General features: G+C 60.2%; 39 protein-coding genes and 1 tRNA gene. 16 read left to right on the top strand and 24 right to left on the bottom strand.

Features of this window, described 5'->3' with window-relative positions; genetic code table 11:
* Positions 1-453 precede the first annotated feature (453 nt).
* The 9 genes from rlmB to HMPREF2749_RS00725 form a co-directional block, all read right to left on the bottom strand.
* On the bottom strand, positions 454-1,440 hold the full coding sequence (gene rlmB, locus HMPREF2749_RS00765; RefSeq protein ID WP_070593018.1) for a 23S rRNA (guanosine(2251)-2'-O)-methyltransferase RlmB: 987 nt from the start codon (positions 1,438-1,440) through the stop codon (positions 454-456).
* Positions 1,441-1,535: 95 nt separating this feature from the next.
* On the bottom strand, positions 1,536-2,954 hold the full coding sequence (gene cysS, locus HMPREF2749_RS00760; protein WP_049358237.1) for a cysteine--tRNA ligase: 1,419 nt from the start codon (positions 2,952-2,954) through the stop codon (positions 1,536-1,538).
* Positions 2,955-3,036: 82 nt separating this feature from the next.
* Positions 3,037-3,519: a 2-C-methyl-D-erythritol 2,4-cyclodiphosphate synthase gene (ispF, locus tag HMPREF2749_RS00755; protein WP_005509302.1), complete on the bottom strand. Its 483-nt coding sequence runs from the start codon at positions 3,517-3,519 to the stop codon at positions 3,037-3,039.
* Between the two features lie 73 nt (positions 3,520-3,592).
* Entirely contained in the window at positions 3,593-4,336 is a 744-nt protein-coding gene (gene ispD, locus HMPREF2749_RS00750) for a 2-C-methyl-D-erythritol 4-phosphate cytidylyltransferase (RefSeq protein WP_049358236.1), read from the bottom strand.
* Between the two features lie 15 nt (positions 4,337-4,351).
* Positions 4,352-5,035 carry a response regulator transcription factor gene (locus tag HMPREF2749_RS00745; protein ID WP_005507150.1) on the bottom strand — a complete coding sequence of 228 codons (684 nt, stop codon included), beginning with the start codon at positions 5,033-5,035 and terminating at the stop codon, positions 4,352-4,354.
* A 41-nt stretch (positions 5,036-5,076) separates the two neighbouring features.
* The gene (locus tag HMPREF2749_RS00740) at positions 5,077-6,219 is read right to left on the bottom strand and encodes a sensor histidine kinase (protein ID WP_246823468.1); all 1,143 of its coding nucleotides are present in this window, start codon (positions 6,217-6,219) and stop codon (positions 5,077-5,079) included.
* A 167-nt stretch (positions 6,220-6,386) separates the two neighbouring features.
* Positions 6,387-7,124 (bottom strand): phosphoglyceromutase, encoded by a 738-nt coding sequence (locus HMPREF2749_RS00735; protein ID WP_012904159.1) that lies wholly within the window; start codon positions 7,122-7,124, stop codon positions 6,387-6,389.
* 220 nt (positions 7,125-7,344) lie between these two features.
* Positions 7,345-7,662 (bottom strand): DUF2516 family protein, encoded by a 318-nt coding sequence (locus HMPREF2749_RS00730; protein ID WP_049340347.1) that lies wholly within the window; start codon positions 7,660-7,662, stop codon positions 7,345-7,347.
* 48 nt (positions 7,663-7,710) lie between these two features.
* On the bottom strand, positions 7,711-8,913 hold the full coding sequence (locus tag HMPREF2749_RS00725; protein WP_049358234.1) for a trans-sulfuration enzyme family protein: 1,203 nt from the start codon (positions 8,911-8,913) through the stop codon (positions 7,711-7,713).
* A 159-nt stretch (positions 8,914-9,072) separates the two neighbouring features.
* Here HMPREF2749_RS00725 and tmk point away from each other — a divergent pair, with 159 nt between their 5' ends.
* The gene (gene tmk / locus HMPREF2749_RS00720) at positions 9,073-9,789 is read left to right on the top strand and encodes a dTMP kinase (protein WP_080976688.1); all 717 of its coding nucleotides are present in this window, start codon (positions 9,073-9,075) and stop codon (positions 9,787-9,789) included.
* Entirely contained in the window at positions 9,786-10,928 is a 1,143-nt protein-coding gene (locus tag HMPREF2749_RS00715; protein ID WP_049358233.1) for a DNA polymerase III subunit delta', read from the top strand. The genes tmk and HMPREF2749_RS00715 overlap by 4 nt, the downstream gene beginning before the upstream one ends.
* 126 nt (positions 10,929-11,054) lie before the next feature.
* Here HMPREF2749_RS00715 and HMPREF2749_RS00710 read toward each other — a convergent pair whose 3' ends face one another.
* The 3 genes from HMPREF2749_RS00710 to manA all read right to left on the bottom strand — a co-directional run bounded on the left by HMPREF2749_RS00710 (position 11,055) and on the right by manA (position 14,211).
* Complete coding sequence (locus HMPREF2749_RS00710; protein ID WP_049340341.1) at positions 11,055-12,410, bottom strand: PFL family protein; 1,356 nt, start codon at positions 12,408-12,410, stop codon at positions 11,055-11,057.
* Between the two features lie 10 nt (positions 12,411-12,420).
* Positions 12,421-12,690 carry an ACT domain-containing protein gene (locus HMPREF2749_RS00705; RefSeq protein ID WP_049340339.1) on the bottom strand — a complete coding sequence of 90 codons (270 nt, stop codon included), beginning with the start codon at positions 12,688-12,690 and terminating at the stop codon, positions 12,421-12,423.
* Positions 12,691-13,023: 333 nt separating this feature from the next.
* A complete protein-coding gene (manA, locus tag HMPREF2749_RS00700; protein ID WP_070593014.1) occupies positions 13,024-14,211 on the bottom strand; it encodes a mannose-6-phosphate isomerase, class I in 1,188 nt (395 codons plus the stop codon).
* Positions 14,212-14,348: 137 nt separating this feature from the next.
* Between manA and HMPREF2749_RS00695 the strand changes: the two genes are divergently transcribed.
* A complete protein-coding gene (locus HMPREF2749_RS00695) occupies positions 14,349-15,755 on the top strand; it encodes a phosphomannomutase/phosphoglucomutase (RefSeq protein WP_049358231.1) in 1,407 nt (468 codons plus the stop codon).
* 134 nt (positions 15,756-15,889) lie between these two features.
* On the opposite strand, the gene HMPREF2749_RS00690 is transcribed toward HMPREF2749_RS00695, so the two are convergent.
* From HMPREF2749_RS00690 to HMPREF2749_RS00680, 3 genes are all read right to left on the bottom strand, one after another.
* Complete coding sequence (locus HMPREF2749_RS00690; RefSeq protein WP_049346694.1) at positions 15,890-17,071, bottom strand: FAD-binding oxidoreductase; 1,182 nt, start codon at positions 17,069-17,071, stop codon at positions 15,890-15,892.
* Positions 17,072-17,695: 624 nt separating this feature from the next.
* Positions 17,696-18,166 (bottom strand): RrF2 family transcriptional regulator, encoded by a 471-nt coding sequence (locus HMPREF2749_RS00685; RefSeq protein ID WP_044150790.1) that lies wholly within the window; start codon positions 18,164-18,166, stop codon positions 17,696-17,698.
* Positions 18,167-18,525: 359 nt separating this feature from the next.
* A complete protein-coding gene (locus HMPREF2749_RS00680; protein WP_044150793.1) occupies positions 18,526-20,376 on the bottom strand; it encodes a phosphoenolpyruvate carboxykinase (GTP) in 1,851 nt (616 codons plus the stop codon).
* Between the two features lie 499 nt (positions 20,377-20,875).
* On the opposite strand from HMPREF2749_RS00680, the gene HMPREF2749_RS00675 reads away from it, so the two are divergent.
* The 5 genes from HMPREF2749_RS00675 to HMPREF2749_RS00655 all read left to right on the top strand — a co-directional run bounded on the left by HMPREF2749_RS00675 (position 20,876) and on the right by HMPREF2749_RS00655 (position 25,728).
* Positions 20,876-20,951: transfer RNA gene (locus tag HMPREF2749_RS00675), tRNA-Arg, on the top strand.
* A 376-nt stretch (positions 20,952-21,327) separates the two neighbouring features.
* The gene (locus HMPREF2749_RS00670) at positions 21,328-22,914 is read left to right on the top strand and encodes a DNA repair protein (protein WP_070593012.1); all 1,587 of its coding nucleotides are present in this window, start codon (positions 21,328-21,330) and stop codon (positions 22,912-22,914) included.
* Positions 22,914-24,179 carry a cell wall biosynthesis glycosyltransferase gene (locus HMPREF2749_RS00665; RefSeq protein ID WP_070593010.1) on the top strand — a complete coding sequence of 422 codons (1,266 nt, stop codon included), beginning with the start codon at positions 22,914-22,916 and terminating at the stop codon, positions 24,177-24,179. The genes HMPREF2749_RS00670 and HMPREF2749_RS00665 overlap by 1 nt, the downstream gene beginning before the upstream one ends.
* 293 nt (positions 24,180-24,472) lie before the next feature.
* Positions 24,473-24,793 carry a 2Fe-2S iron-sulfur cluster-binding protein gene (locus tag HMPREF2749_RS00660; RefSeq protein WP_005509285.1) on the top strand — a complete coding sequence of 107 codons (321 nt, stop codon included), beginning with the start codon at positions 24,473-24,475 and terminating at the stop codon, positions 24,791-24,793.
* A 2-nt stretch (positions 24,794-24,795) separates the two neighbouring features.
* Positions 24,796-25,728, top strand: coding sequence for a DUF4232 domain-containing protein (locus HMPREF2749_RS00655; protein ID WP_049350511.1), 933 nt, complete (start codon positions 24,796-24,798; stop codon positions 25,726-25,728).
* A gap of 152 nt (positions 25,729-25,880) precedes the next feature.
* On the opposite strand, the gene HMPREF2749_RS00650 is transcribed toward HMPREF2749_RS00655, so the two are convergent.
* Positions 25,881-26,468, bottom strand: a complete 588-nt coding sequence (locus tag HMPREF2749_RS00650) for a malonic semialdehyde reductase (RefSeq protein WP_049340324.1) — start codon at positions 26,466-26,468, stop codon at positions 25,881-25,883.
* 147 nt (positions 26,469-26,615) lie between these two features.
* On the opposite strand from HMPREF2749_RS00650, the gene HMPREF2749_RS00645 reads away from it, so the two are divergent.
* Positions 26,616-32,195: a DEAD/DEAH box helicase gene (locus HMPREF2749_RS00645; RefSeq protein WP_070593008.1), complete on the top strand. Its 5,580-nt coding sequence runs from the start codon at positions 26,616-26,618 to the stop codon at positions 32,193-32,195.
* Positions 32,196-32,478: 283 nt separating this feature from the next.
* Here the strand turns inward: HMPREF2749_RS00645 and HMPREF2749_RS00640 are convergent, their stop codons facing one another.
* Complete coding sequence (locus HMPREF2749_RS00640; RefSeq protein ID WP_005507171.1) at positions 32,479-33,063, bottom strand: TetR/AcrR family transcriptional regulator; 585 nt, start codon at positions 33,061-33,063, stop codon at positions 32,479-32,481.
* Between the two features lie 572 nt (positions 33,064-33,635).
* Here HMPREF2749_RS00640 and HMPREF2749_RS00635 point away from each other — a divergent pair.
* From HMPREF2749_RS00635 to HMPREF2749_RS00615, 5 genes are all read left to right on the top strand, one after another.
* Positions 33,636-34,814, top strand: a complete 1,179-nt coding sequence (locus tag HMPREF2749_RS00635) for a pseudouridine synthase (RefSeq protein ID WP_070593006.1) — start codon at positions 33,636-33,638, stop codon at positions 34,812-34,814.
* A gap of 163 nt (positions 34,815-34,977) precedes the next feature.
* Positions 34,978-36,240: a glycoside hydrolase family 76 protein gene (locus tag HMPREF2749_RS00630; protein WP_070593004.1), complete on the top strand. Its 1,263-nt coding sequence runs from the start codon at positions 34,978-34,980 to the stop codon at positions 36,238-36,240.
* Positions 36,241-36,342: 102 nt separating this feature from the next.
* Positions 36,343-37,281: a Dyp-type peroxidase gene (locus HMPREF2749_RS00625; RefSeq protein ID WP_070593002.1), complete on the top strand. Its 939-nt coding sequence runs from the start codon at positions 36,343-36,345 to the stop codon at positions 37,279-37,281.
* A 114-nt stretch (positions 37,282-37,395) separates the two neighbouring features.
* Positions 37,396-38,706 carry a tRNA guanosine(34) transglycosylase Tgt gene (gene tgt, locus HMPREF2749_RS00620; RefSeq protein WP_070593001.1) on the top strand — a complete coding sequence of 437 codons (1,311 nt, stop codon included), beginning with the start codon at positions 37,396-37,398 and terminating at the stop codon, positions 38,704-38,706.
* A gap of 32 nt (positions 38,707-38,738) precedes the next feature.
* Positions 38,739-39,248 carry an SRPBCC family protein gene (locus tag HMPREF2749_RS00615; RefSeq protein WP_005507177.1) on the top strand — a complete coding sequence of 170 codons (510 nt, stop codon included), beginning with the start codon at positions 38,739-38,741 and terminating at the stop codon, positions 39,246-39,248.
* 146 nt (positions 39,249-39,394) lie between these two features.
* On the opposite strand, the gene HMPREF2749_RS00610 is transcribed toward HMPREF2749_RS00615, so the two are convergent.
* The 6 genes from HMPREF2749_RS00610 to HMPREF2749_RS00580 all read right to left on the bottom strand — a co-directional run bounded on the left by HMPREF2749_RS00610 (position 39,395) and on the right by HMPREF2749_RS00580 (position 46,468).
* On the bottom strand, positions 39,395-40,108 hold the full coding sequence (locus HMPREF2749_RS00610; protein WP_070592999.1) for a hypothetical protein: 714 nt from the start codon (positions 40,106-40,108) through the stop codon (positions 39,395-39,397).
* A 236-nt stretch (positions 40,109-40,344) separates the two neighbouring features.
* Positions 40,345-41,469 (bottom strand): phosphoglycerol transferase, encoded by a 1,125-nt coding sequence (locus HMPREF2749_RS00605; RefSeq protein ID WP_070592997.1) that lies wholly within the window; start codon positions 41,467-41,469, stop codon positions 40,345-40,347.
* 111 nt (positions 41,470-41,580) lie between these two features.
* On the bottom strand, positions 41,581-42,093 hold the full coding sequence (locus tag HMPREF2749_RS00600; protein WP_049340311.1) for an acyl-CoA thioesterase: 513 nt from the start codon (positions 42,091-42,093) through the stop codon (positions 41,581-41,583).
* A gap of 346 nt (positions 42,094-42,439) precedes the next feature.
* Positions 42,440-43,945 carry an amino acid permease gene (locus HMPREF2749_RS00590; RefSeq protein ID WP_049350501.1) on the bottom strand — a complete coding sequence of 502 codons (1,506 nt, stop codon included), beginning with the start codon at positions 43,943-43,945 and terminating at the stop codon, positions 42,440-42,442.
* 232 nt (positions 43,946-44,177) lie between these two features.
* The gene (locus HMPREF2749_RS00585) at positions 44,178-45,632 is read right to left on the bottom strand and encodes an amino acid permease (protein WP_070592995.1); all 1,455 of its coding nucleotides are present in this window, start codon (positions 45,630-45,632) and stop codon (positions 44,178-44,180) included.
* A gap of 107 nt (positions 45,633-45,739) precedes the next feature.
* Positions 45,740-46,468 (bottom strand): queuosine precursor transporter, encoded by a 729-nt coding sequence (locus HMPREF2749_RS00580; protein ID WP_049353412.1) that lies wholly within the window; start codon positions 46,466-46,468, stop codon positions 45,740-45,742.
* A gap of 233 nt (positions 46,469-46,701) precedes the next feature.
* Here HMPREF2749_RS00580 and HMPREF2749_RS00575 point away from each other — a divergent pair, with 233 nt between their 5' ends.
* Together HMPREF2749_RS00575 and HMPREF2749_RS00570 are read left to right on the top strand one after the other, a co-directional pair.
* On the top strand, positions 46,702-47,754 hold the full coding sequence (locus HMPREF2749_RS00575) for a hypothetical protein (RefSeq protein WP_049350498.1): 1,053 nt from the start codon (positions 46,702-46,704) through the stop codon (positions 47,752-47,754).
* A gap of 109 nt (positions 47,755-47,863) precedes the next feature.
* Positions 47,864-48,559, top strand: coding sequence for a TetR/AcrR family transcriptional regulator (locus tag HMPREF2749_RS00570; protein ID WP_005509262.1), 696 nt, complete (start codon positions 47,864-47,866; stop codon positions 48,557-48,559).
* A 143-nt stretch (positions 48,560-48,702) separates the two neighbouring features.
* Here the strand turns inward: HMPREF2749_RS00570 and HMPREF2749_RS00565 are convergent.
* Positions 48,703-48,954 (bottom strand): type II toxin-antitoxin system VapB family antitoxin (locus HMPREF2749_RS00565; protein WP_070592993.1); only part of this gene is annotated, 252 nt, incomplete at its 5' end.

Below are 48,954 nucleotides of genomic sequence, written 5' to 3'. Positions count from 1 at the left end.
GCAACCCGAAAATGGGTGAAGTAGAGCACAAATACGGGGGTTTAGGTTCATCCTGACCTAAACAGAACAGCAAAACCCCTAGTCAACGCAGGATAAGCCTCCCGAAAGTTCTTCAAAAAAAGTTTAAAAACCTTCAAAAGACCTCGAAAACCTGCAGAAGCTCCCTATAGAGCCCATATAGAAGGGCAGAAGAGCCCCTCAGCATCAAGAAGATAGGAAGAGAAGACGGGAAGAAAAGATGGGAAGAGGGGCTCCGCCCCTCCCCCATCTCTGTATTTCATACCGCCGTATTTCTGTACCGCTGCACTCCCCCGTTCTGCACCTCCCTATATATGAGCACCTACATATGGGGAGAGCGCAGAAGAGCACAGAAAAGGAGGGCACCCCCTCACGGGGGCGCCCTCCTTATTCATGCTACAGAGCTACATGCCGTAGCCCGCTAGCTTCAAAACTCTAGTTTGCGGTAGCGCGACGACGAGAAACATCGTACAGAGTAATGCCCACAGCCATCGCCGCGTTCAAAGATTCCATCGCCGAGTCAATCGGAATCGACACAATCTGATCGCAGTTCTCAGTCACCAGGCGGGACAGACCCTTACCCTCAGAACCAACCACCACGCACAGCGGCTCATTCGCAAGCTCCAGAGCCGGCAACTCAATATCGCCACCGCCATCCAGGCCAATCACGAAAATACCCTGTTCCTTAGCCTGCTGAATCACACGAGTCAGGTTAGTCGCCATCGCAACGGGAATACGAGCAGCCGCACCGGCACTAGTCTTCCACGCACCAGCAGTCACAGCAGCCGAACGACGCTCAGGAATAATCACGCCATCACCGCTGAACGCGGACACACTACGAATAATCGCACCCAGGTTACGCGGATCAGTAATACCGTCCAGCGCAACAAACAGCGGCGGAGTCGACAGCTTACCCGAGTGCCAACGCTCCATAGTATCCAGCACCAGGTCAGTAGCATCCGGGTACTTGTACGGAGGAATCTGCATCGCCACACCCTGGTGCACCGCACCATCAGTCAGGCGATCCAGCTCGCTACGCGGAATCTCCAGCATCGGGATATTGCGCTTATTCGCAATAGTCATAATCTCGCGGACGCGGTCATCCACCTCAATGCGGCTCATAATGTACAGGTGCTTCGAGGGAATCTCAGTACGCAGAGCCTCCAGCACCGCGTTACGACCAGTGACCAGCTCATCGCTAGCACGCTTACCGCCCAGACGAGTCTGGAACTTACGGTTCGTACCGGTTGCAGCACGGCGCTCAGCCGCGCGCTTCATCTTATACGCCTTGTGATAAACGCGGTCCTCAGCCTTCGGAGTAGGACCCTTACCCTCAAGCGCCTTACGACCGTGACCACCAGTGCCCTTAGTAGCACCCTTCTTCTTGCTGGTAGCGCCCGGGCGCGAACCTGCCTTAGCCATTCTTCTCTTCCTTCGTCAAAGTAATGAATACGAGTCTACGCGAGAGAAACCCGCTCGACCTAAGCCTTACGCACAAACGCGGGGCACATCACCCTCTAGCCAACGCTCCAGCTCGAACCATTCGCGCCATCCTTCACCTGCACACCAGCAGACGCCAACAGATCACGCATCGCATCAGCCTTCGCCCAATCCTTCTGAGCACGAGCATCAGCACGCTCCGCCAACACAGCCTGAATCAGCGCATCCAAAGCCTCATGCTCAGCACCCGAAGTGCCCTCAGCATTAAAGCTCATCAGCTGCGCCAGACCCAGCACCTCAGCCATAGCCATCACAGCATTAGCCGCCTCCGAAGCGTCCTCACCGGCAGCAAGCGCAGCATTACCCGCACGAGTCTGCTCATGCAGAACCGCCAAAGCACGCGGAATATTCACGTCATCATCCATAGCCTCAGCAAAAGCCTCCGGAACCTCACGACCCGGTTTCAGCACATCCTGAGTTGCAGCAAGGAACGCCTCAACACGCTCAATAGCGGTTGCCGCCTCCTGCAGAGACGACGGACGGTAATCAAGAATCGAACGGTAATGCGCACTACCCAGGTAATAGCGAACCACCAGCGGACGAGCCATCTGCAGCATCTGCGCCGGCGAAATCGTATTACCGATAGACTTCGACATCTTCTCACCCTCATAGGTGACCATGCCGTTATGCATCCAGAAGTTCGCGAAATCATCACCAGCAGCAGTCGACTGCGCCAGCTCATTCTCATGGTGCGGGAAACGCAAATCCAAACCGCCACCGTGAATATCGAAACGCGAACCCAAATACTTACCAGCCATCGCCGAGCACTCCAGATGCCAGCCCGGACGGCCGCGACCCCACGGAGACTCCCACGAAGCAGTCAGCGGCTCACCCTCCTTATAACCCTTCCACAGGGCAAAATCGCGAGGGTCACGCTTACCGCGCGGATCAGCATCCGCAGAATCCTGCATATCCTCAACGCTCTGATTCGTCAGCGCACCATACTTATCCCACGAACGCACATCAAAATACACATCACCAGAATCATCCAGCGCAGGATACGCGTGGCCACGATCAATCAGACGCTGAATCAGAGCAAACATCTCCGGAATATGACCGGTCGCACGCGGCTCATAGGTCGGCGGATCAATACCCAGCGCCGCATACGCCTGAGCAAAAACCTTCTCAAAACGGTACGCGAGCGCCCACCACTGCTCATTCGGGAATTCACCCTCAAAACCGGGCTCCATAGATTCAGCAGACTTCGCCAAAATCTTGTCGTCAATATCAGTAACATTGCGGACCGTCGTCACCTTCAAACCGCGGTAACGCATCCAACGGCTCAACTGGTCAAAAACCAACGCCGAACGGATGTGGCCCAGATGCGGTTCACCCTGCACCGTAGCACCACAATAATAGATACGCGCCTCACCGGGCACGACGGGCTCAAACTCGCGGATAGTCGCGGAAGCTGAATCATAAAAACGCATAGTCACACTCTCATTCTACGGGGTCGGTTCAAACGCCGGGGCGGTAAATCAGCGATAGGTTACAGAATGGCTCGAAGCAACCAAACACCTACGAACGCGGATACACCAGCGCCGTCGCAATAGCAGCCACACCCTCACCGCGGCCCGTCAAACCCAAACCATCAGTAGTCGTCGCAATCACCGTCACCGGGGCACCCGCCGCCTCGCTCAGCACACGGTTCGCCTCATCACGGCGCGGAGAGAACTTCGGGCGGTTACCCACCAGCTGAACGCTCACATTACCAATCTCAAAACCAGCAGCACGCACAATCGCCGCAGCCTCAGAAAGAATACGAACACCAGAAGCGCCCTTCATATCCGGGCGGTCCACACCGAAATTAGAGCCCAAATCCCCCGTGCCGGAGGCGGCAAAAAGAGCGTCCGCAGCAGCATGAGCCACCACATCACCATCAGAATGGCCACTCAAACCACGCTCACCCGGCCAATGCAGACCAGCAATATACAGAGGAGTGCCCTCTTCGCCAAAAGCGTGGACATCAACACCGGTACCAACACGAGGAATAACAGTCATCACAGGACCCTTCAATCGATCAAACATCTTCTCAGCAGCAGTGCCTCCGCAAAAGAGGCGTTAGGCGGCAAGCTTAGGCAGCAGAATCACCAAACAGCGCGCGAGCAACCCGCAAATCCATCGGAGTCGTCACCTTAAACGCATCCGCATCACCGGCAACCGTCAACACCGGCTCACCCGCCGCCTCCATCGCCATCGCATCATCAGTCAACAGCTCAGCCTCCTCAGCAGGCAGGGAACGGCTACGCTCATGTGCCGCCAACAGGGCAGCCACCTCAAAACCCTGAGGAGTCTGCACCGCACGCATCTGCGCACGCGAAGGAGTACCCGTCACCAAACCAGCAGAATCCACAGTCTTCACCGTATCCACCACCGGCAACACAGGAATCACCGCACGCACAACACCCTGCGGGCTCGCAGAACCCAAACCCTCAAGCACGCGGTGATACACCTGCGGCGGAGTAAAAGCACGAGCGCAATCATGAATCAGCACATAATCCACCGGAACCTGCGCATCCTTCAAAGCATCCAACGCCGCAACCACCGAAGCAGTACGCGTATCACCACCGGCAGTAATCAACGCACCGGCACGGCGGGCATCCTCCAAAAGCTCCGGGCAACTCGCCGAACAATCAGCAGGAACAGTCACCACCACATGCTCAGCAACACCCGAAGCGAGCGCACCCTCCAACGCATAATCCAGCAGGGTACGACCATGCACACGCACAGCGGCCTTCGGGATCGGCTCACCCAGGCGAGTACCCGAACCAGCCGCCAAAACAATCACAGCAGTATTCGCCGCAGAAGCAGAACTCATCAGTCTCAAGCCCGCCTACGCCTCGAACTTATAGCCCAAGCCGCGAACCGTCACCACATACTGCGGGGCAGAAGAATCCGGCTCAATCTTCGAACGCAGACGCTTAATGTGCACGTCCAGGGTCTTCGTATCACCCACATAGTCGGCGCCCCACACGCGCTCAATCAACTGGCCACGAGTCATCACACGACCCACATTGCGCAGCAGAATCTCCAGGAGCTCAAACTCCTTCAGCGGCATAGAAATCTCTTCACCATTAACCGTCACCACATGGCGGTCAATGTCCATACGCACCGGGCCGCCCTGCAGCACCGACTCAGTAGCAGAATCAGTCTCCGCCGAACGACGACGCAACACCGCGCGGATACGAGCAATCAACTCACGCGCAGAATACGGCTTCGTCACATAGTCATCAGCGCCCAGCTCCAGACCCAGCACCTTATCCAGCTCAGAATCCTTAGCGGTCAGCATGATAATCGGGACCGAAGACACCTCACGCAGCTTGCGGCACACCTCCATGCCGGACATGCCCGGAAGCATCACATCCAGCAGCACCAAATCTGCGCCCTCGCGGTCAAACACCGGCAGAGCATCCAGACCGTTGTCCACAACAATCGTCTGGAAACCCTCACGACCCAGCAAAAACGCAAGGGGATCCGAGAGGGCCTCTTCGTCCTCAACAATCAGAATTTTAGACATCAATAACTTCCTTCGATTCCATAAAACCTATACCGCTAACACTACACTGCGGCCGGAGGCTCATTCAGCGGCAACGCCAACGTAAACGTCGAACCTTCCTGCGGCATCGACCGAACCGTCACGCTACCACCGTGCTGAGTCATCACATGCTTCACAATGCTCAAGCCCAAACCAGTGCCGCCCGTCTGACGCGAACGAGCCGGATCAACCCGGTAAAAACGCTCAAAAATACGCTTCTGCTCGTCCTCCGGAATACCCACGCCCTGATCAGCAACCTCAACCAGCAGCTGATCAGCCACACGGTGCACCCAAATATCCACCTTCGTATGCTCCGGCGAATAACGCACCGCGTTCTCCACCAGGTTCTGCACAGCAATACCGAGCAGCTCGGCGTCACCGTACACCTCGGGCACCTCCTCGATGCGGGTAGAAATCTGAATGTCCTTCTCCTCCGCCACAATATGCGAACGGTCCACCGCATCAGTAACCAAAGAAGGCACCGACACCGGACCACCACGCGCAATCACATCGGTCGACTGCAGACGCGAAAGCTCAATAATGTCACGCACCAGCGCAGACAGGCGGCGCGTCTCCTTATGAAGACGCCCCACAAAATACTCAATCGCCTCCGGGTCATCACTCGCCTGCTCAATAGCCTCAGCCAACAGACTCACCGCACCCACCGGAGTCTTCAACTCATGCGACACATTCGCCACAAAATCATTACGCATACGCTGCACACGAGAAATCTCAGTGCGGTCATCCGCGAGCACCAGAATGTACTCGTCACCCAAAGAAGCCACGCGAACGTCCAGCACCAGCGCCTCACCCTCACCGCGGTCAATCTCAAAAGTACGCTCCGCAAAAATACCGCGATGACGCACCGTGCGAATCATATCCGCCAACTCATCAGAGGCCACCGTATGACCACGCACCAGACCCATCGCATACGCACCAGGAGAAGCCTGAACCACGCCGCCCACCTCATCAATCACCAGATAGGCACGACCAATCACAGCAAGCACCTGAGCGGCACCATCACGCAGCGCCGGCGCCGACACCAAGCTACGCTCCTGCTCCCGCTCACTACGCGCCACCGCGTTCATGCTCAGGACGCCCACCAGCAGACCTATCATGCCCGCAATAAAGGCGATCAGACCGGCATCCATGTACTTCCCTTCCATTCGGGTACCCCATAAGTATAAATGTGGCCGATACCCAGCACTTGGGCGAACGCCCCTCTTCTCAGACAGGCTCCCCGTGCAGAAACCCTGCAGAGAACGCAATGAGCCGCCCACCTCAACGGTGGACGGCTCATCACAATGACAGGGGTGAAACCCTGCCGGAGGTATTACTTGCCCTGGTTTGCTACGGCAGCAATAGCGTCCTTAGCAGCCTCGGGGTCCAGGTACTCGCCAGCCTTGACGGGCTGGAAGTTCTCATCCAGCTCGTAGTACAGCGGAATACCGGTGGGGATGTTCAGACCAGCAATGTCCTCATCGGAAATACCCTCGAGGTGCTTAACCAGCGAACGCAGGGAGTTACCGTGTGCAGCAACCAGAACGGTCTTACCTGCTGCGAGGTCGGGCTTGATGTCCGACTCCCAGTAGGGAAGCATACGGCCCAGAACGTCCTTCAGGCACTCGGTGCGGGGAGCGTTCTCAACATCCGCGTAGCGGGGGTCGTTTGCCTGCGAGTAGGGGTCGTTGTCGTCCAGCGGGGGCGGCGGAACGTCGTAGGAACGACGCCAAGTCATGAACTTCTCGTCGCCGTATTCCTCGCGGATCTCGGACTTGTTCTTACCCTGCAGAGCACCGTAGTGACGCTCGTTCAGGCGCCAGGTGCGCTTGACGGGAATCCACAGACGGTCTGCTGCATCCAGTGCAAGGTTTGCGGTGTTGATTGCGCGACGCTGCAGGGAGGTGTGAACAACATCGGGGAGGATGTTGCGCTCTGCCAGCAGCTCGCCGCCGCGCTTAGCCTCAGCGCGGCCCTTATCGGTCAGGTTAACGTCCACCCAGCCGGTGAACAGGTTCTTCTCGTTCCACTCGGACTGGCCGTGGCGCAGGAGTACTAGTTTGTAAGTCATACCTCTATTTTTTCATTTACCCGCCGGTTTGTCATGCCTTAGAGCCTAGAAAATATGCATTCTCCCAAAAATTTATAAGGGTCTTTTCCACCAGAACGAAAGGCTCAAAAACCCCGCCAGAAAAGGGAAAAGCCCCGCACACCATCCGACCGGGACAAACCCGTCAGACAGCGCACGAGGCTTCACCATCTATCGCACAAAGCGAGCGCAAAAGCTAACGCTAGAAACGGCGGCGACCCACCGAAGGCCACACACCAGCCAGGAACACGCAGCTAATCACAGCAGCAATCAGCTGAAGAATCAGCACGCTATTACCGCCGCCAGTCACCGCAGCAAAAACGCTAAACAGCGACACCGCAGCGGAACCACCGGTCAAAGCCAGCCACGTGTTCTTCGGGCGCTTACCAGCAAAATCGTAAGCGTTAGCCGGAGACGACCACGCACGAACAAAAGCCAGCACACCAACCACAGCGCCGGCAACAGCCAGTAGCACATCGATAAGAGTGGTCACATAGATGACCAACAGAATAGGAGACATAGTATTCCTTAGAATCAGCAGCTTCTCTAGACAACCCTAGCAAAGTGCCTAGCGGACAGCCTTAAAGGCCTCAACCAAGTCATTGTAAAGGTCATCCACGTTCTCAATACCCACCGACAGGCGCAGCAGAGACTCCGGAATCGAATCCGGCTCGTTACCGTGGCGACGACGACGCTCCACGAGAGACTCCACGCCGCCCAGAGAGGTTGCCGGGGTCCACAGCTTCAACGCCTCCACGACGTTACGGGCACCAGCCGCATCGGTATCCAGGGTGACGCACAAAATCGCACCGAAACCGTCCATCTGCTTCTTCGCAACCTCATGGCCGCGGTCGCTCTCCAGACCCGGGTAACGCACCTCTGTCACGAAGGGGTGCTCGCTCAGACGCTCCGCCAGCACCTGTGCGTTCTGCACAGCACGTTCCACGCGCAGTGCCAGGGTGCGCAGGCCGCGCAGACCAAGCCACGCCTCCACGGGGCCGGGGATTGCGCCATTGGTGATGCGGTGGTGCAGCATAGCCTTGTACAGTTCCTCATTCGAGGTGAGGGTCATGCCCAGCAGAACATCAGAGTGACCCGCCAGGAACTTCGTTGCGGAGTGAACCACAACGTCAGCACCCAAATCCAGGGGACGCTGCAGAATAGGGGTCGCGAAGGTGTTATCCACCGCGGTCACAATGCCCAGGCGGCGAGCAGCAGAAAGCAGGGCAGGCAGGTCAGCGACCTCAAGCATCGGGTTCGTGGGGCTTTCCAGCCACGCCAGGACCTTCGGTGCCGAGTAGTTCACGTTCTCGGGAGTCACGCCGGTGCGGGATGCGGCATCCTCCATAGCGGCGATAACGCTCTCGGTGTCTTCAATGTCCACGCGAACAAGCTCAATGATGCCGCGGCGTTCCAAATCCTTGCACAGGGTCACCGACGCCATGTATGCGTGCTTAGGAATCAGAACGATGGAACCAACCGGCACCAGGTCGATGACAGCAGCGACAGCAGCCATACCGGAGGGGAACAGCAGACCGGGCTGGGTAGCGTTCTCCAGCTTTGCCACAACCTCTTCCATGCCCTCCCAGGTGGGGTTCGAGAAGCGGGCGTACACGCGGTCCTGCTCAATATTGACGGCGTCCACACCGCGGTAGGTGGAAGAAAGAACGATCGGAGGGTTCACCGGCGCATCATGCTCGTGTGCCGGGCGGCCGCCAGAGACGACGAAGGTCTCTGCGGAGTAATTCATGTCGTGGTTATCTGCACTCATGTCTTTAAGCCTGGCACACCCTGGCATAGAACGCACGTCCGTACGAGTGATAGCACACAGGATTTACATGTTTTTTACCTTTATGCGCGCTCAACCCCACGCGGAGGTATCACCAAAACCGCACCGGTGCTGCTAAGAGACCCGGTACCCTTAAGGGTGATGGATACTCTCAGCTACACCCCCGATGCACAGAATCTTCCCGCTGACCCGACCGGTCGCCGCGGGCTTTTTATCGTGGTCGAAGGAGGCGACGGTGCCGGCAAAACCACCCAGCTCGCCCTGCTGAATGAAGCGCTCAGCGCCCGCGGATACCGTGTCATCACCACCCGCGAACCCGGCGGCACCGAGATTGGTGAGAAGCTTCGCGCCCTCGTCCTGGAAGCAGGTCAGGGCACCATTGATGACCGCACCGAGGCGCTGATTTTTGCGGCGTCCCGCGCGGCTCACGCCTCCCAACTGATTCGCCCCGCGCTCGCTGAGGGCGCCATCGTGCTCAGTGACCGCTATATTGATTCTTCCGCCGCGTACCAGGGTGTCGGCCGTGATTTGGGTATTGAAACCATCGTCGATTTGAGCCGCTGGGCTACCGCCGACCTGGTTCCTGACGCGACCCTTTTGCTGAGTGTGCCGCTGAGCGCCGAGCAGGAGCGCATGGACCAGCGCGGCACCGTCGACCGTATTGAGGCTGAAGGCGCGGCGTTCAAGGCCCGCATTCACGGTGCGTTCGAGCAGATTGCCCGCGAGGACGCTAACGGCTCGCACCGCATCATTGATGGTGTGGGCACGATTGAGCAGGTGCACGCGCGCGTGCTCGAGGTGATTGAGCCTCTGCTTGCCGCCCGCGAACTGGTCCGCACCGGTCAGGAGGACTCATGAGTCTCTGGGATACCCTACTGATTCCTGCCGATAAGCTCCAGCAGCTACGTACGGATGCCGCTGCCGACCGCCCCACGCACGCTTGGCTTTTCACGGGTGCGACCGGTGCGCCTCACCGTGAGGCGGCAAAAATTTTCGCTGCCGCGCTGCTGTGCGAACAGCCCGACCCGCAGAACCGCGGATGCGGTCAGTGCAAGGGCTGCGTGACCGTCATGAACGGTTCGCACGCAGATTTCACGCACTTTAGTACCGAGGCGACGCACATCAGCATTGATGAGGCACGCGAGCTGGTCATGAAGGCTCAGGACCGCCCGACTGTAGGTCGCTGGCGAGTGATTTTGGTCGAAGACACCGAGCGCATGCCGGAGCGTACCTCCAATGTGTTGTTGAAGGCGATTGAGGAGCCGCCGCCGCATACAATTTGGCTGTTGACGGCACCCTCCCCCACCGATGTGCTGGTAACGATTCGTTCACGTTGCCGTCCGGTGCAGTTGCCAGTTCCTACCGATGCGCAGGTGCACGAGTATTTGCTGGCGCACGGTGTGGTGGATCCTTTGGCGCACCGTGCGGCGCGTCTGGCTCTGGGTGATGCGCAGGAGGGGTACCGTTTGGCGACCGATGAGCGGGCGATGGCTCGTCGGGAGTTGATTACCTCCCTGATTCTGAATGTTCGTTCTATTTCTTCGGCTTTCAACGCAGCTGAGAAGCTCACCGACCTTGCCGACCAGGATGCACAGGCTGTCTCCGCTCTCAAGGATGAGCAGGAACGCCAGGAGCTTCTGGCTCTGCTGGGTATTCGCGAGGGTGAGCGTGTTTCTCCGTCCTTGCGAGCGCAGGTTCGCCGTCTGGAGGAGCAGCAGAAGCGCCGCGCTAAGCGCGTTTCCTCCGATACGCTGTTGCGTTCCGTGGCGCAGGTTCAGACGGTTCTGCGTGATGCGTTGACGGTGGCTCTGTCGGCTCAGGCTCCGCTGGTCAATGAGCATTTGCGTGAGCTCCTGGAGGCGTTCTGCACCCGCCGTTCCGCCCAGCAGCTACTGGAGGATGTGCAGGCGGTCGAGCTGACTCTGCGCCGCCTGCGGACGAACGCGAATGCGCGTCTGGCGCTTGAGGCGTTGATGAGCCGTTTCGTGTATCAGTAGCTTCTTGGTAGCTTATACAGCACAAAGGGGTACAGCACAAAGGGGAGGCACCGAAGAGATAATCTTCGGCGCCTCCCCTTTTCTATTGGTTCTCAGCGCCCCTAGAGCTTAGTTGTGGGCTCGAGCTTAGTTGCGGAAACCGTGAACCGGCGACGGAATACGACCGCAGCGGGCGATGAACGCCTCCGCGCTGGGGGTGTGGGTGGGCATGACGGGTGCTCGACCGAGCAGGCCACCAAATTCGACCATGTCGCCTACGCCCAGGCCGACCGCCGGGATGACGCGAACCGCGGTGGTCTTGTGGTTCATCACGCCGATTGCTGCCTCGTCGGCAATCATTGCGGCGAGGGTCGCGGCGGGGGTGTCGCCGGGAACCGCGACCATGTCCAGGCCCACCGAGCAGATGGCGGTCATCGCTTCAAGCTTATCGAGGCTGATGTGTCCGGCGGCTGCGGATTCAATCATGCCGATGTCCTCAGAGATCGGGATGAAGGACCCGGAGAGGCCGCCGACATTTGAGCACGCCATGAGGCCACCCTTCTTCACCGCGTCGTTGAGCAACGCGAGTGCCGCAACGGTACCGTGGGTACCGACGGTTTCCAGACCCATTTCCTCGAGGATGTGTGCGACCGAGTCGCCAATCTCTGCGGTGGGCGCCAGGGAGAGGTCGATAATGTTGAACTGCACGCCAAGGCGTTCAGCGGCGAGGGTACCGACCAGCTGGCCAACGCGGGTAATCTTGAAGGCTGCCTTCTTGATTTCTTCTGCACAAGTGTCGAAGGATTCGCCGCGGACCTTCTGCAGGGCGCGGTGTACCACGCCGGGGCCGGAGACACCCACGGAGATGGTGGTGTCTGCCTCCTGAACACCGTGGAATGCGCCCGCCATGAAGGGGTTGTCGCTGACGGCGTTCGCGAAGACGACGAGCTTGGCGCAGCCGAAGCCGTGTGCATCCGCGGTCAGGTCTGCGGTGGCGCGGATGGTCTCGCCCATGAGCTTGACTGCGCTCATGTTAATGCCGGCTCGGGAGGATCCGATGTCTACGGAGGAGCAGACCACGTCGGTTTCTGCGAGCGCTCGCGGGATGGAGCGAATCAGCTTCTCGTCGGCGGGGGTCATGCCCTTATCGACGAGGGCGCTGAAGCCGCCGACGAAGTTCACGCCGACTGCCTTCGCAGCTGCGTCGAGGGTACGAGCGAACTCTACATAGTCCTCGTCGCCGGAGGCGCCTGCCACCAGCGCGATGGGGGTGACGGCGATGCGCTTGTTGACGATCGGGATGCCGAGCTCAGCTTCGATACCTTCGCAGACGCTGACGAGGTTTGCGGCGCGGTTGGTGATCTTGTCGTAGATTTTGCGGCGGGCTACTTCGCCGTCGGAGTCGGCGCAGTCGAGCAGGGAGATGCCCATGGTGACGGTGCGAATGTCGAGCTTCTGCTCCTCGATCATTCGGATGGTTTCTAGAATATTGGTGTTGCGCATCAGTGGAGCCCTAGATGGCGTGCATTGCTTTGAAGATGGATTCTGCCTGGATGCGAATCTGCACCTTCTGTTCGTGTTCGACACCGATCATGGCTTCCTGCAGATCGATGAGGTTCTGCTGCGCTTCGTCGAAGGAGCAGTGCATGATCATGGTGAAGTATTCGCCCATGATGGTCTGGGAGACGTCGAGGACGTTGACCTTACGCTCGGCGAGGGTTGCGGTCACGGCAGCGATGATGCCTTCGTGGTCGATGCCTGTGACGGTGAGGATGATCTTCACAGTGTTCTCCTAGCAGTTTGGGGCTGCGTACCTGAGGAAGAGGTGCATAAAGGCACAGGTATACGCATATTTATAAGACCAATTATAGGTTACTCAGAACACATTCTGTAGGCTCAACGCTAAAAGTCCTTCCCCCTGAACATCGAGGGAATAAAAAATCCACGTCCCCTCACCTTATTCAAAGGTACGAAAGAACGTGGATTCTTTATTCGCGTCATGAGCGGAGCAATCTCTTTTGAATGCTCCATTTATCTGTCTGGATTTGAGTGTCTAGAGACATTTCCCAGATGTAACGCCCAGACGTAACACCCAGACGCAACGTAGAGGTAAGACCTAGACGTAAGAAGCGATGTACAGCTCACCGCTGCCGCTCAGGGTTGCCACCGAGGGCTCACCCACGTGCAACACCGACTCGGTAGCACCCAGTACGAATTCCTCGGTGCCGTTGCCGTCCGCTGCGTGAATGGTGATTTCGCCGGATACGCTCAGTGCGGCACTAATACCCTCGAAGGTGTACTCCTGCGGCTTGCCCTCTTCAACACGGATGCGGGTCACGCTCATGCGCTCATCCCACATGGCGTAGGTGCCAACGGGTGCGTTCTCGGGGGTGGGGCGCTGGATGACGGGGGCGTCCTGGCTTTCACCGAGAACCTTAATGAGCTCCTCAGTATCGATGTGCTTCGCGGTCAGACCCGCGCGCATCACGTTATCGGAGGGGTTCATCAACTCAATAGCGGTACCGGAGACGTAAGCGTGCACCTGACCGTCGGGGGTAAAGGCGGATTCACCCGGTGCCAGGTGTACCAGGTTCATGACGAATGCTACGAGCAGACCGCGGTCGCCGGGGTACTTGCCGGCAACAATCTGCACGAGCTCCGCGGCATCAGCAATAGCAGCGTTTTCGGAGTCGGTCAGCTGTGCTGCCGCCTCGACAAGCTGCTCAACAGCCGCGGTGGCGGTCTCTTCGGGCATGCGAATGATCTCGGTCAGCAGCTGCTTGGGGGTAAGTTCCACGCGCTCTGCCAGCCAGCCAGCCTTGAACGCCTCGGCAAGCTCTGCCAGCTGCGCGGAGGTGCGCACACCGGTGAGCACACGCATCGGGGTCAGCGCAATAACGGTTTCGGGCTTGGAGTAGCGATCCTTGTAGTTGCGGTGCGGTGCATCACTCGCGATGCCGCGTGCCTGCTCGTCCTCGAAGCCAGCAATAGCCTGCTCGGGGGTGGGGTGCACCTGAATCGACAGGGGTGCATCAATCGCAAGGATCTTAAAGAGGAAAGGGAACCAGTCGGAGGTACGGTCCGGGCGCAGGAAACGGGAGGGCTCAGCCTGAATCAGTTCGTTGAGCGGGGACTCGGTGCCGTCAACGGTTGCGCGGGAGGGAGCAGCCGGATGCGCACCAACCCACACCTCAGCCTCGGGCTGCTCGGTGGGTACGGGCACGCCACGCATGCGTCCGAGAATTTCGCGGGAACCCCACGCATAATTCTGAATCTGGTTTTTTAGGGAAAAAATCTCACCCATGGGGGGAAATACCTCTCGACGTGAGTTGTCTGGAGTAAGTGACGTGATAAAAAACCCATACATTCAGCGGAATTTATAAGGTTTTACCTGCCCATTATAGAGGCTAGTTGCACTTCTTTACCGCTAAAATAAAAGGCGTGACTACTATTAATCTACATGACTCATTCAAAGCGTACGACGTGCGTGGCATCGTCGGCGAAACCATTACCGCAGAGACTGTTCGCGCTACTGGCGCGGCTTTCGTAGACGTTCTGGGCCTGGAGGGCCAGACTATCCTGGTCGGCGGCGACATGCGCCCCTCCTCCCCCGAATTCATGGATGCATTCGCCCAGGGTGCAACCGCTCGCGGTGCAAATGTTGAGAAGATCGGTCTGATCTCCACTGACGTTCTGTACTTCGCATGTGGCGTTGAGAACGCTGCCGGTGTTACCTTCACCGCTAGCCACAACCCCGCAGAGTACAACGGCATGAAGATGGCTAAGGCTGGCGCTGTTCCGCTGTCTTCCGAGTCCGGTCTGTTCGACATCCGTGACCTGGCTCAGAAGTACCTGGATTCGGGCGAGATTCCTTCGGTTGAGAAGGTCGGCACCGTTTCTGAGAAGGACATCCTCAAGCCCTACGCAGAGTACCTGCGCAAGCTGGTTGACCTGTCTTCCATCCGCCCCCTGAAGGTTGTTGTTGACGCTGGTAACGGCATGGGTGGTATGACCACTCCCGCTGTTCTGGGCGACACCATCCTGCCGGGCCTGCCCCTGGAAATCGTTCCGCTGTACTTCGAGCTGGACGGCACCTTCCCGAACCACCCCGCTAACCCGCTGGAGCCGGCTAACCTGGTTGACCTGCAGAAGGCTGTTGTTGAGCACGGTGCTGACATTGGTCTGGCATTTGACGGTGACGCTGACCGTTGCTTCGTCATCGACGAGAAGGGTGAGCCCGTCACTCCTTCGGCTGTGACCGCTCTGGTTGCTGAGCGCGAGATTGCTCGTGCAAAGGCTGAGGGTAACGAAGAGCCCGTCATCATCTACAACCTGATCACCTCGAAGGCTGTTCCCGAGCTGGTTGAGAAGCTGGGCGGCCGCGCAGTGAAGACCCGCGTGGGCCACTCCTTCATCAAGGCTGTTATGGCCAAGGAGAACGGCGTGTTCGGTGGCGAGCACTCCGCTCACTACTACTTCAAGGACTTCTTCAACGCAGACACCGGTATGCTCGCTGCAATGCACGTGCTGGCTGCTCTGGGTGGTAGCGATGAGCCTCTCTCCGAGATCAGCGCGAAGTACTCCCCGTACGTTGCTTCCGGTGAGATTAACTCCGAGATTGAAGACAAGGCTGCCGCTGTGGACCGCGTGCGTGCACACTACGCTAACGCTCCCGTGGTTGTTGAGGACTCCGACGGCACCACCTTCACCAACACCGAAGAGGGTTGGTGGGTTAACCTGCGTCCTTCGAACACCGAGCCTTTCCTTCGCCTGAACCTTGAGGCACCGGATGTTGCGACTATGGAGCGCGTCCGCGACGAGGTTCTGGCTCTGGTTCGCCAGGCCTAGTCTTTCGTAGACATTCTCTCTTCTGCTCTTTGAGCAGTTGAAATATAAAGATCCCGCCCGCAGATTGTTTCTGCGGGCGGGATCTTTTTATTAAGTTCCAAGAAACCTAGCGGACGAGCCGGCTTACGGGGTTTTTACGCCTCGCGTGCCTGGTCGTGGAGCATCCACTGGTCCGGGCCGAAGATTTCGTAGTTGATGTTCTTGCCGGGAACGCCTGCCTCCACCAGTGCGGAGCGTACGCCCTGCATGAAGGGCAGCGGGCCACAGAGGTAGACGTTAGCGTTGGCGGGAACATCCAGCTTGGAGACGTCGACGCGACCGGTGAAGTCGCCGCCTTCGCCCTCGATGAAGGAGACGAGGCGTGCGTTGGGCAGCTTGCCGACGAGCTCGGTGAGCTCTTCGCGCAGGGGCCAGGTGTCCAGGCGGCGGTCTGCGTGGACCACGGTCACGGGGCGCTCGGAGCCCTTCTCAACCAGCTCGGAGAGGAAGCTGAGCATGGGGGTGGTGCCAATACCTGCGGAGAAGAGGTACAGGGGCGCCTCAGGGTCGCCAAAGCCTTCCAGAGTCAGGTCACCGTAGGGGTTGGAGATTTCGACGACTGCGCCGACTTCCAGCTCGTGCAGGATGGAGGTCATCTCGCCGTTGGGGTCGAGCTTCACAGCGATGCGGCGCTGGTTCTTTTCGCTGGGCAGCAGGGTGTACTGGCGTGCCTGGCGCAGGCCGTCACGTGCGGGAACGACGATGGAGATGTACTGGCCGCCCTTGGACTCGGTCATGGGGGTCTCGTCGGCGGGCTCGAAGGTCAGAACTACGACGTTCTCACCGGTCTCCTTGCGGTCAACGAGCTTGAAGGGTGCGAACATGACGTCGTTTGCCTGGGAAGCGTACAGGCCCTTCTCCAGCTTGATGAGGGCGTTGCCCATGAGCCAGTAGACCTCGGTCCATGCCTCAACGATTTCGGGGGTTGCCAGGTCGCCGAGGTTAGCGGCGATTGCCTCGAAGAGGTACTTGTAGACGGTGGGGTACTCTTCTTCCTTCAGGCCCAGGGATGCGTGCTTGTGGGCCACGCGGGAGAGGACCTCGTCCGGGTAGGAGTCCGGGTGCTCGACAATGTAGGAAGCGAATACTGCGATGGAGCCAGCCAGTGCGCGAGGCTGAGTGCCTTCGAGCTGAGAGGAGCGGGAGAACATGCCGTCCATCAGGTCGGGGCGGGCAGCAAACATTCGACGGTAGAAGTCGGGGGTGATGTCGTTGATGCGCTCAGCGATAATGGGCAGCGTTGCCTCAATAATGGGGCGGGACTTCTCAGAGAGCATGTCATGCCTTCTTCCTGTGTGGTCACCTGGTCGTTGTGATGATGCCCTTGATATGTGTGATGCTGGGGCGTTCACTCGGACAGCTCAGTTGGTGACGAAGTGTTTATAAAGCACCCTTACCGTAGCATTTTGCGGGGTGCTTGCGCTGTGTGCAGGTCATGCCCCGAGGGTTATTTGGCGCTACAGATGCTACTTATGGTTCACCCTGACTCAAAGAGAGAGCCGAGCGTCACACTATATATTTTCAGCACTGTTTTTGAGTTCGCCGGGTGACTAGCCCCGAAGTGTGCATAAAAATTCTGGAGCGAAAATATATTTACTAGGGAAAGTATGCAGTGCGGTGCAAAAATGAATATGGTCACATTTTCTGCATTTGAAAAGCAAATTTGCAATATCCTGCATTTACTGCACATTTTCCGGGTTCGTGCAGGTGCCGACAACCGCGCACGCAGAGTCAAAAACACTCCCCCGCGGCCCTCAAAACCCCCACGAAACACCCCCGCGCGAACCGCCTAGCAGCCCCCGCATCAAGCACAGAAACGCCCAAACCTCCGTGTTAAAAACTCTGTGGAGCCTCCCACTGGAAAGCTCCACAGGCATCACGTATCGCTTGAATACTTACGACTAGCGCGCAGGCAACGCATTCTCCGGAGGCCCAAAGCCCAGCTCGACGAACACCGGGCCAACGGGGCGCGCACCGGCAGTCAGTTCGCTAATGATCACCGAATCAACCGATGCATAGAATGCCTCGCGAGCCTTCGCCAGCACATTGCGCAGGCGACAGAACTTATCGAGGGGGCAGTGGCCATTCTCGTCCTCGCACTCAATCATGGGGATATCGCCCTCAGTAGCGCGAAGAATAGTGCCGACGGTCGCAGAACGACCCGCATCCGAAAGCATGACGCCACCGGAACGACCGCGAGTCGAGTCCAGGTAACCCATGTTCACGAGGAAAGCTACAGCCTTCGCCACGTGGTTGTAGGGGGTGTCCACACCTTCAGCGATCTTCTGGGTGGAAAGCTTCTGACCGGGCTCCAGAGCAGACAGGAGCATCAGAACGCGGAGCGAGACATCCGAGAATGCTGTCAAACGCATGGATACTCCTTCTAATCTCTCGTGCCACCACATATCAGTACATGTAGCAGCGGATATGCGCAGCTCGTGAAAGCCATGTGCATTCAAAAATCTTACATTGGAATTGTATAGGGGTGATAAGAGAGGCAAGAAATTATAACCAGCTGCTTCTGTGCCCCAACCACCCCGGCGGGGATTTAAAGTATTTCTCAAGAGCAAGTGGACTGCATAGCCTTACATTCACACCTTTGCGAGAAAACTTATCATTCCCCCCAGCTGACGGGGATTCAAATTTTCCCCAAGCAGAAGGAAGGAGCGGAATCTCATCGGGAGATTCCGCTCCTTCAATGCGCTAAACCTTAGGTATTAGCTGGAGTGTCTTAGCCCTCCAGAGCCTTCGCCAGAGCGTCGCGCTGTTCGCGAACCTCAGCAGGCAGCTTGTCGCCGAACTTCTCGAGCCACTCGTCGATGCTGGGCAGCTCAGCAACCCATTCTTCCTTCGAGACAGCCAGAGCAGCCTTCAGTTCTTCCTCGGAGATTTCCAGACCGGTCAGGTCCAGGTCTTCCTTGGTGGGAACGGTGCCCAGGAAGGTCTCCTGGCCGCCAGCCTTGCCGTCGAGGCGGTCGCAGATCCACTTCACAACGCGAGAGTTCTCGCCGAAGCCGGGCCATGCGAAGCCACCGTCGGGGGTACGGCGGAACCAGTTGACGTAGTAGACCTTCGGCATATTCTCAGCGCCGTGCTTCTTGCCCAGGTCCAGCCAGTGCTTGAAGTAATCACCAGCGTTGTAGCCGATGAAGGGCAGCATTGCCATCGGGTCGCGGCGAATCACACCGACAGCGCCCTTAGCAGCCGCGGTGGTCTCGGAGGAGAGGGTAACTGCGCGGAAGACGCCCTGCTCCCAGCTCTCGGACTCGGAAACCAGGGGGATGGTGGTCTTGCGGCGACCGCCCAGAACGATAGCGCTCAGCGGCACACCCTCGGGGTCGTAGTACTCGGGAGCGAGCATGTCGACCTGGGATGCGGGGGTGCAGAAGCGGGAGTTCGGGTGAGCTGCCGGGCGGCCGGACTCGGGGGTCCAGTCCTGACCGGTCCAGTCAATCAGGTGCTCGGGAGCCTCATCGGTCTTACCCTCCCACCAGACGGAGCCGTCGTCGGTCAGTGCAACGTTGGTGAAGATGGTGTTGCCCTTGGCGATAGCCTTCATAGCGTTCGGGTTGGTGGAGTAACCGGTGCCCGGTGCCACGCCGAACAGGCCAGCCTCGGGGTTGACCACGCGTGCCTGGTGGTTCTCGTCGAACTCGATCCATGCGATGTCGTCGCCGACCATCTCAGCCTTCCAGCCGTCAATGGTGGGTTCCATCATTGCGAAGTTGGTCTTGCCACATGCGGAAGGGAACGCTGCGGAGATGTAGCGAACCTTGCCCTCGGGGTTGGTGACCTTCAGGATGAGCATGTGCTCTGCCATCCAGCCCTCATCGCGACCGATAACGGATGCGATACGCAGTGCGTAGCACTTCTTACCGAGCAGTGCGTTACCGCCGTAGCCGGAGCCGAAGGACCAGATTTCGCGGGTCTCGGGGAACTGGACGATGTACTTCTCGGGGTTGCAAGGCCAGGGAACATCTTCCTGACCGGGCTCCAGGGGTGCACCAACAGAGTGCAGAGCCTTGACGAAGAAGCCGTTGGTCTCGTTCAGCTTGGCAAGAACGTCCTTACCAATGGTTGCCATGATGCGCATGGAGCAGACAACGTATGCGGAGTCGCTGAGCTCAACAGCAATCTTGGGGTTCTTAGCCTTCAGGGAGCCCATGACGAAGGGAATGACGTACAGGGTACGACCGCGCATGGAGCCCTCGAACAGACCGGTCAGGGTCTGCTTCATTTCGACGGGGTCGCGCCAGTTGTTGGTCGGGCCTGCGCCTTCTTCAGTCTCGGAGCAGATGAAGGTGCGCTCCTCGACACGTGCAACGTCGTCGGGATCGGAGAAAGCTGCGTAAGAGTTCGGGAATTCGTGATCGCTGAGGCGAACGAAGGTACCGGCGTCAACCAGTTCCTGTGCCAGGCGGTCATATTCTTCCTGGGAGCCATCGACCCAGTAGATGTGTGCGGGCTGGGTCAGTGCCGCAACCTCGCGAACCCAATCCAGGAGGCCCTGGTGGGTGGTAGGTGCGCTCTGCAGCTCCTTTTCGAGTTCGGCAGAGAGAGTACGAGTTGAGGTGTCAGCCATTGACATTTTCCCCTTCAATCGGTGGCCCGGATACTACATTGATCCGGTTAGGTCTGCGGTAACAAAGAAGCAGTTAAACACTACAAGCGTGCAAATAATCGTGAATATGCACGCTTGGACAGTCTCCACTTCCTCGTGATGCTTACAGAATAACGCATTAATGGTCTGCAGAGCTTTCTATGACACCATTTCTTAAGTTCTGCGCATCACATTCTTAGAGTGCGAGAAGATTTTTTGGAGGATTTCGAGGTGATTCGGCAGGGTCGAGGAGGGTGTTCCGAGTGTCCGTGAGCTAGGTTTTGGGGTGGAACAAAAATATTTTAAAAAAATTTTAAGAGCACAAAACCCCCGGAATCATGCGGCAAAACGGGGTATTCGAGAGTCTTTCGGAGGCGATTTCAGACTAATTTCGAGTTTTTCGGCTTGCACACCCTTGAGGACATCCGTATAGTAGTACCTGTTGCCGCGACGGGTTGAAGAAATCCGAAGTGAGGAACATGCGCCTGTAGCTCAACGGATAGAGCATCTGACTACGGATCAGAAGGTTGGGGGTTCGAATCCCTTCGGGCGCACCACAGATCCCCGGTTCTTCGGAACCGGGGATTTTTTGTGTCTCCAGAAATACGCCCGGAAAGTGCCCCGCCGAAAGTACCTCGCCGCAAGCGCCGGATACAACGCAAACCACCGCGCTCACGACAGGCGGCGCGGCGCGCAGAAGCCACAGTGCATGGAGATGCCCATATAGGAGACGCCTGTATAGAGGTGTAGCAAAGACGCTTCAACCGCCTCATCCGCACCCAACAGCTGTTGCAAAAGTGCGTTTCAACCTGTGAATCCACAGATTTATGCTCCCAGATGACGTGCCCCGGGGCACACCCGCCAAAAAACGCATAGGATGGAAAGAAGACCCTCCACGCATAGGTTGGAGAGCAGACAACGCGAAGGAGCACTATGGCACAGCTATCCATTCCGCAGTCCCTGATAGGTGCACTCATCGATATAGCCGATCTGGGAACACTCGATTACTTCCCGCCCACCGAACGATGCGCCCACTGGTCCCTCTATGACGCGCAACACCAGGAACTACTCTGCCCCTGCGCACCCGCCGCCAACGCCACCACGGAGAAGCTCTTTGAAGCCGCGGCGAAGATTCTCTACGAGAACTTCCCCCGATATATCGACTCTCCCGAGGAAATCATTCCCTATACCTCCCGGCAGGAACTCGTTGCCGCTCTGCGTCGTGGCGACGATGAGCTCAGCGATGAGGAGCAGACAACCAAAGTTACCGCAGACTCTACGGCTGATGTTGAGGTTGAACCTAACCCCACAGAATCTGCAGTAATTGAGGATGCTGAAGTTAGCGCTTCTGTTGCGCCCAAGCCTGCAGCCCCGAAGCCTGCGCCTTCCCCCGCGCTCTTTGCGGCCCGCGCAGCGCAAGCCCCCAGCCCGGTTCCCAGCGTGCCGGAAGAAGCACCCGCAGAAAAGACCGCACCGGTGCCGAGCCCGGCAACGATTACCGCTGCAACGTCTGTAGCAGCGGCACCCGAGCCCACTGTACCGAAGCCAGCTGCGCCCAAACCCGCAACTCCTACGTCTGCAGTGCCGAAGCCTGCCGCACCGACTCCCGGTGCCCCCTCCCCCGGTATGTTCCGCAAGTCCACGCTCACCTACCGACCGCCGCGCATCGAAGAGTACCTGGAGGGGCTGCGTGCCCGCCAACAGGCTGCCGAAGCCACCGCCCCGGAAGCCGCGCAGTCGGTAGCGGGTACCGAACAGGTATCTGCTGAAGAGTTGCCCGTGCTCAGCCACGCTGCACCGATAGCTACGGTCCCGAAGCCTGCCGCGCCGAAACCAGGTGCGCCGAAGCCTGCCGCGCCTACCCCGAGCGCTCCCGCCGCAGAGCCGGTCGCCGCAGCACCTCGCGCCATTACCGCTGAGGACCGCGACCGCCCCTACCCCTACCGCCTGCGTCCGAGCCTGCGTGCCCGCCTTGAACGCGAAAACATCAGCGAAGAGCTCGTGCGCGCCATCCTGCGCGAAGGTAAAGCAGAACGCATCAACGACTGGACCATTCGCTTCACCCACGACGACTACCGGGTTGACGTGAACACCGCCTCCGCAGAAGTCATTACCGTCATCGACGAATACGACGCCGACTACAACGAGGCGGCGCAAACCTCCCTGGCTCAGGGCGAATACACCTCGCTCAACGCCCTGGAACTTGAGTTCAGCGAGCGCGCCCGCACCTTCTTGAAGAAGAACCCGCCGTTCGTTTTCGATCTGATGCTCCAGACGCTGAGCAGCCCCGAGAGCGTGCGTATGGCTGAAGGCTGGACCCGCATCTACGCGGCGCAGGGCCTGGAAATCGCAATCTCGCCCGATGAGCGGACCGTTATGGCTCTGGCGAAGACAGCGGACTTCCACAACCTGCACGCAGAAACCCTGCGCAAGGTGCAGCTGGAAGAGCTCAGCAACACCCTGGCAAAGCAGGCAGAAGATAAAGCAGCTCGGGCAGACACCACCGAGGAGGAGAAATAATGTCCGCTAAGCAGATTACCGTTCCTCTTGAGGTGTACGTTCGCCTGCAGGAGCTTGCTTCCCTCGCAACCTATAGCTACCGGGACAACCAGGGCTCAGAAGAAAGCACCGCAAACGATAAGCCGTGGGATTTGCTCTCCAAGGACGGCGCGTCCCTACTCGATGAGAACGGCGCGCTCAAGCCCGAAGCGGCAGAGCTCTACTTCACCCTGTTGCCGCTCATCGCCCAGGAATTCGTAGAGCAACAGCAGGCACTCGTGGACGCATACCGTCAGGCGCCCAAGCCCGCCGCCGCACGCGCCAAGATTCGCCCCTCCAACCAGCGCCTCATTCCGCTGACCGAGGTGCCGCTGGAGAACCAGCGTATTGCCGCGCGCATCGAGAAGGAATTCTACGGCGAGGTGCCGCCGCGCCGCCGTATCTACGGCGTGCTCCCGGGCGTGATGGACTATATGATGCGCCACAGCCTCACCTACGAGCTACTGCTGGACATCATCGAATCGCCCGCAAGCACGGTGGTTCAAGAAAGCGCGCAAGAGAACCGCTACGGCCGAGAAGTCACCCTCTACACGCATGAAGAGGAAGGCTACCAGGTGGTGCTCAACCCCCTGACCGCCGAGGTGCTCGCGCTACGCCCGCTGCAGGCTCTCGCCGGAGGCTACCAGCTCTCCCCCGAGGCTCAGGCTCAGCTCAAATCGCTCGGACTGACCGGCGAGTACATTGCCCGCATCCTGGATGAGGCCGAGGACCGCCGCCCGATTCCCGGCAGTAGCCGCACCGTGTACTCGCTCAACGGCTACCAGGTGGAGTTCTCGCACTCCGACCAGCAGGTGATTCGTATTAGCCGCGGCACCGCGCCCAGCCGTAACCCCTTCGAATCGCAGCCGAGGATGAGCGGTACGAAGAGGCAGCGCGGCCGCAAGATTCCGCACGATGTGGATGCGTTCGTGCAGCTACTGCAGGAGCACGGCTTCACCATCACCATGGGTGGTAAGCACTACGATATCCGCCACGAGAAGCTGGCTCCGGGGCAGAAGGCGGTCACCTCGGTGACTCCCTCGGATTCGCAGCGTTGGCACCTGAACTCGGCACGCCAGATCCGCAATACCTTCGGTATCGACCTGCGCTACGCCGACCCGCGTGATAGCGTGCGAGGTATTGTGCGCGGTCCGGGACGAAGCGTCCAGAATACTGATGACCACAGCGTAGAAAAGCAGGACGCCGAGAAGAGCGCGGAGAAGACGGCGGAGAAGGAATCCGAGTAGCTCTTCGTCACAGTTGAAGCATAGCCGTTGAAGCGCGCCCGCGTGCCGGTTCTTTATACTGCCCCCAGCATGTCTTTGCATCTGGGGGCAGTATTCATATGCGCCTATATCCCGCGTTGTCAGGGCAATACGGGGTAGACTGGGGGCAATACAGACATGCTATTCAGCATAAAAATTAATATGCGTTCCCGTGATATGCGTGACGGTAGGGTTGGGGATGCGCCACAAAGTACGGTGAATAACAGCCCCTACCTCTACAATAGAAACGCATCACTACAGAAGAAGGAGAACGCATGGGCGTAACGATTAAGGTCACTGACGAAGCAGGCGTAAACTACGACATTCAGTGGGAAGACCACCACACCCTCCTGGAAACCCTCCAGGCTAACGGCGTGCCGGTCCTCGCAACCTGCGGTGGTAACGCATCCTGCGCTACCTGCCACGGCTTCATCGACCCCGAGCACTTCGAGGCTTCCGGTGAGCGCACCGAAGCTGAGCAGGACCTGCTCGACATGGTCGACGATGTCGCCAACGAGTACTCTCGCCTGTGCTGCCAGGTCGAGTACGCCCCCGGTATGGACGGAGCAGAAATCCAAATGCAGGCGGCGATGTAATCATGTTTAAATCGGCTCAGGTACTCGCATCAACCACCCTCCTCTGTTGCGTGCTAGCGCTCAGTGGATGCGGCGCGTCCCAGGCCGGTCAGGAAGCTGAAGGTACCTCGGCAAATCCGAGCGCATCAGCTTCGGTCAAGCCCGGCACGATTCGAGTAGCCTCCGACGGGGCTACCCCTTCGGTGAGCCCGGGCTCCATTACCGTGGTGAACTCCCCCGACGCGGAACACCACGAGTCTTCCTCCCACACCGAGACTCACGAGTCGAAGCAGAGCTCTGACTCTCATTCCTCTGAGTCCTCCCACGAGGGTTCCGAGCAGAACAAGTCGGACGACTCTGATTCTCAGCAGGATTCCCAGAAGAGCTCAGACTCGTCTTCGCAGTCGGGTTCTCGCTCTTCGGGCAACTCTTCGAACTCCTCCGGTTCCTCGAACTCGTCGAATTCTTCCAACTCCTCGAATTCTTCGAGCTCTTCGGAGAAGTCCTCTAACTCCTCCAACAATAACGCTGCTGAGGGACCGACCCAGTGCGATCTGGACGACCTGAACGTTTCGGTTGCCATTGGAGAAGGCTCCCCCGGCGCCCGAAACTACACCCTGTACTTCCAGAACTCCTCGAACTCCCCCTGCACCCTGCGCGGCTACCCGCGCGTGGTCCATGCGGGCCCCTCGGGAACCTGGGTCGGCCGTGAGGCATCCGCCTCTGCTGAGTACATGAACCCTGCGGGAGTGACCCTCAACCCCGGCGATAGCACCACCGCGGTACTGCGTTCGGTGTACCCGGCACGCTTCGGTGACGATTGCGGTAGCCGCCCGGTTCAGGGCTTCCTGGTGGGTCTTCCCTCCGGTTCCGGTGGCGTGATTGTTCCGCTGGATACGACCGCATGTTCCTCGTCTGTTCCGCAGCTGTCGGTGGGTCAATTTGGTGCCCGCTAACGCGCCCGTTGCAGATGTGACAACATCTCTGGCACGTTGTGTGCGCATATAGTTCGCATATAGTTCAAGGGCGGTTCCCCTCGATGGGGAACCGCCCTTGAACTGTCTATAAACCTAGGGTTTAGCTTTAGCTATGCGGTAGCCGCGCACTCTTAGAGGGAGCGGGCAACCTCATCGTGGCTGAAGCGTGCACCGCGCGGGTATGCGGGCGCCTCGCCGTGACCGAGGTTGACGACCAGGAAGGGGATTTCTGCGTTGTCCGCGAAGAATTCCTTCTTGATGCCGGCGAAGTCTGCGCCGGTCATGGGGCCGGCATCCAGGCCGAGTGCACGGATCGCGGTGATGAAGTAGCCTGCCTGCAGGTGAGCGCTCAGCTCAGCGGCGGGGGTAGCAAGCTCCTCGGAGGTGTAGAAGCCCTTGATGAAGCCGGCAGCGTTGGGGTTGAAGGTGTCAGCATGCTCTACCCAGTTTGCGTCTGCGGAGAGAATCGCGGTGACCGGTGCCGCCTGAGTCTTAGCCTTGTTGCCGTCTGCCAGGTGTGCGACGAGGCGCTCGCGTGCCTCGGGGCTCTTGACCCAGGTGATGCGCAGGGGCTGGCTGTTGAAGGCGGTGGGGCCGTAGAAGGTCAGTTCCTGGATGCGGCGCAGCTGCTCGTCAGTGACGGGCTCCTCGGTGAAGGAGGAGACGGTGCGCGGCTCGTGGAAGAGGTTGATGAGCTGTTCGTCGTTCAGGCGGGTCATGGTGGTGCTCCTTTGTGTTGTTCTCTCAGTCAATTACTTTACAAGTAAAACATTACGGGCTTGTTAGGAACCTGTCAAGCACATCTTCCTCCCCCAGCCCCCAACAATTCAAGAGGCGCACACCATAAACCCCGCCATAATAGATACATGACCGACGCACTCTCCCACTTCTCCGCCCCCGTACGCGACTGGTTCCGCGCCACCTTCAGCGCACCCACCGCCGCCCAAGAAGGCGCCTGGGAGAACATCCGCAACGGCAACAACACCCTCATCATCGCCCCCACAGGCTCCGGCAAAACCCTCGCCGCATTCCTCTGGGCACTCGATGCCCTACACCGCGAACACGAAGCCGGAACTGCAGGCGGCACGCGCATCCTCTACATCTCACCCCTCAAAGCACTCGGTGCGGACGTCGAACGCAACCTACGCGCGCCCCTCGCCGGAATCACCCGCCTGAGCGGCAACGACACTGGCGAGCCGAGCATCACCGTGGGCGTGCGCAGCGGCGACACCCCCGCACGCGAACGCCGCCAACTCATCAGCAACCCACCCGACATTCTCATCACCACCCCTGAATCCCTCTACCTCATGCTCACCAGCGCCGCCCGCAACACCCTCGCCGGCGTGACCACCGTGATCGTGGATGAGATTCACAACCTTGCCGCCACCAAACGCGGCGCGCACCTGGCAGTATCCCTCGAACGCCTCGATGCGCTCCTTGAAAAGCCCGCACAGCGCATTGGTCTCTCCGCAACCGTCGAAAACCCGGAGGCGGTCGCCCGGTTCCTCGGTGGCATTCAGCCGGTGACCATCATGAGCCGCCCGGTTGCCAAAGAATGGGACCTGCGTCTGAGCGTGCCCGTACCCAATATGGCGGCGCTCGGAGGCGCCAACGACTACGGGCAGGGGCTCTACGCCCCATCAGAATATGCGCCCTCGGAGGTGCCGGGCGGCGGGGGCTCAACTTCTGCCGGCTCGGCGCAGGGCGCGGCACAGCCTGCCCCCAGCGCAGCGAATACCCCGGCAAGCGCGCCCTACACGCTGGAAGATGCCATTGGCGTATTCCCCGGGCAGGAAACTGGTCAAGAAACCGGACAAGAAACCGGACAGGCAAACCCGGCGCGACAGGGCAATAACGCCGCGCCCAAAAATACGCTCACCATCCCGGAAGAATCACTCCGTGAAACTGCCGATAGCGAGCGTCCCGAGACTTCCATCTGGCCGCGCGTACAGGAGCGCATCGTCGACCATATTGAGAACAACCGTTCTACGATTGTTTTCGTTAACTCGCGTGGACTAGCGGAAAAGCTCACCGCGGCACTCAACGATATTCACCTACACCGCGTGCTCGCAAAGCAGGGCATCAGCCCCGAAGACTACGCGGCGGGCATCTGCGACATCGCCGAGGTGCCACCGCTCGCCCGCGCGCACCACGGCTCCGTATCCAAGGAACAGCGCACCCTCATCGAGGAGGCGCTCAAGGGCGGAACCCTGCGCTGCGTGGTCGCCACCAGCTCCCTGGAACTGGGCATCGATATGGGCCACGTGGACCTCGTAATCCAGGTGGCCGCACCTCCCTCGGTCGCCTCCGCGCTGCAGCGCGTGGGCCGCGCCGGACACCGCGTGGGCGAAATTTCGCGCGGATTCTTCTACCCCAAGCACCGCGGCGACCTGCTCGGTGCAACCGTCACACTCGCCGGAATGCGCAGCGGAACCCTCGAACCGCTCGCCATCCCCACCAACCCCCTGGACGTACTCGCACAGCAGACCGTCGCCGCCTGCGCATTGGGCCCCATCAGCGTGGACTCCTGGTACGAGGCGCTACGCCGCAGCGCACCCTACGCCGAGCTGCCGCGCGCCCTCTTCGACTCCGTGCTCGAAATGCTCGCCGGACGCTACCCCTCCGACGAGTTCGCCGAACTGCGCCCGCGCATCATCTGGGACCGCACCCCCACCGAGGAGGCGCCCTCCGGAAGTATTGAGGGCCGCCCCGGTGCGCAGCGCCTCGCCGTCACCAGCGGCGGCACGATTCCCGACCGCGGGCTCTTCCCCGTCTACCTGGTCAGCGGCGATGAAGAGCGCGGCCCCAAGCGTGTGGGTGAGCTCGACGAAGAAATGGTGTACGAATCCCGCGCCGGCGAGGTCATCACCCTCGGCGCGAGCAGTTGGCGCATTGAAGAAATTACGCACGACGCGGTACGGGTCTCCCCCGCACCCGGTCAGCCCGCGCGCCTACCCTTCTGGCACGGCGACCGCATGGGCCGCCCCTACGCCCTGGGCGTGCAGACGGGTGCGTTCACGCGCGCCCTCTCCAGCCTGGACGCCACCGATAGCGCCGCCGCCCGCCAGCAGCTCGAACAGCTCGGACTGGACACCTGGGCGGTCGATAACCTGCTCGCCTACCTGCGTGAGCAGCGCGAATCCACCGGGGCGGTTCCTTCCGACACCCGCATGATCGTGGAGCGGCACCGCGACGAACTGGGCGATTGGCGCGTGGTCCTGCACTCGCCGCTCGGCTACGGGGTGCACGCACCCTGGGCGCTGGCGGTGCGCGCCCGCATCGAAGAGCGGTACGGGGTGGACGCCTCCGTCATGGCGAGTGATGACGGCTTGATTCTGCGCCTGCCCGCCATGGAGGATGTGCCACCCGGCGCTGACCTGTTCCTTTTCGACCCGGACGAGCTGGAGGCGATTGTCACCGAACGCGTGGGCGATTCAGCGCTTTTTGCGTCTCGGTTCCGTGAGAATGCGGCGCGTGCCCTGCTGTTGCCGCGCCGTGATCCGGGTAAGCGCACCCCGCTGTGGCAGCAGCGTCAGCGTGCGGCGCAGCTGCTGGATGTGGCGCGTAAGTACCCTGATTTTCCGGTGCTTTTGGAGACGGCGCGCGAGTGTCTGCAGGATGTGTACGATGTTCCGGCGCTGGTTCAGGTGCACCGTTCGTTGCAGTCTCGGGCGGTGTCCATGCTGGAGGTTGAGACGAACGACCCTTCGCCTTTTGCGCGCACCCTGCTCTTTGAATACGTTGCCGAGCACCTCTACGACGGCGATGCACCCGCCGCCGAACGCCGCGCCGCCGCGCTCTCGCTGGACCCGGCTCTGCTGGCTGAGTTGCTGGGGTCGAGCGGTCTGCGCGACCTGCTGGACCCGGCGGTTCTGGTGCAGACTCAGCAGCGTCTGCAGCGCACGGGTGAGCGTTACCGCGCCTGCGGCGTGGAGGGCGTGGCGGATCTTTTGCGCCAGTTGGGCCCGTTGAGCGCGCGGGAGTTGAGCCTGCGCTTGCGTGCCGACAACCCGCGGACTGAATCTGCGGCACACGGTTCTCAAGATTTCGGCGAGTCCGAGGACTCTGAAAACTACGGCGAAGAGTCCGGCGAGGAGTACGGCGCGCATGCCAGCACGGATCAGGCGCGTGCTCTGGCGGAGGAGCTGGTGCGCTCGCGCCGCGCGTTCTCGTTCATGGGAGCTGCCGACATGGGAGCTGCCGACGGTTCCGCCGAGCCGCAGCTGTACTATGCGGTGGTTGAGGACGCCGCGCGTCTGCGCGATGGGCTGGGCATTATGCCCGCCGCGGCGCTTCCTGCAGCCCTTCTGGAGCCGGTCGCGGAGCCTCTTGAAGACCTTGTTTCTCGCTATGCGCGCACCCATATTCCCTTCACGGCGCAGCAGGCGGCGGAGCATTTTTCGCGCCTGACCCCGGTGGGTGTGGGCGTGCTGACCCCGGTGTTGCAGCGTCTTCAGCAGCAGCGCCGCCTAAGCTCTGGCGAGTTCCTGCCCGAGGTGCTGCGCGCCTCCGGGGCGGTCGGTGTTGAGTGGGTGGATACTCAGGTTTTGCGCACGATTCGTGCCCGTTCTCTGGCGGCGCTGCGTGAGGAGATTGAGCCGGTATCGGTGCAGGTCTACGGCGTTTTCCTGCCTTCGTGGCAGAACGTTCGTTCTTTATCCGTGCGGATTGCGCAGACCCTGCCGGAGGCGAGCGCCTACGGTGCGTTCATACCCTCCCGCCGCACCGCCACGGTGGTGGGCGAGAGGGTGGCACCCCTCAGCACAGCGGCACCCAACCCGTTAGCTGAGCACGGCGCAGAACATACGGGTCAGGATTCTGCCTCCGCCGCGGAGGATCTGCTCACCGCCATCGACCAGCTGGCGGGTGTGCGCGTACCTGCTTCCGCGCTGGAGACGCTGATTCTTCCGGCGCGCGTGCCCGGCTACCAGCCGCACATGCTGGACGAGCTTATGGCAAGCGGCAGGGTGTTCTTCACCGGCGCCGGGCAGCTTGGCGGCGGTAGCGCGCAGAAATCTGACGGCTGGATTCGCCTGCATTTGAGCGAGAGTTCTTCGCTGACTCTGGGTGAGGACTACCCGGAGCAGCTGTTGCGCACGGAGAACCCGGAGCTCTGGGAGGTGCTGCAGGCTCCGGGCACGCTCGAGCACGCCATCTATGAGGCGCTGGCTCACGGCGGCCTGTTCGTGCCGGCGCTACGTGAGCGGGTGGCGCAGCTGATGAGCGCCGCGGCACCTGCCGGTCAGATGGTGACTTTCCCGGATACGGCGGAGATTTCGGCGGCTCTGTGGCGTCTGGTGTGGGCTGGTGCGGTGACGAACGATAGTTTCGCGCCGGTTCGGGCGATGCTGGCGGGTGTCCGCAGTGCGCATCCGACTCCGGCGGCTCCTGCGCGTCTGACGCGGGTGGGCCGCCGTGGTGCGGGGCGTATTGCGGCGGCGCGCGCCTCCATGGGTAACGGCTTGACGGGCGGTTACGGCGCTGATAGCTACAGTTCCAGCGGCTACTCTGTGCCTGCCGCCGGGCGCGGTCTGCGTTCCCTGCGCGGCAATTCCCTCCGCGGCGGGCTCCATGCCGCCACTCCCGCTGTTGCCCCGCAGGATAGCGGCCGCTTCTCGCGCGTGGACTCACTGCTGCAGGATCCGGTGGAGGCGACGGTTGCGGCGCTCGCACGCGCCGACCTGCTGCTGGACCGCTACGGTGTGCTGACTCGAGGGTGCCTGCAGGTGGAGGATTCTGCCGGCGGGTTCTCGCAGCTGTACCGGATTTATTCGGCGGCTGAGGATCGTGCGCTGGTTCGTCGCGGCTACTTTATTGAGGGTTTGGGTGCGGCGCAGTTTGCCGCCCCCGCGACGGTGGACCTGCTGCGTTCTACCGCCGATAGCCTCAGTGTTCCCGCAGGTCCACAGGCTTTTGGTGCGACACAGGGTTTTGGTGCGAGTGCCTACACCCCGCAGCGTACCGATACGGAGCGGGTGTACGGCACGTTCACGGTGACCCTGTTGGCGGCGACCGACCCGGCGAACCCGTACGGTGCGGCGCTGAGCTGGCCCGCGATTCCCTCCTTTGCGCACGAGGGCGAGGGCACCGTGAAGCACCGTCCGGCACGCAAGGCGGGTGCCTGCGTGGTGCTGGTGGACGGCGCACCGGTGCTCTATGTGGAGCGTGGCGCGAAGACCCTGTTGGCTTTCACTACCGACCCGGTACTTCTGGAGGCGGCGGCCCCCGCCCTGGCGCGCCTGGTCTCTGCCGGTGGTGCGGAGAAGATTTCGGTGGAGAAGGTCAACGATGTGGAGCTTTTGGGCACCCACACGGTGAGCACATCCACATTGGGCGCATCCGGCGGCGAGGTTGTAGAGCATCCGGTGGAGGCGCTGCGTGCGGCGCTGCAGGCGCAGGGGTTCTACGCGACGGTTCGTGGCCTGTCGCTGCGCCGTTCCATTTAGACTGCGCCGTTCCATTTAGCCCGAGCCTCAAGCTTAGCCTCAGGGTAAAATTATTTCTTCAACCTCAACTTGAGCATCATAATGCCCCGCACCCTCACGGAAGGGGATGCGGGGCATTATGTTTCCCTACTCACGAACCGGGTGGTGTTCCCGGAGTCCACCACGTCGCAAGCGGCGTAGCGGAGGAATAACCGCCCGGATGTCCACGTCATCTTTGCCGTGGAGCACATAACCAAACATCGGAGCGGGAAGTCCTGTGTAGACCTGTCACTTCTTGAGGCGGCTAGTAGCCGCCGGTGAGGGTGTCCACGGCACCCAGGCACAGGTCGATAGCTTCTTCGAGCCCGAGCCCGCGGGAGCGAACGGTGCGCTGATCGCGGGGGTTGAGCTGCACGACGTGCATGGCGAAGTAGTCGACGAGCTGCAACCAGCCTCCGAGGATGACGCGGGTGCGGTCATTAATCGGCATGCCGGTGCGTTCAAGCATCCATTCGAGGTAGTCGGTAGGGTTGTTCGGGAAGTCCTCCCCACCGGGGGTGGGAACGCCGGCTACAACGAGGAAGTACGTGCGTAGCGCATTGCGCAACGCCTCTTCGGGGTTTTCGTGGTGCTCGCCAAGAGCCTCAAGGACTGCGTTGGCTTCGCGTCGGGTGACGGCTGCCGCCAGGGAGTCCTTGCCGGGAAAGTAGTGGTAGAGCAGGGCGCGGGTAATGCCTGCATCGCGGGCGATAGCGCTCATGGAGGCACCGAGCACGCCGCGGCGAGCGAAATGTTCTGCAGCGATTTTCAGAATTTGCTCTTCGCGTTCGTGCGGCTCCATACGCAGGGCACCGGTGCGAGGCTCCGCATTCTTTTGTGAATGTTCCATAACCTCTCCTATCGCATTTTCCGGTGCTTTGGAATTGTCCGATTGCACCGCTGTATTTGGGGGTGTTCCTTTAACCTCTGCATCCTTGCGCTGTTTCTGTCCCATTTCGACCCCTTCGTTCGAAATATCGAACTTCTGTGTCTTAATCGTACCGCTTTAAGGCTACTTTCAGCCTTTATTAAGGCGTTTATGACGTAGGGTGCCCAGGTTAGCATGTCTTTAATTGCTTTACATCTTTTATACTTAGAAAAACCAAAGGGGCTAAATTGAGGGTTATTGATTTATGATTTGACAGCATTTTCGAAAATACCGCACTTAAACGCTGTTTTTTGTAAAATTAATGCACTTTTTTTAAATTAAATGTCTAATAATTTCAAAAATTTGTGAAGTTTTCGTTTTCTGTTCCACGTATTCACACAAACATTCATGAGTGTCAGACAAAACTGTCTTCTGCAACCCACACCAAGCCCACGGCAATATTTCTAGCCGCCTCATCCGGCAGGCGGTCCGGCTCAGCTTACCTCGATCCTAACCCCGCTCAGGTGATAGGGTTCAGGCGGTAGAGTAGAGCCATGCCCGCACAGAACACCGCACGCCCACAACCCACCTCACAGTCCAGCTCTCAGCCCAAAACACAGCAGGGAATACAGCCCGCCTATCAGGCAAAGCCTGCACGCCGCACGCATCGCCGTCTGCTGACCCCTCCGCTGGCTCAGAAGAACGGCATCGACCCGATTCAGCTGATCCTGCCGCTCGTGGAGGAGCTCCCCGCCGAGCTCGCCCCGAGCAACACTGCACCGAACAACACCGCACCGAACAATACGGCTCCGGCGACCATTGCGGATTACCTGATTGCGCGCTTCTACCCGAACGACCCGCAGGTTATTCACGCCCGCTTTAATACAGGTGAGGTGCGCCTGGACGACGGCACGATTCTGACCGGCGATAGCCCGTATATGCCGGGCGAGCGCATCTGGTACTTCCGCGAGCTTGCCGACGAGCCGCAGCTACCCTCCGACATGCCGGTGCTCTACGAGGATGAGCACGTGCTGGCGATTGATAAGCCGCATTTTCTGCCGACCACCCCGCGCGGTTCCTATATTGCGCAGACCGCGCTGACCAAGCTGCGGGTGCGCGAGCAGAACCCGTTGCTGATTCCGATTCACCGCCTGGATCGCCCAACCGCGGGCGTGCTGCTTTTTGCTAAGACGGTGGATGCGCGTCGCCCCTTCCAGATGATGTTTCAGCACCGTCAGGTGTCGAAGACCTACCGCGCCGTGGCGCCGGTTCCCGCCGATGCTGCCGCCGCCGAGCAGGCGTTGAGTGCGGAGGGCCTGCAGGTGCGTTCGCATATTCAGAAGATTCGTGATCAGCTGCAGGTTCAGCAGCTTTCTGAGCAAGAGTGCGCGGCGCAGGGTGTGGAGCCGAATACGCTGACGACCGTGAAGATTCTGCGGACTTTCACTCCGAGTGCGCAGGCGGTTGAGGGGTGGCGCGCGGAACCGAATAGAGAATGGGCGCTCTATGATTTGGCGCCTCACACCGGCAAAACGCACCAGCTGCGGGCGCATCTGAATATGCTCAGCTCCCCCATTCTGGGCGATGTGCTCTACCCGCAGGTGCTACCCGACGCGCCAGACCGCCCGGAGTACCCGCTGCAGTTGCTGGCGTACAGTCTGCATTTTGAGCATCCCATCACCGGCGAGCGAGTGGATCTGTACAGCGGGCGTTCGCTGACTGCCGCCTCCTAACCGGTTTTTGAGTGGCGTTCACTCCGTTCCCTGCGGTGCATGTTCTCGGCGGGCTCTTGAAAAGGAATCACACCCGAGAGCCCGCCCACAGTATTCGGGCGTTCAGAGGGCAAAAAGTGGGATAATTTCAGACGTAATACTTCACCGCAACTACAGAGGGTCCATGAATTCCCAGCCGTCTTCCCACAACGCGCAGTCTCTGGAGTCGATTAGCGAGTACGCCGAGCGCACCTCCTCGCATGCCGCTGCCGCAGCCGCCAGCGTCACCGACACCTTCGTGCACCGTATTCTTGGCGTTCCCGGCGCCCTCATCGGTTCGGTGCAGGTGCCCGACCCGCGACCGCTGAGCCAGCGCCTGAACGCTTGGCACTACTGGTGGCAGGCGCACCTGCTGGATTGTGTGATTGATGCCGGTCAGCGTCACCTGCGCGAGGGCGATATTACTGCCGCCCAGGAGGAGCTACACCGTGCCCGCGCGCTGTTGCGCGGCATTAACGTGCGTAATTACGGCCGCTTCGCGAACGACTACTTTGACGATATGGCGTGGCTGACCCTCGCGGTGGGCCGCATGAACTCCTTCTGCATTGAGCTGACCGGCGCGAATGATGTTGCCGCCCAGGATGCTGGCGCGGCCCTCTTTGAGCAGTTGGCGAAGGGTTTCTCCCCGGTGGGTGGCATGAGTTGGCGCAAGTCCAAGCGTGATTTTGTGAATGCTGCGGCGACCGCGCCGACTGCTCTGGCGTATGTGCGGGCGGGCGACCCGAAGACTGCCGCCGCGCTCATGGATTGGATGAACGAAACCCTCTGGGATGCAGAACGTTCACTCTATATTGACGGCGTGAACGTGCGCGGCGACGAGTACGAGTACGAGCGCGGCGAATTCACCTACAACCAGGGAACCGCCCTGGGCGCCCTGCTGAGCCTCGCCGCATCCGGTGTGCCCTGCGAGGTGGACCCCGCTGAACGCGCCGAGCGCCTCATCGTCGGCATCGTCAAGCACATGACCGAAGAGGTGGAGTTCCTCTCCGGTGCTCGCCGCCGCATCCTCATCTCTCACGGCGACGGCGACGGCGGCCTGTTCACCGGCATTCTCGTGCGCTACCTGGGCATGGCGGCATCCTCGCCGCTGCTCAGTGATGAGGCGCGAGCGCTCGCCTCGACCCTGGTGTACTCGACCGCACGCGCCCTGTGGGAGGGCCGCCGCGAGTTCGACCCCGACCTACCGATGAATGAGTACGGCATTGACCCGAATGAGATTCGCGGTAAGGCGCTCGTGCAGTTCTCCCCGCGGTTCACTGAGCCGATGAGCAAGGTTGTGAAGCCCGGCGCGCCGGTGGAGCTGTCCGCTCAGGTGCAGGCGTGGACTATTTTTGAGACGGCGGCGCGTCTGGCGCATGCGCGGTACCTTGCCTCCCACGGCTTCTAAAGCACGGCTTTTATATTCCCAGCCCTAATCTTCTCCGTTCAGTGCAGAAGGTTAGGGCTGGGTTCATTGCGGGGGTGTGCGCACAGGCGTACGGTGAATTTTATGCTTGCTTCAGAATCACAACAGGTCACTGCCAGCCCGAACGCTAACACCATTTTCATGGTGTGGAAGTTCAAGGAAGACATTGCTCACGATGCACTCATCGAGGCTTTCCAGAACCTCTGCGGGCTCGTCATTAACCTCAACCACACCGCCGCAAACCGCTACTCGCCCGAGAACGCCAGCATTGTTCTGGGTATCAGTCACAGCGCGTGGCTGACCCTGGATCTGCCCAAGCCGCTGCCGCAGGAACTCGTGGAGTTCGAGGAGATTAGGGGCCATAAGCACACCGCGGTGTCCACTCCCGGCGATTTGCACTTCCACATCCGCGCGACCCAGCCGTCCATCGCCTACGATATGGCGTCCACTATTACCGCGGCTCTGCGCGATATTGCCGAGGTGCTGGATGAGGTGCACGGCTTCCGTTACTGGGACGGCCGCTCCATTATCGGTTTTGTGGACGGCACCGAGAACCCGCAGACTCCCGCGGCGCGCGAATACTTCGGCCTCATCGGTGACAATGACCCCATGTACAAGGGCGGCAGCTACCAGTTCGTGCAGAAGTACATCCACGATATGACCGCGTGGAACGCCCTGCCCGTTGCCGAGCAGGAGAAAGTCATCGGCCGTTCCAAGCACGACGACATTGAGATGGACGAGGACGAAAAGCCCGCCAACTCGCACTCCGCCATCGCCAATATCGGTGACGACTTCAAGGTTATTCGCGACAATATGCCCTTCGGCACCGTGGGTAACAACGAGCTGGGCACCTATTTCATCTGCTACGCCAGCACCTTCTCGACCGTCCGGAAGATGCTGAAGAACATGTTCATGGGAGTGGATGGCGCCAACTACGACCGCCTGCTGGATTTCAGCACCGCGGTGACCGGCACCCTCTTCTTCGTGCCGACCGTGGATATGCTCGGCGACTTCGCAGGCTAAGATCAGCTGCCCTCAGCTGAATTCTCGTGAACCCCGCCTCTGGCAAGAGAGGCGGGGTTTTCCGGTAGGCTAGGGTGTAGACATTCAGACGGAAAGCAAACAATCGAGAGAAGAATGAGCGTTCTAGATAATTCTTTCCCCACCGAGGACTTTGGCTTCACCATCACCAGCCGCCTGGCGGACACCGCCTCCCCCAGCGCTGAACGTGTAGAAGCCAACGGCGGACAGTTCCGCGGACGCGCCGGTGTCATCACCACCCCGCACGGACAGATCCAGACCCCCGCCTTCACCCCCGTGGGCACCAAGGCAACCGTCAAGGCGGTCCTACCCGAATCCATGAAGGAGCTCGGCGCTCAGGCTCTGCTCTCCAACGCCTATCACCTGTACCTGCAGCCCGGCCCCGAAATCCTCGACGCGGCAGGCGGCCTGGGTGCGTTCATGAACTGGGACGGCCCCACCTTCACCGACTCCGGCGGATTCCAGGTGATGAGCCTGGGTTCGGGCTTCAAGAAGGTGATCGATATGGGTACCGTCGCGGATGCTAAGGGCGCCGACGGCCGCCCCCTCGGCGACGACGACGTGGCAAAGGGCAAGGAACGCCTCGCCCACATTGACGACGACGGCGTGAACTTCAAGTCGCATATTGACGGCTCGATTCACCGCTTCACTCCCGAGGTGTCCATGCAGGTTCAGCACCAGATTGGTGCCGACGTCATGTTCGCCTTCGACGAGCTGACCACCCTCTACAACTCCCGCGGCTACCAGGAGGAGGCGCTCGAACGCACCCGCCTGTGGGCGCTGCGCTGCATCGCTGAGCACCAGCGCCTGACCACTGAGCGCGTGGGCAAGCCCTACCAGGCACTGTTCGGCGTCATTCAGGGTGCCCAGTACGAGGACCTGCGCCGCAAGGCATGCCAGGACCTCGGCTCCATGCCCTTCGACGGCTTCGGCATCGGCGGTGCACTCGAGAAGGAAAACCTCGGCACTATCGTGCGCTGGTGCGCCGAAGAGCTGCCCGAATCCAAGCCCCGCCACCTGCTCGGCATCTCCGAACCCGACGACATCTTCGTCGGCATCGAGAACGGTGTAGACACCTTCGACTGCGTCTCCCCCACCCGCGTGGCACGCAACGCCGCCGTCTACTCCCCCACCGGCCGCTACAACATCACCAACGCGCGCTTCAAGGCGGACTTCTCGCCCATCTACGAGGGCTGCGACTGCTACACCTGCACCCACTACACCCGCGCCTACCTGCGTCACCTCTTCAAGGCGGACGAGCGTCTGGCGGCGACCCTCGCCTCCATCCACAATGAGCGTTTCATCGTGCGCATGGTGGACGACGCCCGCGAAGCCATCAAGGACGGCACCTACTTCGAGTACCGTGACGAGTTCCTCGGCAACTACTACTCCGGCAAGAAGCCCTAAACCCGCTCTTCCACCCGTTTAAGGAGAACCCTATGAGCATCACTCATGTTCCCGATGAGGAGCTTCTCGTCTTCGACCACGAGATTGCAGCCCCGGTCGAGGACGTCTTCGGCGCCTACCTGGACCCCGAACTGCTGGTCCGCTGGTACGGCCCCGCCGGCTGGCACGTGCGCCCCACCGACGTTGTCGTGGAGCCCGTCGTCGGCGGCATGCAGCGCCTGTCCATGATCAACGAGGTTGACCCCTCGGTGTCCTGCATTCTGCAGAGCCGCTTTTTGAGCATTGAACCGTTCAAGGAGCTCGAATACGCCGAGCAGCTGCCCGACCACCTGGGCAACCCCGGTAGCGTGCTGGTGTACCAGCGTCACCGTTTCTTCCCCGAAACCGTGATTACCGCCGACGGCGTGGGTTCCGGTACCCGCATCGTCATTGAGATTGGCCCCATGCCCGCCTCGGTTCACGAGGAGGTGCGCACCACCTGGCGTTCGACCTTCGCCCGCCTGGATGACGTACTCGCCGCCCGCGCACGTGGGGAGCTCTAAAACCTGCCGCGCCAGCTGCCTGAGATAGCTTCAAGACAAAAAGCGCCGCGTTGACGAATCATTCGTCAACGCGGCGCTTGTGTTTAACACCCGTGCCTTGCCGGGTGCACCTTCTGGGGTGTGCCCTGCCGGATGTGAATCGTAAACTAGTTGGTCAGCTTCACGGTAATGACGGTGCTACCACCATCCAGGGACACGCACTCGGGGGTCGCACGATCCGCGCCGTCGCCCGGCTTCCAGTAGCAGCGCGCCGACATGACGGTACGCTCACCATTCGCCTTATCGGTCACCTCGGCGGGGTTCTGCACCACAAACTGGCGGATCAGCTCACGCGCAAACAGGCAATCCACCGCACCCGAGGCCACCTGAACCGTAGCGTTGTGCTTCAGGTAGCCGGTAGCGTCCATGCTGCCGCAGCTACCGCCCGCAGACTGAACATCCGAGTTGGACAGGCTTGCGGTGCTCGACGCCTTCGCCACTGCACTCGCCGAAGTATTCGCCTTAGCCGATGCGGAAGGGCTCGACGCCGCGCTCGCCTGCGCGGTTGCCGTGGGGCTTGCGGTGGTGATGGTTCCGGGGCTCACGGTAGCCACCGCGGTGGGGGTGTGCACGGTACCGGCAGTCGGGGTGCTTTCAGTGACCGTTGCGGTGCGGGTGGGGCTGGCGGTTGCCTTCGCGCTCGTAGCGCTGGGGCTAGGGGTTGCGGTGGCGCTCGGGGAGGCGGTAGTGGCGCCTCCGGAGCATGCCGACAGCGCCAGCAGCAGCGTGGCACCGAGTGCTACGGGGCTGTAGCGCTTAGCGGTGCGGAGGGTAGTAGAACGAGCCTGGATAGAAGTCTGGTGCTTCTGTGCCGGATGCATGGTGACCTTTCTGCGTCATCGGTTCGGGTTCCTATCAGCATTCTAAAGACGCTACCTGTGAGCTAGCTATACGGCATCTTAGGAACCCGCAGGGTGGACCCTCTGGGCATAACGGAAAAGGGCACAGCGGAAAGAACGCAATAAGGAGGGGTGCCCCGGCATTACGGAAGCCCCTCCTTAGCTCTTCACAACTCATTGACAGCTCACTGACAACTCATTGCCTCTGGCACGGGCGCTTAGCCTTCCTGCCTGCCACGCACCAGAATAGTGTGGCCGTTTCCGTCATGGCAGCTAATCGAGCCAGTCTCAATCTCACCGAAGCAGGTCAGCTGATTACCATCGGCAGCGGGCACAGTCACCACATCCCAGGTGTGCATCATCTTCGTGTTTGCGGTGGTGGTCTCCCCGTGCAGAACCGAGGACTCATTCACGGTATTCACCTCGCTGGCGCCGGTCAGGAAGTTCATGCGAGTCACCTCCACCGGACCGGCAAAAGTACGACCGACCGCACCGTTACCGTCACCGGTCTGCTCACCGGTGCGGCGCTCGCACACCAGGGTTCCATCCGCGGGGTTCAGCTCGCAGAGGGTGCGCTCGTCATCGCTCTTGAAACGGTAGTAGCCGGCACCGGAATCGTAGTAGGAGGGCTCCATGAGGAAGGGAATCGGGGGAGCATCCGGGTTTTCCAGACGAGCCACAAAGGCGACATCCTCACCGATGGTACATTCGGGGGCGCCGCGATCCTCGCGACGGTTCTCAGCCATCGCGTACTGCGGGTTCCAGTAGCAGGTGGCGTCCTGAACCTTCGCAACCTGGTGCTCGGTCAGGTTGTCGTCGGCACGCGGGGTGGTGATGTACTCGGTCAGCACGTCCAGGGCGTGGGCGCAGTCCACGGTACCGCGCAGCACCATGATTTCCGCACCAGTCTTCAGGTAGCCCTTGCGGCCAATGTGTCCGCAGCGCTCGCCGGCGGAGGCGCGTTCAGCCTCCACCTTTTCGGGCGCACGGGGCGTCGCAGCGACAGTGGGGTTTGCGACCGTTGCGGAGGTTGCCTTCGCCTCAGCGGGTGCGGAGGACTCGGACGCCTTCGCCTCGGCGCTCTCTGCGGGGGCTGACACCCGAGTCTCGGTGACGGTCGGCTCGGTCTTCTTCGTCGGTGACGGGGACGCGGTGGAGGAAGGGAGCGGGTACTGCGAGTGGTTAGCCGTGTTGGAGGGGCTGGGGCTCGACGAAGAGTTTTCGCTCTGAGAACCGCCAAAGCAGCCGGTCAGGGCGAGGAGCAGGGCGGCGGCGCATCCGGTGGCGCGCATCGTGCGGCGACCCCGGCTGGCGGAGTCTGCCTGAGTGTGGTGGAACGACATTGTTATCTCTCCCGGGAATGAACCTTTTGCACCCTTTGCAGAAGGTATTTAAAGCATACGCTTGACCCCGTTCAAGACCGGTTTATTACAGCGGAGCGCCGGTATCTACCCCTATTTCTGCGGCAGGTAGGAGCTCAACAGCTCACGCTGCTCGGGGCTCAGACGGGTCAAACGACCCACAACCGAATCCCAGAACGCCAGCACGGTAAAGGCACGCACGCACTCGCGGCCGTCCACCGGGGAGAGAATCGAGTAGCCAATACGCACGGATGCGGCGCTGACCTTCTCCACGCTCAGGCGCACTGGCACGGGCTCACCAGTGTAGGGCAGCTGAGCCAGGTAGCGGATGCCGTGCTCGGCAATGAGTGCCTGCACACCCTCGGCAACCAGGTCGAAAAGCGGAATCGGAGGCTGCGGTGCCACGGTGGGCTTCTGCCCGGAGGAGGGCGGTGGGCCGAAGAGCGCCACGCGGGCTTCTTCCATGACCGAGAGGATGGCAACGTTGTTGACGTGCCCGTAGGCGTCCATATCGCCCCAGCGTGCGGGTACGTGCACCAGCAGTTCGTCGGTGGTACCGGCCTCAGGGGCGGGGGTGTTTTCGCGGTTCTTTTCGTGGCTTTGCATGGTTTTAACTCTACTCCCCCGCCGCTTTGAGGGGGCTATTCGTACGAATCCGCAAGGTACAGCAAATGAATCAGCTGATGATGATTCGGGGGCTAGAAATATATTTGGTAGTTAAAGCGATGAGGCTCGAAAGCTACGATGCTTTCGAGCCTCATCCAACACACAGACATTTGAACGCATACAAGATCATACGGTTCACTGTCTATGATAGACCCCACTCTGAGGGCCAACTGCATTTTTACGGTTTTATTACGAGGAATTCCAGAAATTTTCCGTATTTTTCGTTTATTACTGTGTTGGAGTCTCTGCAGGCCCCAGCACCGGCTCTCCCGGCAGCTACAGAACCTTAACGGCCCAGCTTAGCCGCAGTCTCCAGGGCATGATCAGCGTCGTACTTCATGGCGTCATACTCGGCAGTTGCCTGCTGAGCCTCAACAAAGGTCTGCTCATCAATCATGTGAGTGTGGCGGATACGAGCAAAGTACAGCAGGCTCAGAACCACAAAGTAGCCCACGCCCACAATTGCCGGAACCATAGAACCGCGCACCATGAAGAGCGCAACCCACACCGCGAAGAGCAGCAAAACGCCAACCGCCGCGGTGAACTGGCCACCCCACAGGCGGAAACCATTGGCAGCAGGCTCAACACGCTTGTACACGATGTAGGCGAACAGAATCAGAACCCACACGGTCAGCGCGCACACCATGATCACAAAAATCATGGAGAGGAACGCTTCCTTCGGGCTGTACAGCGCCAGCAGAATAGCAATAACCATGCCGCTGGTCGACGCCCACACGGCGCGAGCCGGAACGCCAGCACGGTTCACCTGAGCCAGCTGGCGAGGCGCCATGCCGTCAGCCGCCAGGGAGTGTAGCAGACGCGCACCCGCGTACAGGTTTGCGTTCGCGCTCGACAGTGCCGCAATCAGCACCACAAAGTTCACGAAGTGCGCCACGCCCTGAATGCCGAGCTGTTCAAAGACCAGAACGAACGGGGAAGCATCCACCGCATCGCCTATGCCCGAGGCCGAACGCCACGGAATGATAGCAACAACAATCAGCACCGCCAGCACGTAGAAGGTCGCCAGGCGAATCATCATCGCCTTCGCCGAGGAACGCACCGAACGAGAGGGATCCTTCGCCTCCGCAGCAGAGATCGAGATCATCTCAATACCGCCGAAGGAGAACATCACAACAGCCAGCGACAGCCACACCGACTGGGGGCCGTTAGGCATGAAACCGCCGTCGTTGAAGAGGTTCGCGGTACCCACCGCAGCGTGACCGGGCAGACCGAAGAAAACCAGGCACAGGCCCACCAGCAGGAAGGCAACAATCGAAATGACCTTAATCGAAGACAGGAAGAACTCCAACATGCCGAAAGACTTCACGCTGGTCAGGTTCAGCACAATCAGCGCCACACCAAACGCGGCAATACCCGCCCACAGCGGAAGCTGCGGCCACCAATAATTCAAGTACATCGCAACCGACACCAGCTCAACACCGGCAATCAGCACAGTCGCCGTCCAGTAGGCGATGCGAGTCAAAAAGCCCGCGAAGGGGCCCAGGTAGCGGGTAGCAATAGTACCGAAACCGCCGCGGACAGGGTAGCGAACCGCCATTTCACCGGTTGCCGCGCCAATCACCGAAGCGAGCGCAGAACCAATAGCGTAGGTGAGAATGACCGCGGGACCAGCCATCGCAATGGCGGTGCCCGAACCCAAGAAGAGGCCCGTACCGAGCGCGGAACCCATCACGATCATGGTCATCTGTCCGTGGGACAGAGAACGCTTCAGGGTGCGCGATCCGGCGGTCCCCGCTGCAGCGTGGCTGCGGGTATCGTCGTTGTGGGACACGAAGGTGCCTTCCGTCAGTACGCCTTAGGGGCGTGATGTGCAATGTGTGCTCGCACCCGGCTTCTGCGGCTTCTAGCCTCGTTGACGGGTACGAATAGTTAACTATTCTACGGGCACACTCACACCGCTCAGAACAGCGCCGTCTAGGGTACAAAAGCGAAAAGGCACCGAACGGGGGTGCTCCCCCATCCGGTGCCTTTTATGTTTTAGCCTCGCGAGGCTTTCACGCTATTTAGCGCTGTGCCGCGCTGGTGTTCTCGTCGGCGTGCATAGCGTCCAGGTCGGGGCGCTCATAACCGCCCTGAACCTTCGACGAGATGGCGTAGCCAATAGAAATCAGCACGAAGAAGACGATGCCGACCATGATGGATTCCTGAACACCCGAGCCGGGCAGCATGAACATTGCCGCCAGGGTCGCCAGAACACCCGCCAGAGCCAGACCTGCGGTGACGCGGCCACCCAGCACGGTGAAGGAGGAGGCGTCCTTCTGGTCCTTCTTGTACGCCTGGTAGGTCAGCAGAATCATGATCCACACGATCAGGATGCACAGGGTCACCAGCGCCATGAGCAAGGCAAAGATGTCGCCAATCTTGGCAACAGCCATCACGGTTGCCACGACAACGCCGGTGAAGGAGATAAGCAGAGCCACGACCGGCACGCCACGCGAGGAGGTGCGGGCAGCCACTGCGGGAGCCATGCGGTCAGAGCCCAGGGCGTGCAGCAGGCGGGTTGCCGCGTACAGGGAGGCGTTAGCGCCAGAGAGCGCAGCAACGAGCACCACGAAGTTCATGATGTCCGCCGCGAAGGGGATACCCAGTTCAGAGAAGACGAGCACGAACGGCGACTCGGTCAGCTCCGAGTTCTGCGCGGCAGTCTGCCAGGGCACCAGGCACAGAATAATTGCCATGGACACCACGTAGAAGGTGGACAGGCGCCAAATCATTGCCTTCACGCTGGTTGCCACCGAGCGTGCCGGGTCCTTCGCCTCCGCTGCGGAGAGAGAAATCATTTCCACACCGCCGAAGGAGAACATGACAACAGCCATCGAAATCCAGATGGATGCCGGGCCGTTGGGCAGGAAGCCACCGTCGTTCACGAGGTTTGCGGTACCCGCCGCGGCATGACCGGGCAGGCCCACGAACACCAGCAGTACACCAATCACCATGAACACGATGACGGCAGAAACCTTAATCGAAGAGAGCAGGAACTCCAGAGCGCCGAAGGACTTCACGCTCACCAGATTCAGCACCAGAATAATCGCACCGAAGAGAGCGACGAACACAGCCAGGGGAACGTCCGGGAACCAGTACGCCATGTAGTGGCCAACCGCCACCAGCTCAGCACCAGCCAGCGGCACGGTGCACGCCCAATACGCCCAGCGAGTCAGATAGCCGCTAAAGGGGTTCAGGTATCGGCTCGCAATGGTGCCGAAACCGCCCTGGACGGGATGACGCACGGACATTTCGCCCGCGCACGCAGCAATGGTTGCCGCAATCATCGAACCAATAGCGTAAGAGAGGATTGCGCCAGGGCCCGCAATTTTAATGGCGGAGGAGGAACCCAGGAACAGGCCCGTACCCAGCGCCAAGCCCATCGCAATCATGGTCAACTGGCCGTGGGAGAGGGAACGATTCAACGAGTCGTTCTTCTCCGACTGCTCGGGGATATTCCCCTGCAGTTTAGACATAACGTATCTCTTTCTTAGACATGCTGTGTATTGAATAAAGCTGAAATGGCAATGCCGCCCAGGCGTTAGGCCGGGCGGCTCTGCACATCAGCTGTAAGGAGGTTAGTTTACGCCACGTACTCGAGTTCGTGACGCTTGAACCAACCAATAATCGGGTAGCTAATCGGCATGAGGAGCACCTCGACCAGGCACTTGTAGATATAGCCGATCAGTACGTAGTTAATGAATGCCTCCACGGTGTCGATGCCGAGCACCGGTGCCGCGATGGAGCAGAAGATGAGGGTGTCGAGCAGCTCACCAACCAGGGTGGAGACAATCATGCGCAGCCACAGGAAACGGCCCTTGCTTGCCTTCTTCATTGCCACCATGACCCAGGCATTCAGGGTCTGGCCGAAGAGGTAACCGAGCAGGGAGCCCGCAAAAATCTGCCAGACCGGGCCCAGTACGCTAGCGAATGCCTCCTGGCCGGTGTAGAAGCTCGCAGCGGGCAGGTGCACGATCAGCAAGAAGCACAGGGCAGCAAAAGCAGCCGAGCCGAAGGAGGCTACAATCGCGCGGCGGGCACGCTTGAAGCCGTACACCTCTGAAAGAAGGTCGCCAATCACGTAGGCGAGCGGGAAAAGGAAGAAACCACCATCGGTGACAATGGTCGAGCCAATCAGGGGCAGTTCGAAGGGCAGCGGACCGAACTCCACACCCTTGGTTGCACCAATATTCGAGATGATTAGGATGACGCAGGATGCGCCCAGCAGCAGATCAAAGTAGCCGCGGCGACCAGCCCAGGGCACCGTAACGGTGCTCGTCTGAGCCTTAGATTCGCTAACGGGTTTAGCCATTACTTTCCCCAAGTCTTTCTTCATGCGATGTGTTTCTTCACGTAAGGTACGAGCCCTCACGCGTGGTGGTGAGCCTGCAATGCAGGGCAGGGTTCACCGGCTCGTCTGCCACCCGAGCTTATCTAATAGTACCTATATGCCGTGGCGGCGGCAGGTTTACGGACTTCGTTCAAGAGTGTGGACGCTCATGACCACCCCGCCAGCCTTCCTGACCGCACATTTACAATAAATGTATGAAGAATCTGGGCCACGGAATTCACCGCACTGAGCAGGTGGTATCCCTGCTGGGGGCGGGGCGTGCGCTACGCGCCTCGCTTCGGCGGTCGGTACGGGGTTCTTCACAGCAGGTGCGTAGGCGGCGGCACCGTAACCAGCGGCGGCTGAGCGCGCATATTCCGCGTCTGCATCCGCTGTTCACCTATGCGGCGCAGGCTGTGCGCACCGGTCTTTCCCTGCTGGAGCCGATGTTTCTGGCTTCGTCTGAGTTGCTCGGTTACCGATCGTTTACGCATCGCGGGCGTAATATCTACTATCGGGTCGATAACCTGTATCTTCTGACCGATTCTGAGTCTGCGCCCGGTGTGCTGTTCTATTTTGATGGTGACCACCTCTCGCGTGCCGGTAGCCGCCTGTTGCGCCGCGACTCCCCGTTGCGTGCCGAGTTGGCGCAGGTGGCGGCTGAGTTCAATATGCTGTCGGTGCCGGTGCTGTCGCCGGGTAGTATGCGGGAGCCGCGTCTGGCCGATGGTGATTCTTATGCGCCTCCGCTGACCTATAACTGGTGGGTTCGTGCCCGCTCGAACGGCAGGATGGTTCGCGCCCTCATTGAGGAAATTGCCCTGGCGTACGGGGTGGATACGAGCCGTATCTGGCTTGCGGGCTATTCGGGTGGCGCCGAGTTCCTCAGCTACGAGCTGCTGTCACACGATATTGAGTGGATTCGTGGAGGTGGCGCCACCTTTATCGGTGGCGGCGGTACTGACGGCGTGCCGGCTCGGGTGCGTGAGCGGGCTGCGCTGAATCCTTCTTCGCATGCGCATCTGTTGATGAGCTGGCATGTGGGTGTGCTGGATGGTCGTTCGCCGTCGGCTCGTCGGCGTATGGCGACGAGTTCTGAGGGGAGTTGGTCGGCGCGGATTGCGGTGCAGGAGGGTAGTGCGTTCTACGAGGGTTTGGGTGCGCGGACTTTGTTGCAGGTGACTCCGGGGCGTGGCCATACGGGGTATCCGATTGCGTCGTTGGTGGGTGCTGATTTGGCGGCTGCTACGCGTTTGGGCTTCTTGTAGTGCCGGTCGTTCTGTCATATTTGTGAAAATTCGCATGGATTGGGCAAATTTCTTGGTGACACATTCGATAAATTCGTCATTTGCTGACGATTTGGGGTAGAGTGTCACTATGCCTCGTATTTCTGCAGCAACCAACGCCGCCCAGCGCGAAAACACCAAGCGCGCCATCCTCAACTCCTTCGGCGAGATCCTCTACAACCGCGGCCTCTCCGGCCTGACCATGACCGACGTCGCCAAGAACGCCGGAATCGGCCGCACCGCGGTCTACAACTACTTCGCCGACATGGGCGAACTGCTGGTCGCCTACGCCCTGGACGAGACCGAACGCTTCCTCAACGAGCTGCGCGTCGGCCTGGAGGGCATCGAAAACCCGATTGACCAGCTCGCGGTCTACATTCGCTTGCAAATCAACGACCTGGCGCGCCGCCACCTGCCTCCGGGCCCTGCGATGCGCTCCATGCTCTCCCCCGAGTCCTACGCGAAGCTCGGCAAGCACGTTCACGAGCTGCAGATGGTGCTCGCGCATATTCTTTCTGCCGCCATTGCCGAGAACTACATTCCGAAGAACGACATTCGCGAACTGGCGATGCTCGTGCACGGCTCCCTCTCCTCAAGCGCCGGTCGCGCCGAGGACGCACCGGATGAGGAAACCCGTGAGCGCCAGATTCTGAATACTATCCGTTTTATTCAGATGGGCCTGGGCGCGCGTTTTGACGCCGAGGGCAACCCGGTTCGCCTGGATTCCGAGGAGTCCCTGCCGGAGCAATCCCCGGTGCAGGAGGCGGGCCTGAAGGTTGCGTCCTAAGCGTGGTATCTCTGCGTAGCGGAACGTAGCTCAGTTATACGTCACAAAAATGCCGCGGACCTGATGCTTCTTTGCATCGGTCCGCGGCATTTTCTGTATTCGGGTAGGCGTTTACGCGGTTAGGTTTTTACGCGAGTAGGTTTTTACGCGCCGGGCAGCAGCGCCGGGGAGATGGAGTCCAGGTCCAGTACGCGCGCATACATGACGGCGCGGCGGTGCAGGGCGTTACGCAGTGCGCGGTGCACGCCGTCTTCGAGGTAGAGTTCGCCTCCCCATTTGACGACGTGAGGGAAGAGGTCGCCGTAGAAGGTGGAGTCTTCGGCGAGTAGGGTCTCGAGGTTGAGGGTTTTTTGGGTGGTGATGAGGGTGTCGAGGCGTACCCGCTGCGGCGGGAT

Source organism: Rothia sp. HMSC075F09 (assembly GCF_001810515.1).
Classification (GTDB): Bacteria; Actinomycetota; Actinomycetes; order Actinomycetales; family Micrococcaceae; genus Rothia.
Note: the sequence above shows the minus strand (reverse complement) of the source record. Positions and strands in the feature narration are given on the sequence as shown.

Coding starts and splice junctions, on each gene's coding strand:
- HMPREF2749_RS00650 (WP_049340324.1), bottom strand. CDS start 26,468: ATGACCCGCCTGAACGACGAACAGCTCATCAACCTCTTCCACGAGCCG.
- HMPREF2749_RS00740 (WP_246823468.1), bottom strand. CDS start 6,219: ATGGAAGGGAAGTACATGGATGCCGGTCTGATCGCCTTTATTGCGGGC.
- manA (WP_070593014.1), bottom strand. CDS start 14,211: ATGGGTGAGATTTTTTCCCTAAAAAACCAGATTCAGAATTATGCGTGG.
- tgt (WP_070593001.1), top strand. CDS start 37,396: ATGAGCGTTCTAGATAATTCTTTCCCCACCGAGGACTTTGGCTTCACC.
- HMPREF2749_RS00580 (WP_049353412.1), bottom strand. CDS start 46,468: ATGGCTAAACCCGTTAGCGAATCTAAGGCTCAGACGAGCACCGTTACG.
- HMPREF2749_RS00610 (WP_070592999.1), bottom strand. CDS start 40,108: ATGCATCCGGCACAGAAGCACCAGACTTCTATCCAGGCTCGTTCTACT.
- HMPREF2749_RS00685 (WP_044150790.1), bottom strand. CDS start 18,166: ATGCGTTTGACAGCATTCTCGGATGTCTCGCTCCGCGTTCTGATGCTC.
- HMPREF2749_RS00575 (WP_049350498.1), top strand. CDS start 46,702: ATGAAGAATCTGGGCCACGGAATTCACCGCACTGAGCAGGTGGTATCC.
- HMPREF2749_RS00625 (WP_070593002.1), top strand. CDS start 36,343: ATGCTTGCTTCAGAATCACAACAGGTCACTGCCAGCCCGAACGCTAAC.
- HMPREF2749_RS00745 (WP_005507150.1), bottom strand. CDS start 5,035: ATGTCTAAAATTCTGATTGTTGAGGACGAAGAGGCCCTCTCGGATCCC.
- HMPREF2749_RS00615 (WP_005507177.1), top strand. CDS start 38,739: ATGAGCATCACTCATGTTCCCGATGAGGAGCTTCTCGTCTTCGACCAC.
- HMPREF2749_RS00670 (WP_070593012.1), top strand. CDS start 21,328: ATGGCACAGCTATCCATTCCGCAGTCCCTGATAGGTGCACTCATCGAT.
- HMPREF2749_RS00645 (WP_070593008.1), top strand. CDS start 26,616: ATGACCGACGCACTCTCCCACTTCTCCGCCCCCGTACGCGACTGGTTC.
- HMPREF2749_RS00640 (WP_005507171.1), bottom strand. CDS start 33,063: ATGGAACATTCACAAAAGAATGCGGAGCCTCGCACCGGTGCCCTGCGT.
- HMPREF2749_RS00570 (WP_005509262.1), top strand. CDS start 47,864: ATGCCTCGTATTTCTGCAGCAACCAACGCCGCCCAGCGCGAAAACACC.
- HMPREF2749_RS00690 (WP_049346694.1), bottom strand. CDS start 17,071: ATGCTCTCTGAGAAGTCCCGCCCCATTATTGAGGCAACGCTGCCCATT.
- ispF (WP_005509302.1), bottom strand. CDS start 3,519: ATGACTGTTATTCCTCGTGTTGGTACCGGTGTTGATGTCCACGCTTTT.
- HMPREF2749_RS00725 (WP_049358234.1), bottom strand. CDS start 8,913: ATGAGTGCAGATAACCACGACATGAATTACTCCGCAGAGACCTTCGTC.
- HMPREF2749_RS00710 (WP_049340341.1), bottom strand. CDS start 12,410: ATGCGCAACACCAATATTCTAGAAACCATCCGAATGATCGAGGAGCAG.
- HMPREF2749_RS00605 (WP_070592997.1), bottom strand. CDS start 41,469: ATGTCGTTCCACCACACTCAGGCAGACTCCGCCAGCCGGGGTCGCCGC.
- HMPREF2749_RS00660 (WP_005509285.1), top strand. CDS start 24,473: ATGGGCGTAACGATTAAGGTCACTGACGAAGCAGGCGTAAACTACGAC.
- HMPREF2749_RS00730 (WP_049340347.1), bottom strand. CDS start 7,662: ATGTCTCCTATTCTGTTGGTCATCTATGTGACCACTCTTATCGATGTG.
- ispD (WP_049358236.1), bottom strand. CDS start 4,336: ATGAGTTCTGCTTCTGCGGCGAATACTGCTGTGATTGTTTTGGCGGCT.
- tmk (WP_080976688.1), top strand. CDS start 9,073: ATGGATACTCTCAGCTACACCCCCGATGCACAGAATCTTCCCGCTGAC.
- HMPREF2749_RS00630 (WP_070593004.1), top strand. CDS start 34,978: ATGAATTCCCAGCCGTCTTCCCACAACGCGCAGTCTCTGGAGTCGATT.
- HMPREF2749_RS00635 (WP_070593006.1), top strand. CDS start 33,636: ATGCCCGCACAGAACACCGCACGCCCACAACCCACCTCACAGTCCAGC.
- HMPREF2749_RS00735 (WP_012904159.1), bottom strand. CDS start 7,124: ATGACTTACAAACTAGTACTCCTGCGCCACGGCCAGTCCGAGTGGAAC.
- HMPREF2749_RS00585 (WP_070592995.1), bottom strand. CDS start 45,632: ATGTCTAAACTGCAGGGGAATATCCCCGAGCAGTCGGAGAAGAACGAC.
- HMPREF2749_RS00680 (WP_044150793.1), bottom strand. CDS start 20,376: ATGGCTGACACCTCAACTCGTACTCTCTCTGCCGAACTCGAAAAGGAG.
- rlmB (WP_070593018.1), bottom strand. CDS start 1,440: ATGGCTAAGGCAGGTTCGCGCCCGGGCGCTACCAGCAAGAAGAAGGGT.
- HMPREF2749_RS00715 (WP_049358233.1), top strand. CDS start 9,786: ATGAGTCTCTGGGATACCCTACTGATTCCTGCCGATAAGCTCCAGCAG.
- HMPREF2749_RS00655 (WP_049350511.1), top strand. CDS start 24,796: ATGTTTAAATCGGCTCAGGTACTCGCATCAACCACCCTCCTCTGTTGC.
- HMPREF2749_RS00600 (WP_049340311.1), bottom strand. CDS start 42,093: ATGCAAAGCCACGAAAAGAACCGCGAAAACACCCCCGCCCCTGAGGCC.
- HMPREF2749_RS00665 (WP_070593010.1), top strand. CDS start 22,914: ATGTCCGCTAAGCAGATTACCGTTCCTCTTGAGGTGTACGTTCGCCTG.